A 55,641-nucleotide genomic window follows, 5' to 3' on the forward strand; every position below is an offset into this window, starting at 1 on the left:
TGATGCGCGAGGTGTTCCAGCGCCGCTTCGCCCGCGCGCAGGCGGAGGACCCGGATCGCGATTCGGGCGAGTGGCCCGACCTGGTGCTGATCGACGGCGGACGCGGGCAGCTCAACGCGGCGCGCGAAGTGCTAGAGGACCTGGGGATAGAGGACGTGTGCCTGGTGGGCGTCGCCAAGGGGCCGAACCACGGCCGCGAAGGGCGCGAAGTATTTCACCTGATGGACGGGCGGGAGTTCACCTTGCCGGTCAATGCGCCGGTGCTGTTCTACCTCCAGCGGCTCCGCGATGAGGTCCACCGCTTCGCGATCGGGGCGCATCGGCAGAAGCGGTCCAAGGCGATGGTGGTCAGCCCGCTCGACGAAGTCCCCGGCATCGGGCCGGCCCGCAAGAAGGCGCTGCTGATGCACTTCGGCACCGCCAAGGCCGTTCGCGGCGCGAGCCTGGAAGACCTGCGAAAGGCGCCCGGCGTTTCAGCGGCAGTGGCGCAGCAGGTTCACGACTTCTTCCACGCGCGCTGAGGCGCGGGCCGCAGGAAGACCGCGCGGGATTGGGCAGGCCGATCAGAAATGGGCGGTGTAGCCGCCGTCCACCGCGAGCACCTGTCCGGTGATGTAGGAAGCATCGGGCGAGGTAAGGAAGAGCACCGCGCCTACGATCTCCTCGGGCCGGCCCCATCGCCCGAGCGAGGTGCGGGTGGCGAGGTGCGCGGCGATTTCCGGATCGGCGACCATCGCGGCATTGGCTTCGGTCGCGAAGAAGCCGGGGGCCACGGCATTGGCGGTGATGCCCAGCGGTCCGAGTTCGGCTGCAAGCGCGCGCGTGAGTGCCTCAAGTCCGCCCTTGGACGCCGTATAGGCAGCGTCGCCGCTGCGCGCGATCGGGCCGGCGATCGAGGTTATGTTGAGGATTCGGCCTCCCGTCGGCATCCGTGGCGCGAGGCGGCGGGCCAAGTCGAACGGCGCAATCAGGTTGATTTCCAGCATGCGGCGGACGGCAGCACGATCCAGCTGGCCCAAGGGGCGGCGATCGCGGTGGCCGGCATTGTTGATGAGGATGTCGATCGTCGGCAACGCCGCGAGGCGCTCCTCCAGGCCCGCTTCGTCTTCCAGGTCCAGGATCAGGGGTTCGGCGGAGCCACCTTCGGCCGCGATCGTGGCGGCAAGTTCTTCGAGCGCGCGGATACGGCGCCCCTGGAGGATGACGTGCACGCCGGCGCCGGCAAGCCCGCGTGCGATCGGCTGCCCCAGCCCGCCGGCTGCACCCGTTACCAACGCCGTTCGGCGTGCGCTCCTGTCACCCTGGTCCATGAGGGGTGCCATAGCGCGGCCGGAGCGATTGCCGAAGCCGGCGCGCATCCGAAGATACGCGCCGGCTAAAGGATCAGACCAGCTCGCCGAGCGCGGAGGCTTCGAAGCCCTTCACCTTGGCGGACTCGCCGTCGCGGATGCGGGCGACCCAGTCGGGGTTGCTGATCAGCGCCCGACCCACCGCGATCAGGTCGAACTCGTCGCGCTCCATGCGCTCGATCAGGTGATCGATGCCAACCGTGGTCGAGCTTTCGCCGCCGAACGCCGCCAGGAACTCGCCGGAGAGACCGACCGAGCCCACGCTGATGGTCGCGGCGCCGGTCAGCTTCTTGGCCCAGCCCGCGAAGTTCAGGCCCTTCTCGCCATCCAGTTCGGGGAACTCCGGCTCCCAGAAGCGGCGCTGCGAGCAGTGGAGCACATCAACGCCGGCGTCGACGAGCGGCTGCAGCCAGTCGGCCATCAACTCGGGCGTTTCGGCCAGGCGCGCGGCATAGTCCTGCTGCTTCCACTGGCTGAGGCGCAGGATGACCGGGAAGTCGGGACCGACGGCCTCGCGGACCGCCTTCACGACTTCACCGGCAAAGCGCGAACGTTCACGGATGGTGGCGCCGTTCCACAGGTCCGTGCGCTCGTTGGTGCCGCTCCAGAAGAACTGGTCGATCAGATAGCCGTGCGCGCCGTGGAGCTCGACCGTGTCGAAGCCGAGCCGCTTTGCGTCCGCGGCCGCGCGCGCGAACGCGGCGATGGTGTCGGCGATCGCTTCCTCGCTCATCGCTTCGCCGCGCGGCTTGCCGGGGGCGAGCAGCCCCGAGGGACTCTCGACCGGGGCGTCGGGCTCCCAGCCGTCCGAACCCATGGTGGAGCCGGTGTGCCAGATCTGCGGGCCCATCTTGCCGCCCGCGGCGCGGACGCTGTCGATCACCTGCTGCCAGCCGGCGAGTGCCTGCTCGCCGTGGAACAGCGGAATGCCCGCCATGTTGCGAGAGGCGGGGCGGTCGATCACGGTGCCTTCCGACAGGATCAGCCCCACGCCCCCTTCCGCACGGCGCCGGTAATAGGCGGCCTGCGGTTCGCCCGGGATGCCGCCCGGTGCAAAGCCGCGCGTCATCGGCGCCATCACGATACGGTTCGGGAGCTCCAGCGACTTAATGCGGAACGGGCGGAAAAGGACATCGGCGGACGAGGACATTCGGGGGTGCTCCGTTGGCGAACTGGAGCTATTCAGGTATACACGGTAAACCTGAGGTCAATAAGGTACCTGAAGGTATTCAGGTATAGCCGAGGAAACTCACCGATGCCCGAGTGCGACCATTTCGACGCAAATTGTCCAAGCCGGCTGCTGTTCGATCAGATCGCCGACAAATGGTCGATGATGGTGCTGACAGTGCTCGATGCCGGGCCGCTGCGCTTCAACGCGATCAAGCGCCAGCTACAAGGGGTGACGCAGAAGGCGCTTACCCAGTGCCTGCGGCGGCTGGAGCGCAATGGCCTCCTGTTCCGCCGGGTGATCCCGGTTTCGCCCGTTGCCGTGGAGTATGAGATCACGCCCCTGGGCCGCACGCTGCTCCCGCCCTTCCGGGCGCTCTATGCCTGGACGCTGGCCAGCCTGCCGGAGGTCGAGCAGGCACGCGCCGCATTCGATGCGCAGCGGAGCGCCTGATCCCCGCGCAACCCACTGGACGCGCTGCACCAATCCTGCACGAAATGGAGATTTGCGCTTCCCGGAAACCCGCCTAGGCTGGGTCCGGGGAAGAGGGGGAATTCATGCAGTATCGTTGTGCGCCGATCATGGCGTTGCTGTTGGCATCGACGTCGGCCTGGGCGGGGGACAAGCCGTTGTACCAGCCGGATCCGGACTGGGTGAAGCCCGCGCCCCCGGTCGATACCAGCAAGCTGGACGGCGAATCGCCGTTGTTCCTGGTGTTGGACCAGCAGCAGCGCCTGAACGATGGGCAGGTGTGGGCCTATACCGACAGCGCCACGCGCATCGCCTCTGCACAGATGCTCAACCAGGCGGGGACGTTGCAGCTGCCATGGCAGCCGGACGATGGGGACCTGATCATCCACCGCGTCGAGATCCTGCGCGCGGGTGAGCGGATCGACGCGCTTGCGAAGGGCGAGCGGTTCTCGATCCTGAGGCGCGAGGAGCAGCTGGAGCAACTGCAGCTGACCGGAATCCTGACGGCGACCATGACGGTCGAGGGGCTGAGAGTGGGGGACGTGCTGCGCGTCGCCTTCTCCACGACCAACAAGGACGCTGCGCTGGCCGGCAACGTCCAGACGGTCGTGCCGCTGGTCAGCGAACCGCTGCGCGTGGGCTTCGCGCGTACCCGCCTGCTGTGGGACGACAAGATGCAGGTGCACTGGAACACCTATGGCAACGGATCAAAGCCGAAGCCGGTGCGGGGGGGCGCGTTCCAGGAGCTGGAAGTCGCGGTGCCGCTGCCCAAGGCTCCCGAACTGCCGGGCGATGCGCCGATGCGGTTCTATCGCCCGGAGATCCTGGAGGCGACCAGCTTCGGCGACTGGCAGGCGGTTTCGCGCACGATGGCGCCGCTTTATCGCACGGAGGGGCTGATCCCGGCGGGCAGCCCGCTTGCGGCCGAGGTCGCCAAGATCAAGGCGGCGAACGCATCGCCCCTCGATCGGACGGCGGCGGCCCTGCGCTTGGTGCAGGACGAGGTGCGCTACCTGTTCAACGGCATGGCGGGGGGCAACTACCACCCGCAATCGCCTGCCGACACGTGGCAGCGGCGCTATGGCGACTGCAAGGCGAAGACCTTGCTCCTGCTAGCGCTGCTCGATGCGCTTGGCGTCGAGGCGGAAGCGGTGCTCGCGAGTATCGGGACCGGAGACATGGTCGCCTCTCGCCTGCCCAGCGCAGCGGCGTTCGACCATGTCATTGTGCGGGCGACCGTCGACGGGCGCACCCTGTGGCTGGACGGGACCGATTCCGGCACGCGACGCGAGGATTTGGGCGACGCGCCCCCGTTCCGCAATGTCCTTCCCGTGCGCACCGCCGGCGCGGAGCTGATGCCGGTACCGCTGGCAGCGGCCGCGCGGCCGCAGGTGGCAGCAACGATCGAGATCGACCAGAGTGCGGGCTACACGCTGCCGATCGCCTTCAAGGCGTCGATCGTCGTCCGCGGTGCCGCCGGGCAGCAGATGAGCCTGGGGGCGTCGCAAGCCGATCGCCAGCAGAAGGACGAGGCAGTCGGTTCGATCCTCAACGGCTATCTGGACGGCGCCTTGATCGTCGACCGGGACGTCCGCTGGGATGCGGCAAGCGGGGCTGCCACGGTCACCGCCAGCGGGATCGCCAACAATCCGTGGAGCCGCGAAGATCAGCAGTTGCGCCTGTGGCTCGACCGTTCGATCTCGCGACTGAGTTTTGAGCCGGATCGCTCGCGTGCGGCATGGCAGTCGCTGCCGGTCGCGACGAATGGTCCATCCCACGTCCTCGTGACCACGCGCATTCGGCTGCCGGATGGCGGGAAAGGCGTGACGCTGGAGGGGGATCGCACCTTGCCCGGCCGCTATGCCGGGCTCGAGGTCGACCGTAAGGTGACGTTGGAGGGCGACCTGCTGGTCGCGCAGGACGATATGCGGGCGGATGGTGCCGAGGTCCCCGTTGGCCTGATTGCCGAGCATCGCGCCCGCGTCAGCCAGGCCAAGAGCCGGCTGCTTGCGGCGGTGGCGCCCGAGAACCGCCCTGCGCGGTGGCAGGAGATCACGGCGGCGCGCCGTGACAAGCGCCTGGCGGCGCTGGAGACGGCCTACGCGCGCGACGTGGCGGCCAACCCGGATTCGGCAGAGGCTTTCGAACGTCGCGCGCGCTTCCGCGAAGGCGTGCTCGACTGGCGCGGGGCGCTTGCCGACTTAGACCGCGCGATCGCACTGGGCGCTACGGCGAACCGCCACATGTGGCGGGCGGGGTTGTACCAACAGGTGAACGACGACGGGAAAGCGCTGATCGAGCTGAAGGTGGCCGAGGCGCTTGAGCCCGATAGCCTCTCCGTCCAGACCGCGATTGCGCAGTTCGAGGCGGAGCACGGCGACATCGCTTCGGCCCTGGCCAGGGTCGACCGGCAGAAGTCGGCGGGTGGCGCCCAGCGCAACCAGCTTCAACTGGTTCGCAGCAACGTCCTGGCCGAAGGCGGGCGCGTCGATGATGCGCTGGCCACTCTAGAGGCGGTGGTTAAGACGAGTCCGGGGCAGGCCGGGCTGCTGAATGGGCTTTGCTGGCTGAAGGGCACGCGGAACGTCGCGCTCGAAAGTGGGCTGCGTGATTGCACCAAGGCGATCGAACTGGCGGAGAGCCCGGCTGCCATCCTCGACAGTCGCGGCATGGTCTATTTCCGCATGAACCGCCTGGACGAGGCGCTCGCCGATTTCGATGCCGCGCTGGCGCTGTCGCCGGGAATGCCCGCAGCGCTGTTCATGCGGGGCGTGGTGCGCAAGGCGAAGGGCGACGCCGCGGGAAGTGCTGCCGACCTGGCGGCAGCGACGTTGCAGTCGCCCCGGATCGCCGAAGAATATGGACGATACGGCATCCGGCCCTGATCGTCCGGCCGGCGCGTGGCTGACATAAAGAAACGGGCGGCCCGGGGATCCCGGACCGCCCGTCGCGGCATCGAACGATGCGATTACTTGTTGTTATCGGCAGCGCCCGCGACTGCGTCGCCGGCCGACGAAACGTCGCGGCCTGCGCCCTCGATCGTGTTGCACGCGCTGACCATCAGTGCGCCGGTAACAACCATCAGACTCAGAACCTTGCGCATGGAAACCCTCCACAACCCGTTGAACGTGTAGCGGGGAAATGTCCGAGCGGGATTTTCGTTCCGCTATCGGATCAATCTCGCGCAGACGCTCAACGAACGTGGCAAGAACGTTGCGGATGAATATTGATGATGGGGAGAATGTGGACCCGGAAGCGTCACCGGGGGGGGGAGGGTAGACGCTTCCGGGCCCGTGTTCTGGATAGCGAGAGCGGGGGGGCATAAGGTCGCTATCCGAAGATGAGAACGACGCTTTGGATGAGAGGTTCCGGGGAAAACGGCACTTCGCAGATTCTTTTTTGCGTCGGCGAGCCCTGTAGTCCGCCGACGCCTGATCAACGTGCGGAGCGTGCGTTGATCCCGATTTCATACGCCCCGACCAGAGGGTCGTGGTGGAGCGGCGCCCGCAGCTGGCGCGACAGGCCGAGCATCACCCGGCCATAGCGCGACGCCACAAGCTCGCTCAGTTCCGGGCTTTCGACGAGTGCGGGCGAACTTACCCGCAGGACAGCCTGGTCGTTCTCACCGGTGCGTTTTGCGGAAATGCGCACCTGCGTCCCCGGGTTCACCATCATCGCCAGCTCGACCAGTTCGGTCAGCAGGAACGAGACTGCGACCGCGACGTCCTGCGATACCAGCAGCGGTTCGACGTCGATGGTGATGCCCAGTCGCGCGGCATGTTCGGGCGCGGTGGCGCGGATGTTGGACGCGAGTTCGCCGATGACGGCGCGCAGTTCGAGGCCGCGATTCTCCTCCAGCTCCGCGAAATGGTGGCGGTGCACCACCGCGAGCGCATCCACGCGGCGCTGGATCGAGGCATAGGCCTCGCTCGCTTCGTCGCTTGCCGCACTGCGAGCGTGGAAGTTGATGAGGCTCGCGATCACCTGGAGGTTGTTCTTGACCCGGTGATGGACCTCACGCGTCAGCTTGGTCTGCCGCACGAGCCCCTCGGCTAGGTTCGCCTCATGCTCCTGGACCGTGCGGGTAATCGCTTCGAAGGTTTCTCCGAGCTCGGCGATCTCCTGCGCTCTCGCTGCGCCGAAATTGACGTGGTCGATCACTTCGCCCGGTTGATAGGCGGCGACGCTCGTGCGCAGGCGGCGCAGCGGTCGAATCAGCAACCGGTCGACCACGAACCAGCCGATGCCGGCGGCGGCGGCCCACATCAGCAGCGGCAGCAGCATCGCGACCAGCACGGGCGAGGTGATGGGTGCACTGCGCACCGACATGGAGAAGGAGAGATCGTCGAGGCCTAGCGGCACGACCAGCGTCTCGCGGCGGTCGAGCGGGCCGTAGCGGGGCAGCGACTGGAGCTCGAGCGGGGTTTCATCCGGGCGCGTCAGTTCTGCGGCATAGGGCGGCACAAAGCCGCTGGGGCGCGCAACGTCGGCGAGCACTTCAGTCGGAAAGAAGGCGTCCGCACGGGTGCCGTTCGGCGCATCCGGCAGATGTACCAAAAGGCCCTCGCCGGGCAGAAGCGTAATCGTTACCTTGTCAGGGTCGTCCAGCGCGGGCAGCGGCACCGGCAGTTCGGCGCCACACAGGACGTGGCCGGCGGCGTCTGCGACCTGGAAGCGAATGCCAGCGGCAGATTGCTGGGCGAAGATCCCCTGGACGCGCGCGCAACTTGGCGCATCGTGCTGATCCTCGGCAATGGCGCGGTGCGCGACCCGTAATGCCGTCATGTCACCGACGAGTTCGTTCGCTAGGGCGCGAGACGCCTCGACGCCCGCCACGCGCAGGCGCGCCCGGGTCTCGACATCCACCGTCCGCGTCGTCTGCAGCGTGGCAAACAGCGCGATCAGCGCCAGCGGCAGCAGCGCGATGCTGAGAATCAGGAAAACACGGGCGCCGGTCGGCAGGTGCTGGAACGGCGCCACAGGCACCGTCGGCCTGCGGCGTTCGGGATCATCCTCAGCCACGTAGTGGCGCTATTGCAGCTTGCTAAGAAGGTCGAGCATCTCGTCCGGGATCGCTTCCCCGGCCGCGTCCTGATAGACCGCACGCAGCGCGTCACCGACGTTCTTCTGCTTGCCTTCCTCAGGCTTCTGCTTGCCGTCTGTGGTCGCGGCGCGCTCTTGCCGCTCCGCTTCGTTCGAACCCGTCACCAACTGCACACCTTAAAGCCCCCTAAGCGCGGCACCTGACCGAGCACTACATGAACAAGCCCGGCCGCGCCAACCCGGCGAATGCGCGCCGAAACTGCCCGCATCGGGACGCGGACATGGCGCTGGCGCATTGCGTGAAACCAAATTCGTCCTCGTTGGTTCCACCCCCGACGCGAAATCGGGGGAGAGCGTCTCTTCCGCCGACGTGATACTGAATTGCAATCATCGGGGCGGCTCCGCACTATGGCCGCCTCACTCTGGAGGAGACCTACCCGATCATGTCGCTTGGACAGCAACTGGCGCCGCATCTTCCTTTCCTGCGGCGCTACGGTCGTGCGCTCACGGGCAGCCAGTCGGAGGGCGATCGGTACGTCCGTGCCGCACTGGAGGCGATCGTCGCCGCACCCGAGGAATTTCCGCGGGATGTCGATCCCCGCCTCGGCCTTTACCGCACCTTTCAGGCGATCTGGTCGTCGACCCACCCCGAACAGGATATCGCGCGCGAACAGGCAGGCGATGATCAGGAGGCGATCGCGCGTGCCCGGCTCGCCCGTATCGCACCGCTTTCGCGTCAGGCGCTCCTGCTGACCGCGATGGAAGGCTTCACCAACGAGGATACCGCCTATCTGATCGACAGCTCCGAAGAGGAGGTCGAGGCGCTGGTGGCCGAGGCGCTGCGCGAGATCGAGGCGCAGACCCGTTCGCGCGTCATGATCATCGAGGACGAGCCGCTGATCGCGATGGATCTGGAAACCATCGTGCGCGACCTGGGCCATGACGTCACCGGCGTCGCCGTCACGCGTGACGAAGCGGTGGCGCTGGCGATGGAAGATCGTCCGGGCCTGGTGCTCGCCGATATCCAGCTGGCCGATGACAGCTCGGGCATTGATGCGGTCAAGGACATCCTGGCCGAGTTCAACGTGCCGGTGATTTTCATCACCGCGTTCCCCGAGCGTCTGCTGACGGGCGAGCGGCCGGAGCCGACGTTCCTCATCACCAAGCCGTTCCAGCGGTCCACCGTGAAGGCGGCGATCAGCCAGGCGCTGTTCTTCGACCAGTCCACGGTACCGGCCGCCTGATTACCGGCCGTCTGATACGGAGCCAAAACGATCCTGGGGGGTTTAGCGACCATGGTTGATGATCATCAGACACATCTGAATACCGATCGTGCCCGCGCGGGCACGACCCCCGGGATGACCCGCTACATCCTCGGGGTGTCGCTGGCGCTGGTCATCATAATCTTCGCAATCATCCTCTGGTCCTGACCTGAAAGTCAGGTTTTCCTGGTAGTGCGCCCGCTGGCAATCAGTGGGCGCACCCCTTATGTTGGCAATATGGCGCTGCCGTGGATGTGCGGCCGCAGACCGATCGGATTTTCATGACTGAACCGGAAGTTACGGGCGAACAGACTGACGCGATCGAGCACGTCGCCCTGTCCGACCCTGAGTTCAAGAAGCAGCTGGCGCAGGTCATCCCGCACTTGCGCGCCTTCGGTCGGTCGCTTTCCGGCAGTCGCGATCTGGCAGACGATCTGGTGCAGGAAACCCTGCTGAAGGCATGGGCTGCGCGTCAGCGGTTCCAGGCCGGCACGAATATGCGCGCATGGACCTTCATCATCCTGCGCAATCTCTATCTGTCGCAGATGCGCCGCGCCCGCTTCAAGGGCGAGTGGGACGATCTGGTGGCGGACCGCATCCTCGCCGCACCGGCGAGCCAGGACCGGCATGTCGAGCTTTCGGACATGCAGCGCGCACTGCTCCACCTGCCGCAGCCCCAGCGCGAGGCGCTGATCCTCGTCGGCGCAGGCGGCTTCGCCTATGAAGAAGCGGCCGAGATCTGCAACGTCGCCGTCGGCACGATCAAGAGCCGCGTCGCCCGCGGCCGCGTTGCGCTCGAAGCGCTGCTGACCGAAGGCCAGCTGCCGACCCGCGCGTCGCACCCCGGCAACGGTGACCAGACCGCGCTCGAGGCGATCATGGGCGAGGTTCAGGAACTCAGCCGAGACCGCTGATCGGAGGCTGAGCGGCAACAATCGAGACACACCCCGAAGGCGAGGACCTGAAAGTCCAAGCCAGCGCGGTGCTGATCCTACCTATTTCGCGGGAGGTTCGCCGACCCGATGCGTTGGTACTGAGACCCGCTCGGGTCAGTGCCTGCTGGTCATCCGGTCGAGCAGGTGGATGTATCCGTCGAACTCGTCCGGCAATGCGGGTGCGCCATCAAAGCTGTCGCGCAGTGCGTTTCCGATCGCATCCTGGGGCCGAGGGGGACGCACCACGACCCCCCGCGACTTGCTCGCGTCGGTTCCGCTTTCTGCGGCTTGCCGGGGTGACGAAGTAATCATCGCGCTAACAACTCGACATATTGATTTTTGTTGCTTTCTTCGCGCGCTTTTGTCGTTGCGGGGGTGTCACCAACCGAAGCAGGAGTGCTTGCATGGACCTGAATTCGGCGATCCGACGTGCCGGTGCGCACTCTCCGTTTCTCGCGCGGTTGCTTGAGCAAGAGGCGGCGCTGCTCGACGGAGCGTGGCTCGACGATCCCATCGCGCATGCCCGTGTCGACGATGTCGAGATGCCCGTCGCGCGACGGCTCCGGATCGAGCGCCGACGGGTGGCACTGCTGGTGGCGCTGGGCGACTTGTCCGGTGCCTTTGACCTCAGGCGCGTTACCGGGCTGCTCTCCGCATTTGCCGACCAGGCACTCGATACCGCGATCCGCACGGCGATCGAGGAGCGTACGCCGGGTGCGCCCGTCCTGGGTTTCACGGCGATCGCATTGGGAAAGCAGGGCAGCCGGGAGCTGAATTATTCCTCGGATATCGATCCGATCCTCCTGTTCGATCGCGCGACCCTGCCGCACCGTGCCGGGGAAACGCCGGACGAGGCGGCGATCAAGATCGCGCGGCGTGCCACCGAACTGCTCCAGGCGCGCGACGGCGACGGCTATGTCCTTCGCGTCGATCTTCGGCTGCGACCCGCCCCGGAAGCCTCGCCGATCGCGCTGCCGGTCGGCGCCGCCATCAGCTATTATGAATCGCAGGCACTGCCGTGGGAGCGCGCCGCCTTCATCCGCGCTCGTGCAGCGGCCGGCGATGTGTCGCTGGGGCGGCGTTTCCTGGTCGCCCTCCGCCCGTTCGTATGGCGCCGCGCGCTTGATTACGGCGCGGTTGCCGAGATCCGCCAGATCACAGGCCGTATCCGGGATCATTACGCACAGGGACAGGCGTTCGGCCCGGGCTTCGACCTCAAGCGCGGGCGGGGCGGGATTCGGGAGGTGGAGTTCTTCGCCCAGGTTCACCAGTTGATCCACGGCGGCCGCGACCGCAGCTTGCGGGCACCCGCAACGCTGGATGCCCTCGCCGCGCTGGCCGATGCCGGCTGGATCACGCCCGAGCAGGCATCCACGCTCGCGCAGGGCTACACGCTTTTCCGCACCATCGAGCACCGGCTGCAGATGGTCGACGATCGCCAGACGCACAGCCTGCCGGAAGGACGGGAGGCGCTCGACAATGTCGCCCGGCTGCACGGGCTCGATGACGGCGCCGCGCTCCTCGACCTCCTGCGGCCGCACGTGGATGCGGTTGCCGCAGTCTATGACACGCTGGGTGCCACCGACCGGCCGGCCGTGCCCGCGGACGCGCAGCTGCTGGAAGAGCGTTTGCGCGAACTTGGCTTCGACCCTGCCGACCAGGCCACGCGACGGATCGCCGACTGGCGCAGCGGTCGCTATCCCGCGCTGCGCAGCCCCGCCGCCCGGACCGCGCTGGAGGCGGCCCTGCCCGGCATGCTCGCCAGCCTGGCCACGGCCAGCGATCCCTATCAGGCCTTGATCCGGCTGGACGGGATGCTGGGGCGGCTGCCCAGCGCCATCAACCTGTTCCGGCTGCTCGAGGCGCAGCCGGCGCTGGCCCGGCTGCTCAGTGCCATCCTGTGTCACGCCCCCACGCTCGCGGAAGCGCTCTCCCGGCGGGCCACGCTGCTGGACGGACTGATGGACGCAAGCGCGCTGGAGCCGGTGGGGGAGGTGGCCGAACTCGCGGCCGAGATGGCACCGCGGGAGAAGGGCGCGTCCTATGAGGCTGTCCTCGACCATGTTCGCGCGGTCGTCGGCGAAAAGCGCTTTGCTCTGGGCGCGCAGATCATCGCGGCAACCAGCGATCCGCTGACGGTCGCGGCAGGCTATGCCCGTGTGGCGGAGGCTGCCATCGACACGCTGGTCACGGCTACCGTCGCGGAATTTGCTGCGCAGCATGGCCACGTGCCGGACAGCGAGCTCGTGATCGTCGCGCTTGGGCGGCTCGGCGGAGGGCTGCTCACCCATGCGTCCGATCTCGACCTCGTCTATCTCTTCACCGGCGACTACCGCGCGGAATCCGATGGCCCGAAGCCTCTCGGGGCGGTGCTCTATTATAATCGGCTCGCGCAGCGGGTGAGCGCGGCGCTCTCCGTCCCGACCGCGTCCGGGCCGCTGTACGAGATCGACACCCGCCTGCGGCCCTCGGGCGCGCAGGGGCCGCTGGTCGTGTCGCTGGAAGGGTTCGCCCGCTACCAGCGAGAGAGTGCCTGGACCTGGGAGCATATGGCGCTGACGCGGGCGCGGCCGGTGTTCGGATCGGAGGCGGCGCGTGCACAGGTCGCCGGGATTATCCGCGGCGTCCTGGAAGGCGACCGGCCCGAGCGCGACATCGTGACCGAGGCACGGGAAATGCGGGCGGAGATTGCGCTGCACAAGCCGGGTGGCGGGCCGCTGGATGTCAAGCTCGCGCCGGGGGGGCTCGTCGACCTGGAGTTTGCGGTGCATGCCCAGCAACTCGTTCACCGCACTGGCTTTTCCCCCAATTTGCCCACCGCGACGGCTGCGCTCGAAGCAGAGGGGCTGCTTCCCCAGGGCATGGTAGAGGCGCACGCCCTGCTTACCCGGGCGCTGGTGACGATGCGGTTGGTCGCCCCCGATGCGCAGCTGCCGCCGCCGGCGTCCCGGGCCCTGGTTGCCCAGGCGCTGGGGCAGGCGGATTGGGACAGCGCGGTTGCCTCGCTCGATGCGGCGCGGCAACGGGTGGCCGCCGCATGGGCAAAGGTAAGCGGAGCAGAGGACAGGGCATGAACCAGGGTGATGCGATTCCGGCGGTGACGCTGACGGGGAGCGACGGTACCCGCTTTGACCTGTCCACGGTGCGGCCGGCGGTGGTCTATTTCTATCCCAAGGCGGACACGACCGGCTGCACGCGGGAGGCGATCGACTTTGGCGACCTCGCGCCGCAGTTCCGGGAACTGGGCGTCGAGGTGATCGGCGTGTCGAAGGACCCGCCCGCCAAGCTCGAGCGCTTCATCGCCAAGCACGATCTTGCCGTCCGGCTCGCCAGCGACGACGGCACGGCGTGCGAGGCGTTCGGCGTCTGGGGCGAAAAGAAGCTCTACGGGCGCGTCTACATGGGGATTGAGCGAGCGACCTTCCTGTTCGACGCCGACGGGCGGCTGGTGCAGGCGTGGCGCAATGTGAAGGTACCGGGCCATGCGGAGGCGGTGCTGACGGCGGCTCGGGCACTGAAGACCGCCGGGTGACGAGCATCGCGCAGGCCTGCCGGGCAGTCCTGGAACTCGCAGACCCGCGTGCCAAGGTGAAAGCGGCCCGCGCGACGGCACGCGCGTGGAAGCGCGGAGCGCTGGCGTTTGAATTCGACGTGGTGATGCCGGACCGGCCCGGGCGGCCGGAGCGTCCCGAACTGCTGCCGCCCAACCGCATGCCCAAGCGCGGGCGGGGTTCGGAGCATGGCCGGATCGCCCTTCTCCACGCGCTGGCGCACATCGAGTTCGTCGCGATCGACCTTGCGTTTGACGCAGCGGGTCGTTTTGGTGGCGAGTTCCCGCGCGGCTTCATCGACGACTGGATCGGCGTCGGGGCGGATGAAGCGATGCATTTCGCGCTGCTCGAACGCCGGCTGCGCCAGCTTGGCAGCCACTATGGCGCGCTGCCCGCGCACGACGGTTTGTGGGACTCTGCGACCGATACCGCGCACGATGCGCTGGCCCGGCTCGCGGTCGTGCCGATGGTGCTCGAAGCGCGCGGGCTAGACGTTACGCCGGCAACAGTCGAGCGCGCACGGATCGCCGGCGATGAGCCCACCGCCCGCATCCTGCACCGCATCTACACCGATGAAATCCGGCATGTTTTTGCTGGCACGAAATGGTTCCAAGCGCGTTGTAAAACCGACCGAATCATCCCTGCGCCGCATTGGCAGGCGCTGGTCCGGCTTCATTTTCGCGGGTCCATTAAGCCGCCGTTCAACGATTCAGCGCGCGCCCATGCCGGTCTAACGCGGGATTATTACCTACCGCTTGCAGAAAGCTGATCCGTCGGGTCAACCAACGGACGTCAAGGCGCGGAGGGGCTGCAGCTGCGACATCGATGGATCGCGAACGGGTAGCGCCGTTCGCGAAAGCATGGATCGCCGAACTCACTATGAATATCAGCAACGTCGTCTCAGCTAACGCTACACTTTCGAAGCGGTTCCGCCGTTTCTTTACGTTTCGCGATTTCATCCTGCACGATGGCCGTACGCAGCGCCGCGTGCGGATTGCAGCGCGAACTCAAGCGGTTGCTGCGGCCTTTGCTGCCCTCACTCTCGGCTTTTCCGGCTATGGCGTTGCGAACGCGGCGGTCGACACCGCCGTCGCCGCCGGCCTGACCAAGCCTTCCAGCGATGCGGCCACCGTCGCGGAGATGCAGCACCAGATCCGGGTCATGCAGGCGAACGTCGCCGAGATCCGCGAAGTCGCTGCCGCGCACGCCGCACGCATCGATCATCGCCAGGCCATGATCGCGGCCGTGCTGACGGGCGAGGGGGATCCCGAAGCTCTCGCCGACGCCGCACTCGCGCCGCTGCCGCAGGGCAGCAAGGCCGTCGCCAGCGTCACCGCACCGCTTCATCGCGTCGAGCAGCGCCAGGTAATGCTGGCAGCGCAGGCGCAGAAGGTTGCTGCCGAGCGCTATGCCGAAGCCAGCAAACAGCTCCGCAAGCTGGGTCTTCGCCCGGAAAAGCTGGCAGTCGGCGGCCCGTATGAGCCGGTGAGCGCGGCCGAGGCGGCTGCGATCACCACCGCGTCGAACGAGGCGGACTCCCAGTTCCGCAACCTGTTCATGACCTGGAAGAAGCTCGACACGCTCGAGCAGGCGGCGATCGCGATCCCGTCGCTCCAGCCGGTCGACAACATCAAGCTTTCCAGCAACTTCGGTGTTCGCTCCGACCCGTTCCGCGGCACCGCCGCGATGCACGCCGGTATCGATCTTCCCGGACCCGTGGGAACGCCGGTCTACGCGACCGCCGACGGTATCGTCGGCCGCGCGCAGCGCGCCGGCGGCTACGGCAACCTGGTCGAACTGAACCATGGCAAGGGCATCCAGACCCGTTACGGCCATCTTTCCAAGATCCTGGTGAGCCCGAACAGCCGCGTGCGTCGCGGTCAGCTGATCGGCCTGATGGGCTCCACCGGTCGTTCGACCGGCAGCCACCTCCATTACGAGGTTCGCGTCGACGGCGCCGCAGTGAACCCGATCCCCTATCTTCAGGCGGGTGACCAGCTGCTCGCGGCCCAGGATCGCGCAGCGCGCAACCGCCAGCTGGGCGTCGGCGGCCCGGCGAACTGATACCCTGATTTCAGAGACGGAGAGGAGAGGGGCCACGGCGACCGCATGGTTGCCGATGGCCCCCGTACCTCTTATCTCGACACAATGGCCACCAACCCTGTTTCCGACGTCGTCCCCGCCCCCGCGGTCGGACTGACCCCCTCCGCCGCAGCGCGCGTCGCCGCCATTGCGGAGCGGCAGGGCAAGCCCGCCGTCCTGCGTCTCTCCGTCGAGGGCGGCGGCTGTTCCGGCTTTCAATATCGGTTCGGCCTGGCCGATGGCCCGGAAGGCGACGACAGCGTGACCGAGACGGACGGCGTCCGGCTGGTCGTCGATTCGATGAGCCTGGATCTCGTCCGCGGAGCGCAGGTCGACTTCGTGGAATCGCTGGGCGGCGCAGCGTTCAAGGTCGAAAATCCCAATGCCGCGTCCGGATGCGGCTGCGGCACCAGCTTCTCGATCTGACGCCCAAGCGTGCGCATCGTCACCTACAACGTCAACGGCATCAAGGCGCGCCTGCCGCGCCTGCTGGAGTATCTTGCCGAGCAGTCGCCCGACGTCGTGTGCCTGCAGGAGCTCAAGTCGAGCGACGAGACCTTCCCGGAGGCTGAGATCCGCGCTGCCGGCTATGGCGCGGTCTGGCACGGACAGAAAGGCTTCAACGGCGTGGCCGTGCTCGCCAAGGGCGTCGATCCGATCGAGCGGCACCGCGGGCTCGCGGGGGAACCTGAGGACGAGCATAGCCGCTATCTGGAGGCGGAGGTCGACGGGGTGGTGATCGCCTCGATCTACCTGCCCAACGGCAACCCCGTGCCTGGCCCGAAGTTCGACTACAAGCTGCGCTGGATCGAGCGCCTGTCCAGGCACGCGCGTGCGCTGCTCGGGGAGGAGCGGCCGGTGGTGCTGGCAGGCGATTATAATGTCATCCCGAACGACGACGATGTATATTCCGTGCGCGCTATGGCAAGTGACGCGCTGATGCAGCCGGAATCGCGGCAGGGCTATCGTGCGCTGCTGGCGCAGGGTTGGACCGACGCGCTTCGGACCCGTTTTCCCAAGGGTGGAGTGTGGACCTTCTGGGACTATCAGGCCGGCGCATGGCAGCGCGACGCGGGGTTCCGCATCGACCACCTGCTGCTGAGCCCGGTTGCCGCCGACCGGTTGCAGGACGCGGGCGTCGACAAGGACTATCGGGGTCGTGAGAAGGCCAGCGATCACGCACCCACCTGGGTCCGATTGCGGTGAGGCATCTCGGCTGCGCCGTAGCTGCGGCAGCCTTGTTGAGCCCGTTTGCGGCACAAGCACGCGAGTATTGCCCCACCCGGCCCAGCCTGGGCGAGAACCCTTGCGTGATGGAAAAGGGCAAGCTGTCCGTCGAGACTGCCTTCGCGGACTGGGAGCATGACCGCAGCGCCGAGGAGCGTAGCGATACCCTCCTGATCGCGGACACGCTGTTGCGCTTCGGCGTCAGTGACCGGGCGGAATTGCAGCTGGAGTGGCAGCCCTATGGTCGTGCGGTGACGCGTGACCGGCTGCTGGGCCAAACGGAGCGCAAGGACCGCGTCGGTGACGTGACGCTTGGCGCTCGGGTCAACCTCGCCAATCCCGATGGCTCCGGTTTCTCCTGGGCAGTGCAGCCGTCGCTGACCCTCCCTGTCGGGCGCCAGCCGATCGGCGGCGGCGACTGGGCCGCGAGCCTGATCGTGCCGCTATCCCACGAGCTTAGCGACACCGTGACGCTGGAGCTCACGTCGGAGGTCGCCGGCGAGGTCGACGAGGACGGGCATGGCCGGCATCTGGCCTATGGCAACATCATCGGCCTGGAAGTGGCGCTCACGGATGCGCTCACAACGTCGCTTGAAGGCGAAGTGCGGCGAGACGACGACCCCTTGGAGCCGGCGACCTATGTTCGCGGCGGGCTTTCGCTTGCGTGGATGACGAACGACGACACGCAGCTGGACGTCGGCACGGCAGTGGGGCTGAACCACGATACGCCCGACCTGCGCCTCTACGCCGGGATCGCCCGGCGCTTCTAGCGAGCCTTCGCCGCTAATCGAGCATTGCGGCGATGCTCCGGACGCTGCGCAGATTGCGGGTCGTCCAGATCCCCTTGCCGGGGCCAGTCCCCATCCTGGAACGGCCGGCGCCGTCCCCGAAATAGAGCCACAGGGCGTCTCCTCGCAGCTCGACGCGCTCCCGGCCGTTGGCGCGAGCCCGTAGCGCCGCCGCATCGTCCGGGCTGGCGGGCTGTTTGCCGATGCAGAGCATGACCAGGTTCGGCTCGCGTTCCTCCTCTTCGGCAAAAGGGTGGGCGTCCAGATAGGCCGACCACTGCGAGGCGCTCCGGACGACCACATCCACGGCAAAGCCGAAGCGCCGCTCGATTGCTTCTTCAAGGACGGTCTCCACGGTCGACCCGGGGGCGTCGCTGGCCAGGACCAGGTTCCCGCTAGCCACATAGGTTCGGACATTTGCGAACCCGGCTTCTTCCGCCAGCGTCCTCAAATCGGCCATCGGCACCCGTCGGTGACCACCGACATTGATCCCACGTAAAAGGGCGATGTAGCTCGGCATTACGACCTGCTGCTGTTGCCCCGTCAGGATAGCAAATCGCCCGCGCACGGCCAGTGTCCGGGGCCGGGCATTGCGAACGGCCGACCGGGCGTGTTTCGCCATCAGTCAGTAAAAACCGCCACCGTTCGGCGGCAAGCCGTGCCATCATAGAAATCGGCATCAGCTAAGCTATTGAAAATACAGTAATCGAGTGTTTGGCACGCATGATGCACTGCCTTGTTCGTTAGCCGATTGGCTGCTGGTTCAAGGAGAAACGATCATGACCATTCGTGTTGTTGCCGCTGCTGCTGCCCTGGTCTTCGGCGTCGCAACTGTCGCGGCGCCTGCCTTCGCCGAGCCGCGCACGGTCCCGGCGCCGACCCTCGTCGCACCCGCCGGGAGCGTGGACACGTCGGCTTCGACGCAGGTCGCCAAGAAGAAGAAGGAGACGCGCTATTGCACCGAAACGAGGATTACCGGCTCGCTGCTGCCCCACAAATATTGCGCAACCCGTGAACAGTGGCTGCGCGACGGCTACGATCCGCTCGACTATCTGAAGCACTAAGTCCCGGTGATCGCCGGGGGCAGGGCCCGCCCCCGGCACCGCCGTCACAGGTCTCGCTGATAGACCTGGTAGATGCGATTGACCTTGCTGTTGATGGCATCGGCGATCGCGATCATTCCCTGGTTGTCGTCCAGGACCCAGCCGATTTCGCCCCGGCTTGCGCCATAATGGGCGATCGCGTCCCGCCGGATATATTCGATCATCATGAAGGCGAGCTGGCTCGCCATCCGCGACGACTGCAGTCGCTTGAGCACGCCCATCAGCGGCACGCGCATCGTCCGGACCTTCGGCTTGCGGAGCCACAGCAGCAGCTTGGCCCAGCCGAACGGCAGCAGCGAACCGTTCAGCGGCTTGATCGCTTCGTTCATGTCCGGGAGCGTGATCATGAACGCGACCGGTTCCCCATCCAGTTCCGCGATCCGGATCAGGTCTTCGAATACGATCGGCTTGAGCTTCTTGCCGACGTCATCGATTTCGGGCTGCGTCAGCGGCACAAAGCCCCAATTGTCTGACCATGCATCGTTGAGAATAGCCAGGATCACGGCCGCTTCCTCGGCAAAGCGGCTCTTGTCGACCTTGCGGATACGGATGCGCGCGTTCTTTTCGCCCGACTGGATCACGCGGTTGATGATCGGCGGAAACGTCTGCGTGATGTCGAGTTCATAGGTGATGAGCTGCTTGGCGGGCTGATAGCCGGCAGCTTCGATCCAGCCCTGATATTGCGGGAGGTGGTGGCCCATCAGCACCGTCGGGCTGTGATCATGCCCCTTCACCAACAGGCCCGGTTCTTCCCAGATGGAAAGGCTCACGGGGCCGATCGCCCGGGTCATCCCCTTGGCGCGCAGCCACGCCTCCGCGGCTGCGATCAGCGCCTGCGCAGTGGCTTCATCCTCTGCCTCGAACATGCCCCAGAAGCCGACGCCCGGACCAAAGCCCTGCTCCGGGGGCATGGTCAGGGCGAGCGTGTCGAGATGTGCAGAGATGCGCCCGACGATCTTGCCGTCGCGCTCGGCCAGCATCAACTGCACCTCCGCATGGCTGAACCAGCCGTTTTTCTTGGGATCGATCATGCCCGCCACTTCGCTCTTGAGCGGCGGTACCCAGTTCGGATCCTTGGCATAGAGGCGGAACGGCAAGTCGATGAATGCTTTGCGGTCCGCCCGGGACTGGACAGGACGGATCGTTGGTTGGGTGGCCACACATGCCTCCGGAAGAAGATGAATGGCTCGCATGTAGCTTCGGCAGTGGTCGAAGGCGAGGGGACGGATCGCCTACGGTCGTAACTGTGATTGATTCAAGTCATCACCGGCAGTGGGCAGGTGCCTGTAAATGCCACGCTGTCGCCACTATCTCTGGGCAATGGAACAGGCCATGGAACCCACGCTCACCTTTTCGCGTGATGCGGCGGACGCCCGCGCATCCGAGCCCAAGCTGCGCATCGTCGACGACAAGACGATGCTGCGCGCCGCGGCCGATCTGACGCGCGACCTCAGCGCACCGCGACCGGCGCTCTACTGGGGCGACCTCATCGCTTCCGCAGTGGTGGGCTATGGCGCGCTCGTCGCAGCGGTGCTCGCGCCCTCGACAGCGCTCATGGTGGTGGCAGCGGCGGTGTCGGTGCTGGCGCTCTATCGCGCACTGCTGTTCATCCACGAAGTCAGCCACATGAAGCATGCAGCCCTGCCGGGCTTCCGGCTCGGCTGGAACCTGATCGCCGGCATCCCGATGATGGTGCCGTCCTTCATGTATGAGGGCGTGCACAACCTGCACCATGCCAAGACGCGCTATGGCACGGCGGACGATCCCGAATATCTGCCGCTCGCGCTGATGAAGCCGTGGACGCTGCCGGTGTTCATCCTCGTCTCGCTGCTGGCGCCGATCGGGCTGCTGATCCGCTTCGCGATCCTGTCGCCGCTGTCGTGGCTTTCGCCCAAGCTACGCGACCTGGTGATTGCACGCTATTCGTCGCTGTCGATCAACCCGTCCTTCCGTCGCCGCATTCCGGCCGGCGAGCAGCGGGTGCTGTTCGACCGCCTCGATGCCGCTGCCAGCGTCTGGGCGATCGGCCTTCTGGCGATGGTCGCGACCGGCGTGATCCCGATGCGCGGCTTCCTCATCGGCCTGGGCATCGGTTCGGCCGTGGCGCTCCTCAACCAGGTTCGCACGCTGGTGGCGCACCTGTGGGAGAATGAGGGCGAGCAGATGACCGTCACCGCCCAGTATCTGGACTCGGTCAACGTACCGCCGCCGGGGCTCCTGCCGGCGCTGTGGGCCCCGGTGGGGCTGCGCTACCACGCACTCCACCACCTGCTGCCGAGCCTGCCGTACCACGCGCTGGGTGAGGCGCACCGCCGGTTGAGCGAAGTGCTGGAGCAGGAGTCGCCCTATCACAAGGCGAGCTACCGAAGCGCCCTGGGCCTCATGCATCGGATCGGGCGGAGCACGATGGTTCGCCGCTGAGGCAGTCGATCGCAGAACAGGAAAAAGGGCGGTCCCACCGGGGCCGCCCTTTTTCGTTGTCGCTGCTCGGGCTGCTGTCGCGGCCCGGGAGGCGGCGAACTCGCTACTCCTCGGTTCGGATGAGGACCAGTTCGCCGATGAGCAGGAACAGGAGGAACGGCGCCCATGCCGCGAGGAAGGGCGGGTAGGCGCCCAGATTGCCCATCGCGAGGGCGAAGTTGTCGGCTACGAAATAGGCGAAGCCCAGGCCCATGCCGATCACGGCGCGGACGAACAGCCGACCGGAGCGGGCGACACCGAAACCGGCGACCGCGCCCAGCAGCGGCATCAGCACCGACGACAAGGGGCTCGACAGCTTGTGCCACAGCGCGCCCTCCAGCGCCTTGGTCGGACGGCCGGCGGCGTTGAGGTCGGCGATCGCCTCCCGCAGCGCGTCGAACGACAGGCTGTCGGGATCCACGGTGGCGAGGGTGAACTGGTCGGGCCGGACGCCAGAGGCGGCGTGCAGCGTGCCGAGCGACTTCACCTCGCCGGTCGCGACGTTGAAGCGCACGGCGCCGTCCACGCGCCACTCGCGGCCGTTGAAGCGGCCCTGCTTGGCAGTCAGGATCGACAGCAGCCGGCCGCCCCGACGCTCGTAGACGGTGATGTCGTTGAGCACGGCGGCATTGCCACGGCCGTCGATGCGCTCGACCCGGATCAGGTTGGCGCCGTCGCGTACCCAGACGTTGCTGCGGGTGCCGCTGTCGACCGGCACGGCACCATAGTCGACCCGTTCCCACTGGGTGAGGGTCGCGGTCGCGCGCGAGACGATGCGGTCGTTGAACAGGAAGGAGATCGCCGCGACGCCGAGGCTTGCCACCAGCAGGGGTGCCAGCACCTGGTGCGCCGACAATCCCGACGCCTTCATCGAGATGATCTCGCTGTTCTGGTTGAGCTGCATCAGCGTCAGGATCGTGCCCAGCAGCACCGAGAAGGGCAGGAAGCGCGCGATGATCTGCGGCATGCGCAGCGACACATACTGCCAGACCTGCGCGTCGGTGTTGCCGGGGTAGGCGAGGATCTTGGCGCTCTCGCTCAGCAAGTCGAGCGCCTGGAGCACCAGAACGAGCGCGGCGAGGATGCCGAAGGTGCGGACCAGGAACAGCCGCACCATGTAGAGCGCGATCGTCTTGGACGGGAAAGGCGAGTTCAGCTTCATGCGGCCGCCCCACGCTTGCGGCGGCGCCCTGGCAGGCGGCTCATCAGCGCCTTCAGCCCCTTATCGAACGCCTTTTCAAGCGCACCGATCGGCTGCCCGCCCGGCACATAGGCGATCGTATAGTACATCCAGAAAACGAGCCCCGCGAAGATCAGGAACGGCCCCCACAGCGCGATCAGCGGATCGATCCGGCCGAGCGATCCGAACGCCTCCGCATATTCGTTCACCTTGTGATAGGTGACGATCATCACGATCGACAGGAACACCCCCAGCGCCGAGTTCGATCGCTTTGGCGGGACGCCCAGCGCCAGCGCCAGCATCGGCAGCAGGAACATCGTCGCGACCTCTACCAGGCGGAAGTGGAAGTTCGCACGCGCACTGGCTCGGGTCTCTGCAGGTTGCCCCTTATCGCGACCGATGATCGCCAGTTCCGGCAGCGTCCGTTCAAGGTCGCGACCCCCGCGCGCGCGGAAGTTGCCGAACTTGGGCAGGTCGATCGGCAGGTCGTGCGAGGTGAAGCTCAGCACACGCGGCGCGCGAAAGCCCGGCTGGTCGTGCAGCAGGGTGCCGTTGGTCAGGCGGAAGATGATCGTGTTGGGGTCGTCGGTGGCGAGGAACTGGCCGCGCTCTGCGGTCGCGGCGACCCAGCCACCCTTGGGCGGCGCCACGCGCACGAAGATGCCGGACAGCTCGGCGCCGCCCTTGTGGCTCTCCTCGATCCGCAGCGTCATGCGGTTGCCGAGGTTGGTGAACTCGCCGATCTTGATCGAGGCGCCGAGCGCACCGGAGCGCAGCTCGAACCGCAGGCCCTCGTAATTATAGCGTGCCCAGGGCTGGACGAAGCCGACGATGGTGAGGTTCAGCAGCGCGAGTGCGATCGCGTAGAGATAGGGGGTGCGCAGCAACCGCCCATAGCTCATGCCCACGCCGCGCAGCACGTCGAGCTCCGAGGTGGTGGCAAGCTTGCGGAAGGCGAGCAGCACGCCCAGCATCAGGCCGATCGGAATGCCGAGGCCAAGATATTCCGGCAGCAGGTTGGCGAGCATCCGCCACACGACGCTGACCGGTCCGCCTTCCGACGCAACGAAGTCGAACAGCCGCAGCATGCGGTCGAGCACCAGCAGCATCGCCGCGATGACGAGTGTCGAGAACAGCGGCACCGCGATGAGACGCGCCATGTAGCGATCGATCGACTTCATGCGGGGCGCGGCATACCTTTGAGGGGCTGGAAGCGGAAGTCCCGAGCTATAACGAAGGGGCCGGCTCGCGCCAGCCCCTCCCGGTCCATCAGCCGAGAACGCCTACCGCCTTGCCGGCGGCCTGGAACATGCCCAGGATCGTCTGGATCTGCTCCGACGTGTGCTCCGCGCAGAGCGAGCAGCGCAGCAGATAGGTGCCGGCCGGGGTCGCGGGCGGGCGTGCCATGTTGACGTAGAGACCGCCTTCCAACAGCGCCTGCCACATCGCGACCGCCTGGGTCTGGTCGTCCAGGATCACCGCGATGATCGCCGAATCCGCATTCTCGGTGCCGAGGCGGAAGCCCATCTCCTTCAGGCCGGCGTGCAGCGTTCGTGCGCTTTCCCACAGGCGTGCACGCTTCTCGTGCGCCTGGCTGAGCTTGCGGATCGAGACGGCCGCGGTCGCGACGACCGAAGGCGGCAGCGAGGCGGTAAAGATATAGGGGCGGCAGGCGAGACGGATCGCTTCGAACTTCGGGTGGTTCGAAACGCAAAAGCCGCCGACGGTGCCGACCGACTTGGAGAAGGTGCCGACGACGAAATCGACATCACCCTCGCAGCCCTGCGCCTCGTACACGCCGCGGCCGTTCGGCCCGTAGAAGCCCATCGAATGCGCTTCGTCGGACAGCACCATCGCGCCATGCTTCTTGGCGACGGCGACCATCTCCTTGAGCGGGGCGACGTCGCCGAGCATCGAATAGACGCCCTCGAGCACCACGAGCTTGCCGGCCTCCTTGGGCAGGCGACCGAGGCGCTTGTCGAGGTCGGTAATGTCGTTGTGGCGGAAGCGGACGATCTCCGCATTGCCCTGCTTGCAGCCGTCGTAGATCGAGGCGTGGCTGTCGGCATCTAGGATCACATACTCGCCCTTGCCGGCGAGCGTGGAGATCATGCCCAAATTGGCCATGTAGCCCGTCGAGAACACGATCGCCCCCGACACCCCGTAGAAATCGCGCAGTGCCTGCTCAACTTCCATATGGTCGCGGAAGGTGCCGTTGAGCATGCGGCTGCCGTTGGTCCCGGAGCCGAACTGGTCGAGCGCGTCCTTGCCGGCCTGGATGACGTCCGGGTCGAACGTCATGCCCATATAGTTGTAGGTGCCGAGCAGGATCGTGTCGCGACCGGCGATGACTGCCTCGGTCGGCGACTTAACCTGGTCCATGACGATGGCGAACGGGTCCGTCACCCCACTGTCGAGCAGCGCCTGGCGTTCGGCGATCAACCCGTCGAACTTGCTCATCAGGTCACGCTCCGCCTCGACCTCGGGCGGGTCGACGGGGAGCTGGTGCTGGGTGGCGGCGGCTTCGGTCATCTGTACTTTCCTGGCACCGTTCGTGCAGGTCGGGTGCAGGCGCATGCACGGCGCCCGACCCGTCCTTTCGAACTTAGTCCTGCTTGAGCTTGGCGACGGCGTCGGTGAGCTGCCCGACGGTCTCGATCTCAGCCTGCATGTTCATCGTGATGAGGATGTCGAACTCGTCCTCGACGGCGGCGACGAAGTCCATCACGGTCAGGCTGTCCCATTCGAGATCCCCCGCAAAGGTCGTGGTTTCGCTCAGCGCCACGCCCTTCTTGTTGAACGGCTCGATCAGGCGGGAGACGGTTTCGAAGATGGCGGCGCGATCGCTCACAGGGCGTCCTTTGCAGATGGATCGGATCCTGCACGGCGTGGCGCAGAAATCCGGCACGATTTTGGCGCTCTATAGCAGCCGGTGCTCGCGATACCATGCCGCGGTGGCGGCGAGACCGTCGGCGGTCGCGATCCGGGGGCGCCATAACGCTTCCGGGGGACGTGCGTCGAGCGAAGATGTCCAGTCGGGATGCGCCATATAGGCGGCCCGGTCCGGCGTCAGCTTTGCCTTGGGCCCGCGTGCCATGCGGTCGATCCGCGCGCCCAGTCGCAGCAATCCGGCCGGGAGCGATATCGGCAGCACACGCCGGCCGACGGCGGTGCCGATCGCGCGCGCAAAGCCCGCGTGGGTCCAGGCGCCGGGCGTGCCGTCGTCGGGTTCGTAGACGACGCGGCCGGTATCGCGGTCGGCCAAGGCGAGGAGCAGGCCCGCGAGGTCGTCGACGTGGATCAGCGAGAGGCGGCCCGCCGGCGGCATCGCCACCACGCCGAACCGCGCCATCCGGAACAGGTCCAGCATCTCCAGGTCGCCGGGACCATAGACGGCCGGCGGCCGCACCATCGTCCAGGCCAGGGAGGAGGCGCGGACTGCGTCCTCCGCGCCGGCCTTGGAGCGGCCATAGTCGGAAAGCCCGGGCTCCCGTGCAGCGAGCGAGGAGACGTGGACGAAACGCTCGACGCCAGCTGCTTCGGCCGCCGCGAGTACCGCGCGGGTGCCCTCGACGTTGCCCTGCGTAAAACCCTCCGGCGTGGGTGCGTTCACTACGCCGGCGATGTGGATCACGGCGTCGGCCCCGGCGACCAGCTCGCCAAGGGCAGCAGGGGTGTCGAGCGCGCCCGCAACCCAGGTGACGCCGGCCTGGGGCGGCTGCGGCCGGCGGGTGAGGGCGCGGACGCTATGTCCCGCCTCCAGCGCCAGTGCGAGCGTGCGGCGGCCGACGAAGCCGGTGGCGCCGGTAATCGCGAGCGTGGTCACGCCACGACCATATGGTTGCGATGCACGAGCGCCGCGCGCGGGGCATGGCCCAGGATCGCTTCCAGCTCCTCGCTGCGACGGCCGACGATGCGGACCGCTTCGTCCGCGTCATATTCGCTCAAGCCGCGAGCGATGGGCTGGCCGCTCTCGTCCAGGATCATCACCAGGTCGCCGCGGGCGAAGCTGCCCTCGATCCGGGTGGCGCCGGCCGGAAGCAGGCTGCGGCCGTCCTGAAGTGCGCGGGCGGCGCCCGAATCGATGTGAATGGTGCCGCAGGCGATCAGCCGACCCTGAAGCCACGCCTTGCGCGCAGGCTGGGCGGGGCGGGCGACGAAGACGGTTCCGCGGCCGGTTTCGGCAAAGCGCGACAGCGGCCGCTCGACCCGGCCAGAGGCGATGGCGAGGTGCGCGCCGGCGGCGGTCGCGATCCTGGCAGCCTGGACCTTGGACACCATGCCGCCCGATCCCATGCCGGAGGCGGAGCGCGTGTCGGCCATCGCCTCGATCGCGGCGTCGATCCGCTCGACCCGCTCGATGAAGCGTGCATCCGGGTCATGGGTGGGGTTGCGGTCGTAGAGCCCGTCGATGTCGGACAGCAGCACCACGCCATCGGCTCCTGCCGCCTGGCCGACGCGCGCCGCCAGGCGATCGTTGTCGCCGAAGCGGATTTCCTCGGTCGCAACGCTGTCATTTTCGTTGACGACCGGCACTACGCCCAGCGTCAGCAGCCGGCTGAGCGTCGCCGAGACGTTCAGATACCGCCGCCGCTGCTCGAGATCGTCGAGCGTCACCAGCAGCTGCGCCGCCGAAAGCCCCTGTGCGCCGAGCAGCTCGGCCCAGGCGCCCGACAGCGCGATCTGTCCGGTCGCGGCGGCGGCCTGGGCGTCCTCCAGGCTGGCGCGGCCGCCCTTCGGGAGACCCAGCCGCCGGGCCCCGAGCGCGATCGCGCCAGAGGAAACGACGACCACCTGCTGGCCGGCGGCGTGGCGTTCGGCGATGTCCGCGACCAGCCCCGCCAGCCAGTCGCGCCGGATCGCGCCGGCCGCGTCGACCAGCAACGCGGACCCGACCTTGACTACCAGGCGCGGGCAGGTGGCGGGGGAGAAGAGCGACATGGGGCTAGCCCGTGCGCGTCAGATCGGAGACCATTCGATCGGCTCCTCGCCCTCGTCGGTTTCCTCGACCTTCGGGCTGTCCGGATCCAGCATCTCGATCAACTGGTCGAGCACCCAGTCGACGCCAACGCCACTGGCGCCCGACATCGGGATGACCTGTGCGCCGCTTGCTTCTTCCAGCTCGGCCGAAAGGGCGGCGATCAGCTCGTCGTCCAGCGTGTCGATCTTGTTGAGGACGACGATCACGCGCTTGTCGACCAGGCCGGCGCCATATGCTTCCAGCTCGTCGCGTACGATCCGGTAGCTTTCCGCCACATCGGCATCGTTGGCGTCGACCAGATGCAGCAGCACGCGGCAGCGTTCGATATGGCCGAGGAATCGGTCGCCGACCCCTGCGCCTTCCGCGGCGCCCTCGATCAGGCCGGGAATGTCGGCGATCACGAACTCGCGGTTCTTGTGGCTGACGACGCCCAGCTGCGGCCGCAACGTGGTGAAGGCATAGGCGCCGACCTTCGCCTTAGCATTGGTGACGCCGTTGATGAAGGTCGACTTGCCGGCATTGGGCAGGCCGACCAGGCCCACATCGGCGAGAAGCTTCAGGCGCAGCCAGACCCAGGCCTCGTCGCCCGGCCAGCCGGTTCCGTGCTGGCGCGGTGCGCGATTGGTCGAGGTCTTGTAGCTGGCATTGCCGCGGCCACCGTCGCCGCCGCGCAGGAACACCTCACGCTGCCCGGCGCGGGTGAAGTCCATCAGGACCGTTTCCTTGTCCTCCGCGATCACCTGAGTGCCGACCGGCACCTTGATGACCAGGTCGTCCCCGCCGGCGCCCGTACGGTTCTGGCCCGAGCCGCCCTTGCCGCGCGGCGCGCGGAAATGCTGGGTGTAGCGGAAGTCGATCAGCGTGTTCAGGCCGGCGACGGCTTCGAAGATGATATCGCCGCCCTTGCCACCGTCACCGCCGTCGGGGCCGCCATATTCGATGTATTTTTCGCGCCGGAAGCCGACGGCGCCGGGGCCGCCCGTTCCAGAGCGAACAAAAATCTTGGCTTGGTCGAGAAAATGCATGGGGCCGCCTTTACGTCGACGCGGCCATTTTATCCACCGTCGCGTGCATGCTCCAGGTACGCCGACAGCAACTGCTTTCGGGCCAGCGCGCGGGCGCGGTCCGGGGGGAGCCCCAGCGCCTGTGCCATTGCCCCGCCGAGCAGCGCATCGCCGAGCGCGATCAGGACCAGGTGCAGCGTCTCGTCGGCGAGCGGCACGTCGGCAAGGCCGGAGTCGGAAGCGAGTTCGTCCACCAGCCGGTGGATGGCGTCGAGCACAGGATCGAGCAGATGGTGGTTGCCCGACAGGATCATCCAGCTCGCCAGCGCGCCGCCGCCCTGACGACCGAAAGCGTCAAAGGTGAGGTCGACCACCTCGCTCGGATCGCCCTGGCTGCGCGCGCGCAGTGCCGCGGCCCCGATCTGCGCGGTGATGGTTGCAGTCATGCGCTGGGCCAGCGCCTCCTGCAGTCCGGCGGCCGACCCGAAATGGTGGAGCAGATTGGCGTGGGTGCGGCCGATCCGCGCCGACACCGCCTTCAGCGTCACGCTCTGCGGCCCGTTTTCGATCAACAGATCGCGCGCGGCGTCGAGTGCAGCCTCGCGCGATTCGGCCGAAGACAGGCGTCGGCGTGTTATTGACATCGTTGTAAGTAGTACATAGCTCCATGGTAACTGGAGGAAATCCATGGCTAACGCAAAGACTCCCGCCGACCTGACGATCACGCCGCGCGACCTGCGCTTCGGGCGCGGCGAGCGGCGCCGCCGCTGGTGGCTGAACAACGATCCGGTGGCGACCGCGGTCTACAACGCGCTGTCGGTTACCTTTCCCAAGGGCGAGGCATTCTTCATCGAGAGCGTGCGCCGGTTCCGCGAGGGCGTGTCGCCGCGTCTTGCTGAGGAGATCGCGGCCTTTACCCGGCAGGAGGCGATCCACACGCGCGAGCATGTCGCGTTCAACCGCCACGTCGAGGAACAGGGCTATGACGTCTCCCGGCTGGAGGCGCGGGTGGACGAGGAGCTGGCAGTCGCGCGTGGTCGCCCCGCGATCGTGTCGCTGGCCGCGACGATGTGCCTGGAGCATTTTACCGCAATCCTCGCCCACGCGATCGTCGCCGACCCGAAGCATCTGGCGGGCGGCGACGCCAGTGCCGCCGACCTCTGGCGCTGGCACGCGATCGAGGAGATCGAGCACAAGGGTGTCGCCTATGACGTGTGGCTGCACGCGACCCGCGACTGGAACCCGCTGCGGCGCTGGTGGGTAAAGTCGCATGCCATGATGATCGTCACGCTGCATTTCGTGACCGGCCGTACCCGCGGGATGCTCGACCTGCTCGCGCAGGACGGGCTTACCGGCGCGGGGGTGAAATGGCGGCTGTTCCGCTATGCCTTTGGCCGGCCGGGGCTGGCGCGCGCGCTGGTGTGGCCGTGGATCGCGTTTTTCCTCCCGGGCTTCCACCCCTGGAACCACGACGATCGAGCGCTGATCGGCAAGGTCGACAGCGAGTTCGCGGCGGCACGGCTGGAGACTGCCTGAGGCGACTGGCACGGCGCGCGCGGATGCGGCATGGGGCGGGCATGCGCACCATCTCGAACGATGTCGCCGTCCGGCTCTACCACCTCGATGACGAGGGCGGGGTCGCCAGCACGATCCTCTACGGCACGCTGGCGGAGGCATTGGCCCGCGCCGCGCAGGAGCCGGAGGAGATTCAGGCGGGACTGTACCTCCAGACCAGCAACGACGTGATTTCGTACCTCGATTATCTGGAGGGGTGAGGGGCGCCATCCGGCGGTCAAACGCTGGCGTTTCGGGCTCCGACGCCCCACCATCTGCCCATGCACCTGATCGCCGACGCCATCCTGCTATCCGTCCGCTCGCACGGCGAGCATGGCGCGGTGGTGCGGGCGCTGACGGAGCAGGCGGGGGTGCAACCCGGCTATGTCCGCGGCGGCCGTTCCCGGGCGCTGCGGCCGGTGCTCCAGCCGGCGAACCTGGTACGGGGCGCCTGGCGCGCGCGGACGGACGAGCAACTGGCGGGGCTGACCGTCGAACTGGTGCACAGCCGCGCCCCGCTGTTCGCCGAGCCGCTGGCGTCCGCCGCGATCGAATGGGCGTGTGCGCTGACCGCCACCGCGCTGCCGGACGCCTTGCCATATCCGCGGCTGCACGCAGCACTCGGCGCGGTGCTGGAGGCGATTGAATCGGCGCCGGCGGCGCGCGGCTGGACCGCGGCGCTCGCACGCTATGAATTGCTGCTGCTCGCGGAACTTGGCTTCGGCCTGGACCTGGAGCGTTGTGTCGTGACGGGCGACACCGCGACGCTGGATTTCGTCAGCCCGCGGAGCGGCGGCGCCGTCAGCCGTGCAGCCGCCACCGGCTATGAGGCGCGCCTGTTGCCGCTGTCCGCCTTCCTGCGCGAAGGCGGCGAGGCGGATTGGCCCGCACTCTTCGACGCCCTGCGGCTGACCGGGCATTTTCTGGAGCGGGATGTTCTGGTCGGGCGGGGCGCGGAGGCGCTGGCGGCGCGGCAGCGACTGGTCGAGCGGCTCAAAAGGGCGGTTGCGTGAGCGCAGCGGCTGGGCCAATCCGCAGGTCCCAAGCCGAAGGGAATGGAATGTCGCTGATCGCCTTGTTGCCCGGAGACGGGATCGGACCGGAAGTTGTGGCGCAGGCGCGCCGCGTGCTCGAAGCACTCTCGCTTGATCTGGTGTTTGAGGAAGCGCCCGTAGGCGGCGCCGCCTATCTGCAGGAAGGGCACCCGCTGCCGCCCGCGACGCTCGCACTCGCCCGGCGAGCCGACGCCGTGCTGTTCGGTGCGGTAGGAGATCCCCGTTTTGACGCCGTCGAGCGTGCGTTCCGGCCGGAACAGGCGATCCTGGGCCTGCGTCGCGAACTCGGCCTGTTCGCGAACCTGCGTCCGGCCAAATTGTTTCCCGGCCTTGAGGACGCCTCAGCGCTGAAGCCCGAAGTGGCCGGCGCGATCGACATGGTGATCGTGCGCGAATTGAACGGCGACGTCTATTTCGGTGAGAAGGGCCGTCGCACGACGGTGGACGGCCTGCGTCAGGGTTTCGACCTGATGAGCTACAACGAGCGCGAGGTGGAGCGGATCGCCCGCGTCGGGTTCGAAACCGCGCGGGTCCGCAAGAAGCGGCTGTGCTCGGTCGACAAGGCGAACGTGCTGGAGACCAGCCAGCTGTGGCGCGATGTCGTCACCAGCATCGCGGTCGAATATCCGGACGTGAAGCTCACCCATATGTATGTCGACAACGCTGCCATGCAGCTGGTGCGCAATCCCGGCCAGTTCGACGTGATCGTTACCGGCAATCTGTTCGGGGATATCCTGTCCGATCAGGCGAGCATGTGCGCAGGGTCTATCGGCATGCTGCCGTCGGCTTCGCTCGATACCGGGACCAAGGGCCTGTACGAGCCGATCCACGGCTCCGCTCCGGACATCGCCGGGCAAGGCAAGGCCAACCCGTGCGCGACGATCCTGTCGGCGGCGATGATGCTGCGCTACTCGCTCGACAACGAGGCTGCGGCACGGCGGATCGAACGCGCGGTCGAAGCTGCGCTGAGCGACGGCGTGCGCACCGCCGACCTGGGGGGTGCTGCCACCACTGCCGAAATGGCCGACGCGGTTCTGGCCCGCCTGGCGTGACCGCGCCGCTCGCGCTCGCGGTCGTCGTCCCGGTCTTCAACGAGCGCGCCAATGTGGCGCTGCTCGTCGACAGGCTCGCGGCGGCGCTCGCAGGCGGGGCGTGGGAAGTGATCTTCGTCGACGATGACAGCCCGGACGGGACCGCCGAGGCCGCGCGTGCGCTGGCGATCACCGACCCGCGGGTGCGGGTGATCCAGCGGATCGGCCGGCGCGGCCTGTCGACGGCGTGCATCGAGGGGATGTGCGCCACCGCTGCTCCGATCGTGGCAGTGATCGACGGCGACCTGCAGCATGACGAGACGCTGCTGCCGCGAATGCTCGACGCGCTGGAGGCGGATCTCGATCTGGACCTGGTGATCGGCTCACGCTTCATGGAGGGGGGCGGCACCGGCGAATGGGATGCCGACCGGGTCGCAAAGTCGGCGCTCGCCACCCGGCTTTCCCGGCGGCTGCTCAAGGCCGAGTTGTCCGACCCGATGAGCGGCTTTTTTGCGATCCGGACGCAGTTGGTGCGCGAACTGGTGCCGTCGCTGTCGGGTATCGGCTTCAAGATCCTGCTCGACATCGTGACGGCAAGCCCGCGCCCGCTGCGCTTTCAGGAACTCCCCTATGTGTTCCGCACGCGCGCGGCGGGGGAGAGCAAGCTCGACCATGTCGTCGCGCTCGAATATCTGATCGCGCTCTACGACCGGATGTTCGGACGAGTGGTTCCGGTGCGCTTCGTGCTCTTTTCGGCGATCGGCGCGGCGGGCGCGGCGGTGCATTTGGGCGTGCTGGCGCTGCTGCTGGAGGTAGCGCCGATCGGCTTCATCGCCGCCACCATCCTCGCCACCGTCGCTGCGATGACGTTCAACTTCTTCCTCAATAACGCGCTGACCTATCGCGATCGCCGGCTGAAAGGCGCGCGTGCGTTGCTCGACGGCTGGGTCTCGTTCTGCCTGGTGTGTTCGGTGGGCGCGGTCGCCAACGTCGGCGTCGCCGCCTTTCTCTACGGCGTGCGCGGCGGGGCCTGGGCGGTGCCGGCGCTGGCCGGGGTGTTGGTGGGCGCGGTGTGGAACTTCGCCTTGTCGGGCCGCTTTACTTGGGGACGCTACGGCCGCAGGCTGGTGGCGTAAGGCCGGCCGCTAGCGCCAGCTGTTGAGCCACATCCAGCGGTTGAAGGCCCCGGGTCCGCTCAGCGGTGCTGCGCTCAGGATGGGCCAGAAGTGGAGGAAGGCGAACAACGCCGCAAAGAGAAACAGCTCGTCCAGATAGCGGCGCCGCGCCTGCGGATAAGCGTAGAAGGCCGCCGGGATCGCCACGCACAGGAAGATCCCCGACAGGTGGTAGTAATAGAAGAAGCCGAGCGACTTGGGGATCGCAGCCCAGATCGCGAGCGAGGCGACCCACAGCAGGCCGGCGCCAAAGATCGCGGCAGATCGCCGGCGGAAACCCGCCCACAGGCAAGCGGCGACCGCGACCAGTCCACCCCACCAGATCACCGGATTGCCGAGCAGGAGCACGCCGCGCTGCACGCCCTGGTCGGGCTCGTAGAAGTACCAGATCGGACGGATCAGCAGCGGCCAGCTCCACCAGTCCGACTGATAGGGGTGCGGCGGCAGGATCTGTGTCTGCCGTTCGTACATGAAGCGCTGGAAGGGGAGGAGGCCCTCCAGCGTCATCGGATCCAGGCGATAGAAGAACGCCGGCAGGAACGTCAGGAAGTAGGTCGCGATGCTGGCCAGGCCGAGCAGTAGCACCGCCGGAACTGCGCCGACGCCTGCGAAATAGCGCGCGGGATCACGCCACTTCGCCCACAGGATCAGCAGGCACGCAAAGGCCACATAGGGCGCGGCCACCCATTTCGTGCCGACCGCCAGCCCGAACAGCACCGCCGACAGCAGCAGCCGCGGCCAGACCCGGCCGGGCGGCGCCCGCATCGCCCAGAGGAGCGCGGCGATCGCGCAAGTCACGAAGGCGCCGAGAAACCCCTCCAGCATCGCGATCCGCGCCTGGATGTAGACGGTCTGGTTGAGCACCACGAGCAATGCGCCGAACACCGCCACGCGGGCGCGGCCGAACAGCTGCCACAGGATCGCGAACACGCCGAGCACGGTCGCGGTGCCCGCCAGGGTCGACACTGCACGCCATCCGATCGCGTTGTCGCCGAACAGCCGGATGCCGAGGCCGATCAGCTCCTTTGCCACCAGCGGGTGTTCGGTGTTGGCGGGCTCCGCCAGCGCCCAGAGCGTTCGCGCGGCCGGCACATAATGGATTTCGTCGAAGGTCAGGATCGACGGGGAGCCCAGTCGGTAGCAGAACAACAGCTGCGCGGCCGTGCCGATCAGCAGGGCCAGGGTCCAGGGTCGGTCGCGCAGGCGAGAGAACATGCCCTGCTACTATGTCGGAACCGGCCCCGACGATAGCCTGTCCCGGGGACGCGCGGGGAGGGCAGGTGCTTGCGCGGCTGGCCTCAAGAGAGCAAAGCGAGCGGCATGAAGCGTACCACCGGACAAGACCGCTCGATCACCCACAACTGGCGCCCGGCGACCCAGGCCGTCCGTGGCGGCACCGCCCGCAGTGAATATGGCGAGACCTCCGAGGCGTTGTTCCTGACGTCGGGCTATTGCTACGACAAGGCCGGCGACGCCGCGGCGCGGTTCGCGGGCGAGCAGCAGGGGATGACCTATTCCCGGTTGCAGAACCCGACGGTCGAGATGCTCGAGGAGCGGATCGCGCTGCTGGAAGGTGCCGAGGCATGCCGGACGATGGCGTCGGGCATGGCGGCGATGACCGCGGCCCTTCTGTGCCAGCTGGAGCAGGGCGACCATGTCGTTGCCGGCCGGGCGCTGTTCGGATCGTGCCGCTGGCTGACCGACACGCTGCTGCCCAAGTTCGGGATTGAGACGACGCTGGTCGATGCGCGCGACGCGCAGCAGTTTGCCGATGCCGTGCGCCCGAATACCAAGGTCTTCTTCTTCGAAACCCCGTCGAACCCGACGATGGACGTGGTCGACCTGAAGGCGGTGTGCGGCATCGCGCGGGAGCGCGGCATCGTTTCGGTGGTCGACAATGCGTTCGCGACCCCGGCGCTCCAGCGGCCGATGGAGTTCGGCGCCGATGTCGTCGCCTATTCCGCGACCAAGATGATGGACGGCCAGGGCCGCGTCCTCGCGGGCGCCGTGACCGGCACCAGCGCCTTTATCAACGACGTGCTGCTCCCCTTCACCCGCAACACCGGCCCGACGCTGTCTGCGTTCAATGCCTGGGTGGTGTTGAAGGGGCTGGAGACGCTGGACCTGCGCATCCGCCGGCAGAGCGAGAATGCGATGACGGTCGGCCGCTTCCTGGAAAAGCGGGTGCCGCGCATCAACCATCCCGGCCTGGAGAGCCACCCGCAGCACGCCCTGGCAATGGCGCAGATGGATGCGTCCGGACCGATCTTTTCGTTCGAGGTGGATGGTGGCCGTACCCAGGCACATGCACTTCTCGACGCGCTCCAGCTCATCGACATCAGCAACAACATCGGCGATTCGCGTTCGCTGATGACGCATCCCGCCTCCACCACCCACGCCGGCGTTGCCGAGGAAAAGCGCGTGGAAATGGGCATCGGCGAAGGTCTGCTGCGCCTCAACGTCGGCCTCGAAGACCCGCAGGACCTGATCGAGGACCTCGATCAGGCGCTGACCGCGGCCGGGCTGTGAAGGCGCTCTTCCCCTATGTCGCCGAAACGCGCGGGGTCACCGTGCGGGTGTCGGTCACCTATCTGGCCGAGCAGTCGGAGCCGGCGCAGGCGCGCTGGTTCTGGGCCTATCACATCCGGATCGAGAACGGCGGCGACCGCGCCGTTCAGTTGCTGACGCGCCACTGGGTCATCACCGACGGCCGCGGTGCGCGCCATTCGGTCGAGGGTGAGGGCGTCGTCGGCGAACAGCCGCTGATTTTGCCGGGGGCCAGCTATGACTATGTGTCGGGGTGCCCCCTTTCTACTCCCACTGGCTCGATGCAGGGCAGCTATCATATGCTCGACACCGACGGCACCGCGTTCGACGTGGCCATCCCCAAATTCGCGCTGACGGCACCGGCGGTCGGCGCGTGAAGCGGACACACCTGCCGTTGAACGGCCTGCGCGTGCTCGATGCCGCCGCGCGCCACCTGTCGTTCACCCGCGCAGCCGACGAGTTGGCGGTGACCCCCGCCGCCGTGGGCCAGCAAGTCCGCGCATTGGAAGACACGCTGGGCGTCGTCCTGTTCCGCCGCACCACCAAGGGGCTGGAGCTGACGCCCGAGGGCGAGGCCGGTCTCGGGGCCCTTCGCGCCGGCTTCCTCCAGTTCGAGGAAGCCGTGCGGGCGATGCAGGCGGGTCAGTCGTCCAAGTCGCTGACCATCGCGGCCCCGCGCGACCTCACACAGAAATGGCTGCTCCCCAAGCTGGCCGAGATCGCTCGCACCGATCGTGAGCTACGCTTCGTGCTGGTTGCGGCCGACGATGCGGTCGAATTCACCGAGGCCAATCTGGACCTCGCCGTGCGCTGGGGTGAGGGCCCGGGCGAGCATGAGGGCGAGGCGCTCGAGTCCGAGGGGCTGGTCACCGTGGCGGCGCCGGGCGGAAGCGCGGATACCGCAATCGGCTGGCCCGGCTGCTCTGCCGATGACGCGCAGGCGCTGGTGCAGGTGGCGGACGCCGGCGTCGCGATCGACGCCGCTGCAGCCGGCCTAGGGCGTGCGACCGTGCCTGAGTTGCTCGCACGCGCCGATCTGGCCGCGGGCCGGGTGGTGGCGCTGGGAGAGGCGCAGTCGGCACGCCACGGCTATTGGCTCGTCGCGCCGTTGCCGCAGTGGCGGCAAAAGAAGGTCAAGGCGCTGGTCGAGGCGCTGGGCGCGTGAACGGGGCACCGGTGATCCTGCCGGTGCTGGAGACCCAACGGCTGCGGTTGCGGGCGCTGGAACCGGGCGACGCCGAGGCGCTGCACCCGACCCTCGCGGACCCGGAAAGCATGACCTGGTGGTCGCACCCGCCGATGCAAAGCCTGGAGGCGACGCGCGAGCATCTGGAGCGCAATGCCGCGACGCCGGGCTGGCGGAACTGGTATTTCGCCCCGCGCGAAGGAGGCGCGGCACTCGGCTTCGTCGCGGTGGGCGAGAAGCGCAACGGTCCGCTGGAACTCGGCTACCTCATCGCCCGTGAGCGACGCGGCGAGGGGCTGATGCGGGAGGCGGTGTCATGCGTCCTCGACCAGCTGTTCGGCACCGAAGCCAGGCGGCGGGTGTTCGCCGACACCGATCCCAACAACCGGAATTCCCGCGCCTTGCTGGAGCGGCTGGGCTTCACGCTGGAGGGACGGCTGCGCGGCGAGTGGGAGACGCACATCGGCGTGCGCGACAGCCTGATCTACGGCCTGCTGCGCGAAGAATGGCTGGGCGGGCGCCGGACGGACTAGCGGGGCGCGCCGGGCAGACGAGGGGGACAAGGCATGACCGCGACGGTTGCACTGCTGCTGTTGCTTGGCGTGTCTCCGCCTGTGAGGCCTTTACCGGTTCTCGGGACCTGGGAGACGCCCTGTCTGCCGATCGGCGAGCGCGGCCGGCACGGCGTCATTACGCGCGTCACCCTGAACAACCGGCGATTGCAGGCCGTGTCCCAGGTTTATGAGACCCGCGCGTGCGACGTTCCGACGTTCAAACTCCACTTCCGCGGCACGCTCCTGTCTCTACAGGCTCCCAGCGGACGATGGCTCCTGCGCCACCGGGTCCGCGCTATTACCCTGACGCCGCAGGCCCAGGCAGTCGTCGCGCAGTATAATCGCACCGACGGCCCCACCTCCGGCTGCGGGATGCAGGGCTGGAAGCTTGGCGTCGCGCGCTCGGTGGCGGGACGCCGCTGCGCGCCGATCGACTTCGCGCCAGTAGGTGCGTTGCTCTATGATGGGGCGTGGATCGACGGGGAAGGACTCCGCTTCGGCGCCTTCCCGCAGATCTGGAGCAACCGCTCCGCCGCCCTGAGACCTGACCGGCCGCTGCCGCAAAGCTTCAGACGGGTGCGTTGAAGTCTAGAGTCTTGCCAGATCGATTTCGCCGTTCCGATCGAGCCAGTTGTCGGCTGGCGGCATCGGGTATTTGAGGCCGGTTGCGCAGTTGAACAGGACCGTGCGCTCCTCGGGATCCACCAGACCGTCGGCGATCGCCTGGCGATAGGCGGCGAGGGTCGCGCCGCCTTCCGGACAGAGCAGCAGGCCGTCCTTGCGCGCGGCCGCGTCGACCGCGGCCAGGATCGCCGGGTCGCCCACCGCGAGCGCCCGCCCGCCGGATTCACGCACTGCGCGCAGGATCAGGAAATCGCCCACGGCGCGGGGAACGCGGATGCCGGCGGCGACGGTGGCTGCGTCTTCCCAGCGTTCGGCATGTTCCTGGCCCGCCTCGAACGCCCGTACGATTGGCGCGCAGCCGGAAGCCTGGACTGCGTACATGCGCGGCCGCTTCGATCCGATCCAGCCGAGACGCTCCATCTCGTCGAACGCCTTCCACATGCCGATCAGGCCGGTGCCGCCCCCGGTGGGATACAAGATCGCGTCGGGGAGCTCCCAGCCGAACTGCGCGGCGAGTTCCAGCCCCATCGTCTTCTTGCCCTCGATTCGATAGGGCTCCTTCAACGTCGAGAAGTCGAACCAGCGGCCTTCCGCAGCGCCGCGTGCGACGATGGCGCCGCAATCGTCGATCTGGCCGTTCACACGCCAGACGCGCGCGCCCTGGGCCGCGATCTCGCGCACGTTCACTTCCGGGGTCTCTTCGGGGCAGAGCACCACGGTCTCGATACCGCAGCGCGCGGCATAGGCGGCCAGCGCCGCGCCGGCATTGCCGTTGGTCGGCATGGCGATGCGGGTGACGCCGAGCTCGCGGGCCATCGCCACCGCCATGACCAGGCCGCGCGCCTTGAAGGAGCCGGTGGGAAGCCGCCCCTCGTCCTTGACGATCGCGCCGGGGCCGCCGGAATGGGGGATCGGCACCAACGGCGTTTCGATCTCACCCAGGGAGACGATGCTGGCGGTGTGGCGCACCGGAAGCAACTCGCGCCAACGCCACAGGTCTGTGGGGCGCTGGCTGATCGTCTCCCGCGAGATGGCGCTCCCGAGCGCATCCAGATCGTAGCGGACCAGCAGCGGCCGGCCCACGCGGGAGAGGCCGTGCAGCTGGTCCGCTTCGTAGCGCTCGCCCGTCATCGAGCATTCGAGGTGGCTGACGAAGGTCGGCCGTTCAGCGTGGAGATTCTCGTTCACACGCCTGCTTAGCGCGGGCCAGGCCGCGCTGTCACCCGGCCGAAGGGGAGTCGTCGCACACGACTCGCCCCTCATCGATCAGGCTGCCAGCGGAGGCGCGTCGCGAATGTCGGGAAGATCGGGACGGGCCGCCCGCCGGCGGGTGTAATGAACCGCCGGAACTTCGCCCCCGCGCCCCCGGGAGTAGGACAGCGCCTGCTCGCCGCTCTCGCGGAAGCCGAGCTTGCGCAACACGCGGCCCGAAGCTGGATTGTCCACGAAGTGGCGCGCCGTCAACTCCGGGATCCGGAGCATGTCGGCCATCGCGAGCACTGCCCTGGCAGCCTCGGTCGCATAGCCGCGACCCCATGCGTCGGGCGTGATCCAGTAGCCGAGTTCCGCCGGACCGCCATCGCCGGGGCGGATGCCGACGCTGCCGACCAGGCGGATATCCGGACCCTCATGCGCGAACACCAACAGCGCGGGCGCGCGCACGTCCTGCGGCGCGCGCAGGAATGCCTCGGCATCGCCAAGCGCATAGGGCCAGGGCATGTGGCAGGTGTTGCACGCAATCGCTTCGTGGCCCGCCGCGCGGGCGAGCTGAGGGGCGTCTTCGGCCCAGCCGGGCCGCAGCGTCAGGCGTTCGGTACGGGCGAACATGCGCGCTCTCCTCTTGCGCGGGCGCCTACGCCGTCTTGATGACAGCGCTGCGACCATTCCGGGCAGAGGGAGCAATAAAAAAGGGAGCCAGGGCGGACCCGTCTCCCTTGTTGGTTGGTCCCGCCTGATGCGGGACCCGGGTCACCCTGGTGGGCAACCCGGTTGGTCGCCCTATTTATTCAGCCGCAATCGCCGGCATGTCTACCGAACAGAATTTACGGCCGAGCTTGCCTTCGCGGAACGACACGCGGCCGTCGACGAGCGCGAACAGGGTGTGATCCTTGCCCATGCCGACGTTGACGCCCGGGTAGAACTTGGTCCCGCGCTGGCGCACGATAATGTTGCCGGCGACCACTTCCTGGCCACCGAACTTCTTCACGCCAAGACGACGGCCTGCCGAATCGCGACCGTTGCGCGAAGAGCCGCCTGCTTTTTTATGTGCCATGGTTCAAACTCCTCGTGCTGGCGCTCAGGCGGCGGCGCTGTCGTCAGCGCGGCTGTCGCCGATCGCGGTGATCTTCAGAATGGTGTGCTGCTGGCGATGGCCATTCTTGCGGCGATAGTTGTGACGGCGACGCTTCTTGAAAACGATCACCTTCTCACCCTTCGCCTGAGCGACGATCTCGGCAGAGACCGTAAGGCCCTCAACCGACTTCAACTCGCTGCCCTCACCGGCGAGCAGAACGTCGCCCAGGGTCACGTTGCTGCCGGCGTCGCCGTCCAGCTTTTCAACGACGATCTTGTCTCCGGCGGCGACGCGATACTGCTTGCCGCCTGTGCGCACGACTGCGAACATGGCCCTCATCACTTCCCAAAAAGCATGTGCCCGCGCAGGGAAGCCCGGCGCAGGAGAGAGGGCGAGCTAGGCGAGGAAGGTCGCTGTGTCAACCATGGATCGGCCGAAACGCGCCCTTGCAAGGGCGCAGATCGGGCGGGAAGGGGCCGTTACCCCCACGTGTTTGCGGCGACAAGCCCCCGCGCGACTCGACGGCGCGAATCACTCTGGAATGGAGGTGCTTGGCGTGGCCGGACGCCGGGATGCGCCCTAGCCTGAGATGGGCAAGCGTTGCTTTTGGGGGCGGGAATGGGTGCAGGCGATCTGGTGGCGGCGGTGTTGGCACGATGGCGGCTGGTCGTGCTCGTGACGGCCGGGGTCCTGTTGGGGGTCGCTGGATGGACGCTGGCGCAACCCCGAATCTACCGCGCCTCCGCTTCGGTGTTGTTCAATGTGGCGCAGGCCGACCCGCAGAGCATCGCGGGCGACGCGCCGCAGAACAGCAGTGCGCTTCTCGCGACTCAGGGGGATGTGCTGCGCAGCGCCCTGGTCGCACGTAAGGTCGTGAAGACGCTGGCCTTGGCCGAGCAGGAGAAGGGGGCGAACCCCGGGTCCGTCGACCGTGCCGCCGCCGCGCTGCGGGCCAAGGTCAGCGTCAGCAATGCCAAGGCCAGCAACGTCATGATCGTGAACGCCGAGGATCGCGATCCGAAGCGGGCTGCCCGGATCGCGAACGCCTTTGCCGAAGCCTATCTCGCGCAGGTGCCGCAGCTACGCGCCAGCGCGGCGCGCGGCTATTCCGCCTGGCTGGAGCGGCGGACGCGGGACGTGCGGCAGCGGCTCGTCGCCGCGCAAGAGGCGCTGGCGCGCTATCAGCAGCAGCATGGGCTGGTGGGAGCAAACCGCTTCGATCTGGACGCAGAAGCACTGCGCACCCTGAACGCCGAGCTCGCCGCGGCGGAAGGAGATGCGACGGAGGCCCAGTCCCGCGCCGGATCGCGCAACGTGCCCGAGGTGACTTCCAGCCTCGTCGTGCAGCAGCTGCGCACCAGTGTCGCCACGCAGGCCGGGCGGGTCGCCGAGCTGTCGCGCACGCTGGGCCCCAGCCATCCCGACATGCAGGCTGCGACTGCGCAGCTCGCCGCCCTTCAGGGGCAGTTGTCGGCGGCGATCGGTAGCGCCGCCGAATCGATGCATGCAGCCAGCGCGGCGTCTCAGCGACGGGAGGCGGGTATCCGCGCCCGGCTTGCGGCCCGTGAACGGGCGCTGCTCGCGGGCTCGGATGACCAGAACCGGCTCACGGTGCTCCAGCGGGACGTCGACGCCGCGCAGCAGACCTACGACCAGATGCGCCGCGAGATTGGCCAGCAATTCGTTCGCAGCCGGGCGAGCCAGGCCAACGCCAGCCTGCTCGACCGCGCCGATCCGCCAAGCCTGCCGTACAAGCCCGATCTGTCGTTGATGCTGGTGCTGGGGTCGGTGCTCGGGATCGCGCTCGGTCTTGCGACCGTGATGGGGCTCGAGTTCCTCGATCCGCGCGTGCGCACCGACCATGGGGTGGAGTTGGCAACCGGGGCCCCCGTGATTGCGCTCGCATAGAGGGGCGTGCGCTTTCTCCGGCGATGGGGACCCTTCAGTTCCGCCTCCCGAACCGGCTGCGCTAATTGAGGCGGGGGCCCGGTCGTCCCAGGCCCATGCGGGCGAGCTCGCGCTGACGATCGAAGAACTGGTGCTTCAAGGCACCGCTGATGTGCAGCAGCAACAACGCGAGCAGGATCCAGCCGCCGGTTGCGTGGAAGCTTTCCAGGCGCTCATGCACTTCGCGCTGTTCGGGCACGCCCGCCGGAGTGCGGCCGAGTTCCTGGACGGCGGCGATCATCGGCAATGGGAAGAGGCCCCAAATCTGAGTCGGACCCCGCTTGCGGGGCGGCAGCCCGCCGCCCTTGCCCTCGCCGGCGGGACCCCCGTGCGACGTGGTGTCAGGCTTCAACGTGGGCGCCGGCGGGGATCCCGGCGGGTTCTCCGCTGCCCAGGCGGCGCCGGGCGAGCCTGCCGGTGGGTTCGCCGAGATCATCGCCCAGCCGGACAGGGGCATGAACAGCATCGCGGCATAGAGGAGGAAGTGCACGCTATGGGCGAGACCCTTGTCCCAGCGCGCCATCGGCAAATAGGGCGGGGCGCGGTGCGTCAGTCGCCAGCCGATCCGCACCACCGTCAGCACCAGGATGGTGATGCCTGAAGACACGTGAAAGACGAAGAAGCCCCGCGGCAGTACCGGCCGCAATAATCCCGAGGTAAGGTTGTACAGGATCAGGGCGGCAATGGCCCAGTGCAGGGCGATGGCGACGTTGGAATAGCGCAATCGCCGACCCGCGATACTGTCGTAGCCTTCGACGCGCATCCCGGCGACCTCCCCTAAACCTGCGTCAACCTGTCCTGCTGCGATGCTGCGGTCAAGCGGAGGGGGGGAGGCTAGGCGAGCAGGCGAGTTCCCGTGAGGACAAGCACCGCGGCGAGTGTCGGGCGCAGAACCTGGTCGGACACGCGAGAGGCAAACAGCGACCCTGCAATGATGCCGGGAATCGAGCCCGCGAGGAGCCCGCCGAGCAGCGGACCGTCGAAATTGCCAAGCGAGAGGTGGCCCAGACCCGCCACCAGGGTCAGCGGCACCGCATGGACGATATCGGTCGCGACCAGCTTCCGCGTGTTCAGCCGCAGCGGATAGAGCGCGAAGAGAATCACGGCCCCGAGCGCGCCCGCACCCACGGAGGTGAGCGTCACCATCACACCGAGAACTGCGCCCGCCAGCACCGTCAGCGGCGGCTGGAGACGGTGGAAGCGGGTGCCGGATCGTTCGCGGAACCGCAACGCGGCGCGCTGCAGCCGGGGGCGCAGGAGCGTCGCGATTGCGGTGAGCAGCAGCACCACGCCCAGGGTGTGCAGGATCAGCCCGCTTTTGACCGCGTGCGTGTCGGTGCGCGCCAGCAGCCAGAGCGTGAACGCGGCGGCCGGGAGGCTCCCGATGCACAGCCTGCCGACGATCTGGAAATCAGGGCCGCCGTCGCTGCCGCGGTGGCGGTGATGGATGAAGCCGCCCACCGACTTCGTGATGGCGGCGAACCACAGGTCGGTGCCGACAGCCGTGATCGGTGCCACGCCGAGAAGCAGGATCAGGATGGGCGCCATCAGCGATCCGCCGCCGACACCCGTCATGCCGACGAGCAGGCCGACACCGAATCCGGCGATCATATTGTACGGGTCCATCGCCGCGCCTCCCCGCTTGGTCCCAGCCTAGGTCCGGCGTTCAGCGACCAGCGCAAGCACGCGTTCGGCGTGTTCCGGCCGGCAGATCAGCAGGTCGGGCAGATACGGGTCGGCGCAGTTATAGACGAGCGGCTGCCCGTCGATGCGGCTGGCGTGCAGCCCGGCCGCGATCGCCACGGCCGCAGGCGCGCAATTGTCCCATTCATACTGGCCGCCGGTGTGGAGGTAGATGTCCGCCTCTCCGCGGATGACCGCCATCGCCTTTGCGCCGGCCGAACCCATCGCGACCAGCTCCGCGCCGATCGCCTGCGCGACCACGACGGCCTGTTCTGCCGGCCGGCTGCGGCTGATGACCATGCGTGGGGCGCCGGTATGCGCAGGGGGGAGAAGCGGCGGCGTGTTCGACGCCAGTGTCACGCCCAGCGCCGGCAGCGCGACCGCGCCTGCCGCAGCCCGGCCGCCAACCGAGAGTGCCACGTGCACGGCCCAGTCGCTGCGGCCCTCGCTATATTCGCGGGTGCCGTCGAGCGGGTCGACGATCCACACACGTTCCGCGGAAAGCCGTGCGGCATTGTCCTGTTCCTCTTCGGACAGGACGGCATCCTCGGACCGCGCCTGGGCCAGGGCTTCCAGGATGAACCGGTTCGCGACCTGGTCCCCGGCCTGGCCGAGTCCCTTGCCCGCGAACAGCCCCGAACCGCGGATCTCCATCAACAGCCGGCCGGCACCCTCGGCAATGCGGCCGGCGAGGGCCGCGTCCTCGGCCAGCGTCGTCACGCTGCCGTGCCGAGCAACTGGGCGACGATCCGTTCGGCGGCGGCCTCCGGCGTTTCCCGCGTGGTGTCGACATGGATGTCGGGCGCTTCGGGCGCCTCATAGGGACTGTCGATGCCGGTGAAGTTCTTGAGCTCGCCGGCGCGCGCCTTGCGGTACAGGCCCTTCACATCGCGTGCCTCGGCGACCTCCAGCGGGGTGTCGACGAACACCTCTACGAACTCGCCTTGCGGCAACATGCTGCGCACCAGTTCGCGTTCAGCGCGGAAGGGCGAAATGAAGGCAGTGAGGACGATGAGGCCGGCGTCGGCCATCAGCTTGGCGACCTCACCCACCCGGCGGACGTTCTCGACCCGGTCGGCATCGGTGAAGCCGAGATCCTTGTTGAGGCCGTGGCGGATATTGTCCCCGTCGAGCAGGAAGCTGTGCTTGCCGAGTGCGTGCAGTCGCTTTTCGACCAAATTGGCGATCGTCGACTTGCCCGAGCCGGAAAGGCCGGTGAACCAGAGCACCTTTGGCGCCTGATGCTTCTGCGCAGCATGCGCCTCACGCGTGATCTCGACCGCCTGCCAATGGACATTCTGGCTGCGGCGTAGCGCGAACTGCAGCATGCCGGCGGCAACCGTGGCGTTGGTGAGCTTGTCGATCAGGATGAAGCCGCCCAGATCGCGGCTGTCGGCATAGCCCTCGAACGCGATACCGCGGTCGGTATAGACCTCCGCCACCCCGATGTCGTTCAGGCCCAGCGTCTTGACCGAAAGCTCGGCCAGCGTGTTCACGTCGACGGCATGCTTGGGCGGCTGCACCGTTGCGCTGACGGTGCGCGTGCCGATCTTCATCCAATAGCCGCGGCCCGGAAGCAGATCCTCGGCATCCATCCACACGATCGTCGCCTGGAACTGGTCGGCGACCTGCGGCGGCGCATCGGCTGCGACCAGCACGTCGCCGCGCGAGCAGTCGATCTCGTCCGCAAGCGTCAGGGTAACGGACTGGCCCGCGCCCGCCTCTTCCAGGTCGCCGTCCATGGTGACGATGCGCGCAATCGTGGAGGTTCGGCCGGAAGGAAGCACGCGCACCGCATCGCCCGGCTTCACGGTGCCGCTGGCGATCAGGCCGGCGAAGCCGCGGAAGTCGAGGTTGGGCCGGTTGACCCACTGCACCGGCATCCGGAACGGACGACGACGGTCGCTGGCAAGGTCGACTTCCACCGTCTCCAGATGCTCGATCAGCGTCGGCCCCTGATACCAGGGCGTCCGCTCCGAACGGCTGGCGATATTGTCGCCGCCGAGGCCGGAGATGGGGATGGCGGTGAAGTCCTGGATGCCGATCGAGCTCGCGAACGCGCGATAATCGGCGACGATCTCCGCAAAACGATCCGCATCATAGCCGACGAGATCCATCTTGTTCACAGCCAGCACGATGTGGCGAATGCCGATCAGGTGCGCGAGATAGCTGTGCCGGCGGGTCTGCGTCAGCACGCCCTTGCGCCCGTCAATCAGGATCACGGCCAGGTCGGCGGTCGAGGCGCCGGTGACCATGTTGCGCGTGTATTGTTCGTGGCCGGGCGTGTCGGCGACGATGAACTTGCGCTTCTCCGTCGCGAAGAAGCGATAGGCGACGTCGATGGTGATGCCCTGCTCCCGCTCGGCAGCCAGGCCGTCGACCAGCAGTGCGAAGTCGATGTTCTGGCCCTGCGTACCGATCCGACGGCTGTCGCTCTCCAAGGCTGCGAGCTGGTCCTCGAAGATCATCTTGGAATCGTAGAGCAGCCGGCCGATCAGCGTCGACTTGCCGTCGTCCACCGACCCGCAGGTGATGAAGCGCAGCAGCGACTTGTTCTGGTGCGCTTCCAGATAGGCGTCGATATCCTCGGCAATGAGGGCATCGGTCTTGTAGACGGGATCGGGCAGCACGGACATCAACGAGCCTCGACAGGCTGAACTTGCTTCAGCATCCACCGTATCGCGGGTGACGACGGTGCAAATGGAACGATCGACCCGAAATCCGATTCCGGGCGCCGGGGGAGGGGGGCAGCCACAGGCATCAGAAATAGCCCTCCTGCTTCTTCTTCTCCATGCCCGCGCCGCCTTCGTCCTTGTCGATTGCGCGGCCCTGTCGTTCGGATGTGGTGGTGAGCAGCATTTCCTGGATCACCTCCGGCAGCGTCGCTGCCTCGCTCTCGACGGCGCCGGTCAGCGGGTAGCAGCCCAGGGTGCGGAAGCGGATCGAGCGTTCGACCGGGACCTCGCCGGCGCGCAGGGGGAACCGGTCGTCGTCGACCATCAGCAGCATCCCGTCGCGCTCCACGGTCGGGCGCGGCGCCGCGAAATAGAGCGGCACGATCTCGATCCCCTCGGCCAGGATATACTGCCAGATGTCGAGTTCGGTCCAATTGGAGAGCGGGAAGACGCGGATCGACTCCCCCTTGGCCTTGCGCGCATTGTAGAGCCGCCAGAGCTCAGGCCGCTGCGCCTTGGGATCCCAGCGGTGGCTGGCAGAGCGGAAGCTGAACACGCGCTCCTTGGCCCGGCTCTTTTCCTCGTCCCGGCGCGCCCCGCCGAACGCCGCGTCGAAGCCGTGCTTGTCGAGCGCCTGCTTCAAACCCTCGGTCTTCCACAGATCGGTATGAAGGCTGCCGTGGTCGAACGGATTGATGCCGCGCGCGACTGCGTCGGGATTGTGGTGGACCAGCAATTGCATGCCCGCATCGGCGGCGGCCTTTTCGCGCAGCTCGTACATCGCCCGGAATTTCCAGGTCGTGTCGACATGGAGCAGCGGGAAGGGCGGCGGCGCGGGATAAAAGGCCTTTTTGGCGAGATGCAGCATCACCGCCGAATCCTTGCCCACGGAGTAGAGCATCACCGGCCGCTCGGCCTCCGCCACCACTTCGCGCAGGATGTGGATGCTCTCCGCCTCGAGTCGCTCGAGATGGGTAAGGCTGGAGCCAGGAAGCCGGGGGGTGGGCGAGAACGCGTTCATGGCCTTGGAGGTGGCGGAACGCCCCCCGCGACACAAGCAGGAATGGACCCATTTAGGCCGTCCGTCCCGGAGAGATCTTGGGTGCCGCAAAGCTGAACTTTAGGACGCGGGCAAAAAGGGCCCGGAGCGGAAACAACGTCTTTCCGCCGCGATAGTGCTGCTTTCCCAGGCTCCAAAGAACCGGCTGCGGATCACTGCGGTGAACCGACGAGTCTCGGCGCGGCGGATCGCCTTCCGGGCACTGCGGAGGGGTTACGGAGCAGTCGCGAGCGAAGCCCACCCGAAATCCACGGCGCGGGCATCTCTTCCCGCCCTTTGCCGGGCATCCGCTACCGCGCCAAATGGTCGCGCAGCACCTTCATTTGCGGCCGATCTGCCCCGGCGCGGCCCGGTTGCACGCTGAACGCGTAGCGTTCCGGCCACCACGGTCCCGCTGCCCAATAACTCCACCCCATCCAGGCGTCGCCGTTGCGGTCGATATAGCTCAGCATGCGGTCGAGCGTTTGCAGGCAGGCTTTGTCGCCGCCAGCGCCGAACTCGGCCAGAAACGCACGCGCCCCTACCGATCGCAGCCAGGCGGTGGCGGCACGCAGCCGGTCCGCTCCGGTGTCGGGGCTTCCACAGTCCGGGCCGGTGCCGGAGGAGTCGCTGTCCAGATACTGGTGCATCTCGAACGCGAAGTTGCCCCCGGGATCGCGGAAGCCTGCAAAGGCGGCAGCATTGGAGCCTCCGCCGCCCGCGCGCGTCCAGCTGTGCGCCCCGGTCCATTTGACCCCGGGGACAAGGATCAGGTTGCGAGCCCCGGTCGCGCGGATCGCAGGCACGACGCGGTCCATGATCGCTCGCCAGTCGGCTGCGGCGATGCCGTTCGGTTCGTTCATCAGCCCGAACACCACCGGTCGGCCCTTGTAGCGTCGGGCCAGCCGCGCCCACAGGTCCACCAGTCCCGCCGCCACCGCCGGCTCTGTCACCCTGCGTCCTGCGTATTTCGCATAATTATGGACGTCGAGGATCAACGTCAGCCGATACGCGGCCGCGCCGCTTACAACCGTATCGAGCCGGTGCATTTCGTCCGGCGACAGTGCGCCCGAAAGCCTGGGCTGCAACCGCTCCCACCGGACCGGCACACGCACGACATTCATGCCGGCCTGGGCGAAATAGGCGAGATCGGCGTCCCGGGGGTAGAGATAGTCCTTGCCATAGATACCCGGGCGCCGGCCCGGCTTGAACTCCCCGCCGGCAAGATTGACCCCGGTGAGTTGCACCCTTCGGCGCGCTGCTTCGGCAGGTGCGCTTTCTCCGGTCGAGGCGACCGGCGCCACTGTGGCGAGCAACGCCACGAGGACCGACGCCACCCGGATTAATGCTTGGCGGGCAATCACGGCACGATCACGGTGCCGAGCACGGGAACGCCGCTTTCCGCCATCATTGCCGTCAGTCGCTGAAGCGGGCGGAGGCCGCTGGTGTGGCGGCGTGCGAGCACCAGCGCGCCGTCGAACCCGCTCAGGATCGTGGCGAGGGAATCGAAACGGGCCGATTGCGCGCGTGCGGGAAGGCTAAGCAGCACCAGGCGGTGGCGCCCGATGTGGCCATCGATCGCGTCGAGCAACGGTTGCCGGTCCAGCAGTTCCGCGGGGTTGGGGGGGCTCGGCCCCGCGGTCAGTACGGCAAGCCCTTCGATCGCCGTCGGCTGGATCCCTGCGGGCGCCTGACCCGCGTCGCGCAGCAGCGTCGACAGTCCCGCTTCATTTGGCAGGCGGAACAGTTCGTCCTGCGCCGGCGCCTCAAGATCGCCGTCGATTAGCAAGGTTCGCCATCCGAACTGCGCGGACACGACTGCGAGGTTCGCGGCGACCACGGCCACTTCCACGGACGGGTCGAGGCCGACCAAGGCGACCATCCGCCGGTCGCCCGGCGCATCGGCGTGCCAGCGGCTGGAAAGCGCGCTCCGCAGGTCCCGCACACGCGCCACCGCGTCATTGCGGGCGTCGAACGCGGCGACGACGCGGGGGTCGATCCGTGGATCGTCTGCGGTGAGCAGCGGGAACGCGGTCCGGCTCGTGGCCTTCTGCCTGGCCGGTATCACCCCCGATTCCGCGTCGGCAGGCCTCCCGTCGGCCACCAGCATTGCGGGAACCGCAGTATCGTCGGCCAAGCCGATGGGCGGATGCTCGGGGTCGGCGTCATGGCTGCGGGGCGAGAGGGCGGTGGAGCGCAGTCTCATCGTCGATATCTCCCGAGATCGGTCAGACTGCCGTCGCCACGCGCAACGCGGGCTCATCGGCAGCGATTTGGATGCGTGCGAGCAGGAATTGCGGCGCCAGCGAGTCCACGAACACCGCGCTGCCAGTCGGCGTGAAACTGAAGGCGGGGGCGAGGGCCTGTGGTACACGGTCGGCGGCCACCCGTTGGTGCGCGGCGGCGTCACGGGCGAGCGCATGCAGCCGCTCGCGCAGTTCCGGTCGCGCGGCCAGCTGGTCGAACAGCGCCGCAGCCGAGGCGTTGACACTCGCCCAGTCCTGCAAGCTCGCGCGCAGGCCTGCACGTACCGCCGCCGCGTCCACGGACATGCGGCCCGCCTCCACGGCCGCCAGTGCCGCGGCCTGGCAGAATAGCCGCACATGATAGGGAGAACCCGCAGCCGCAGCAGCGATCGCTGCCCGCGCCTCCGTCGGGAAGACGATGCCGCTACGCCGCGCGCCTTCCTCGATCACGGCATGCGCCGCGGCGCCGTCAAAGGGGCGGATCGGCACCGCCACTAGGTGCCGGCGCAGCGATGGATGCGCCTCGAGCAACTCGTCCACGTCCGCAGCGATGCCCACCAGCAGGAACTGGAGCGAGGCGCGGGTATCGGACAGAAGCTTGAGGAGGCTCGCCATCTGCGCCTTGGTGTCTGCCGAACCTATCCGATCGAACTCGTCGACGATCAGGAACACACGGCGTGTCAGCGCCGGGGCTGCCGCGCTCACGAACTCGCGCGCCGTGAAGTCGCGGTCGGCGAGCGCGGCCAGCGCTGCCCGGCCCGCCGGCCGGGCCTCGGTGATCAGGAAGGGAAGGTACGGCCGCAGAAGATCGGCAAAGCCCGTGTCGCCGGTCGCGGCATGATAGATGGCGACGCATTCCGCCTCGTCGGCAAGGTCGCCGAAGATCCGGGCCAGCGACGTCTTGCCCGACCCGCGGGCGCCGAAGATCATGGCGTGCTGGCGCCGCTCGACCACCCCGTCCACCAGCCGGTTGAGCTCGGCCATGCGCCCGAGCAGTTCGTAGCGGTCGTCTACCGGCTGGGATGCGTTGAACGCGGCGACCACCCGCGCCCGCTGCGATCGCGCGCCCACCGCCTGGCCGAAGCGATCTGCTGGCGTCTGTGCGCCCGATGCTGCGATGACGGGCGCCGTGGTCTCCTTCAGATCGGATCGATCTGAACCGGCTATAGGATGCCGCGCGTCGGCAAGTGGTGCCGATGCTCCCCGGTTCATGGGCGCTGCTGAACGCGCGGGGCGCTCGTTCAATGCCCAGCGCAGGAGGCGGTTCGCCGCCGCCACCCACTGCTGCCACCATCCACGCGTCGCGTCATATTCTGCCATGACGAAGTTGTATGGGAGCGGCCAGTAATAATGAAGCCGCCGTCTTAAGAGATGCGGCAGTATTGAACCTTTCCCGACTTGCCGGGGTCACAGTTGTGATGCCCCTTGCCCGGGCGGCCGGATAGAGGTCCGTGGATTGCCGGGGCGGAGCATTGTGGACGAATTGCCGGTACATGTGGAGCGGGACCCCGCGGAGCCGGGGATTGCGTTCCTGTTCACACAGCAGACGGTGGGGCTGGGCGGGCGCAAGACCAGCATGGTCTTCCTGGCAGAGGCGCTCGCGCGGCGCGGGTACCAGGTACATGTCGTTACGACCCAGCTGAGTTGGCTCACGAAACTGCGTGGCGCGGGCAAGCTCGCCGAAGCTGCGGCCGCGGGTGCGCCGCGCAACCGCTGGTACCCCGCGGACGGGATGCGTGGGTTCCTCTGGGTGCCGCCGGTGCATCCCGTGAGTGTGCGCGGCTGGCTGGCGGAGCGGCTGACGGCGCCGCTGATTTCCTTCTACGGTGCCTTGCTGCCCCGCGCGGTCGTACGGCCGCTCCGTCAGGCGCGGCTGGTGGTGATCGAAAGCTGCGCTGCGGTCGCGCTGTTCCGTCGCATCCGTGGGATCGCGCCGGATGCACGCATTCTCTACAGCATGAGCGACCGGTTGACGGTGGTCGGGATGCATCCGGGGCTGGATCGGCGATTGCGTGCCGATGCGCCGCGCTATGACCTGGTGCGGGTGCCGGCGGCGGCACTGCTGGATGATCTAACCGGCGCGCGGGCGGCGCTGGTCCGTCACGGGATCGACCGTCGCGCATTCGATCGGGCATCCGTCTCCCCCTATCTCGCCGGTCCGAACGCGGTGCTGATCGGTGACATGATGCTGGACCAGCCCTTGCTTGAGCGGCTGGCTCGCGCGTTTCCGAGCGTGCAATTCCACTATTTCGGCCGCACGGCCCTGGATTTCGTGGCTCCCGCCAATCTCACTGCCTGGGGAGAGCAGCCGTTCGAGCGGCTCGTGCCGTTTGTGCAGCATGCCGACGTCGGCCTGGCGCTGTATCGTGGCGCGTCCGGCCTCGCCTATCTCGCCGAATCCAGCCTGAAGAACCTGCAATATCGCTATTGCGGTCTGCCGGTGGTCGGGCCCGGTTTCGCCGTTGGAATGATCCCCGGGGCATTCCCCTATGATCTCCAGCGGCCGGAAAGCGCCGTGGAGGCACTGCGTGCCGCTTTGTCCCAGGGACGCGGTTCGCCAGGGGACATTGCGGACTGGGACGAGGTCGCGAGTGAGTTGCTGCGGCTCACGGGCGTTGAAAACCCTCCAGAATGGAGCGAGACAAGCGAACGATCCCTTTCGGACTATTCTCGTCTCCAGATGACTTCCAAGTAATTGTCACGAACAGGACGTTCGCACTAGTAAGATTACTGCGCAGCATCAGAACGGCACGACTCAACTTCAGGGCATCTTGCCCAGGAACGGGTGAAAACGCGCATGTTGGGAGGAAGACATGGCATATTATAATGGGACGTCCGGGAACAGCGTCATCGTCGCCAGCGGAAGCGGCGCGGATGTCATGAAGGGCGATGCAGGCAATGATCGCCTGAATGGCACCTATGGCAATGACAAGATCAAGGGTGGATCGGGTGACGACAACCTCGCGGGTCAGCAGGGGAACGACTATCTCGAGGGCAACTCGGGCGACGATATCCTGTTTGGTGGCGCCGGAAGCGACTTTATGTTCGGCGGCTATGGCGCCGACAAGTTCGTATTCGACGACTTCAACTACACCAATGGCACGGTCGATATCATCAAGGACTTCAAGCTGACGCAAGGCGATAGCTTGTTGCTCAAGAACGGCGTGATGATCACGGCCGCTGAACTGGCCGAGCTTCCGGACAGCCTCTACGCCGATGGTGCTCGCCTCGACGTCCGGCTGACGCTGACCTCGGATAACGGTTCTACGCAGGACCTTTGGCTCGCGGATGTGATCACCAACATCCAGAACAAGGCACAGGGTCGCGAGATCACGGCGCTCGAGGACTATCTCGCGAGCCTGGGCTACACCGGCGGCCTTTCGCAAGCCGCGTGAGCGAGGCTCCAGCACTCCGGCTGGTCCCCCAGGGGCCCGGTCCCGCGACACGCGGGGCCGGGGCCTTGGCGGGCGAGGAGCCGATGACAACGAGCGCCGCGTCGGTGGCGGTAGCCTGTCCGCTTTGCGATCAGCGGGAGGCATCGCCCTGGGGGCGCGAGAACGGCTATTCCGCCGTCAAATGCATCGGCTGCGGGCTGGTCTATGTTTCCCCGCGGCCTGCCGACGACAGCATCAGCGAGGCAACACGCACGGGGCAGCACCGGCATGAAGCCGGAGCGCTGTCGGTCGTCTACGCGCCCAGTCGTCGCAAATTGGCGCGATATCGGGCGCGGATGCGCCGGGTTCTGGCACAGGAGCTGGGACAGGATCCGGTCTCTTGGCTCGACATCGGCGCGGGCTTTGGTGAGTTGATCGAGGCGTTGCGGGATGTGGTGCCTGCCGGCTCCCGTATCCGCGGGATCGAACCGATGGCGGCAAAAGCTGCACACGCGCGGGCACGTGGCCTGCCGGTAACCTCGGAAAGCCTGGCGCAAGTCTCCGACAGCTTCGACTTCGTGTCGCTGATCAACGTGTTTTCGCACCTGCCCGATCCCGGCGCCTTCCTGGCGGACATCCGGCGGCTGGTCCGTCCCGGCGGCACATTGGTGTTGATGACGGGGAATGGTGCCGAACTCGACCGTGCTGAAAGCTATCCCGACCGGCTGGACCTTCCCGACCATCTGGTCTTTGCGGGGCGGCCCCAACTCGACGCGTTCTTGAGGGAGGCGGGGTTCGAGCCTTACGCGCGGGACCTGGTGCGGCTCGATACGCCGGTCTGGGCGGCGAAGGCGCTGGTCAAGAAGCTGGTGGGGCAGCCGGTTCCGCTGGTGCTGCCCTACCGCTCACGCTTTCGCGACATGCTCTATCTCGCGCGGCGGGTTCGATGAGCCTCGCCCTGGATCGGCAGCCGGCTGTAGCCGCCGCAGAAGGACCGCTGCCGATCGACTTCCTGGTGGTCGGCGCGCAGAAGTGCGGGACCACCTGGATCCATCATGTGCTGAGCCAGCACCCGGACGTGTTCATTCCGCCCGCCAAGGAACTGCACTTCTTCAACAGGGCGCCCGTGCCGGGGCGGGAGCAGGGTTGGTATGCGGCGCAGTTCGCGGATGCGGCGCCCGGCCAACTGCGCGGCGAATGCACCCCGAACTATCTGTGGAATCACGTCGACCCGCGGGATGAGAAGGTCCCAGGCGAATTTCACGACTTCGCGCCCCGGCTCGCCGAGTTGCGGCCGCAGCTGCGGCTGGTGGCGACCCTGCGCAATCCGGTTGACCGCGCCGTCTCTGCCTTTCACCATCATATCAACCAGGGGCGGATCCCTCCCGACGCATCCATTCTCGACCATCTATGGGTGCTCGGCATCGCCTCCATGGGCATGTACGCCCGGCACCTGCGCCACTGGTTCGCCGCCTTCGGGCGCGAACCGCTGCTGGTCCTGGTGTATGAGGAGGACATTGCGCCCGATGAGGCCAAGGCCAATACCGCGCGCCGATTATTTGCGCATCTCGGCGCAGCGCCGTTCGAAGTCCCTTCGCTCTACGAGCAGCTCAATGCCCGCCGCAGCTTTCTGGCGATGCGGCTTGCGCGGCGGCTGCCACCGTCGAGCCTGGCGGGGCGGGCCGTCCGCCGCGGAGTCGAGGGGGTGACGCCCCGGCAGATCGACCGGCTCTTCCGGTTCGAGGTGTCGGCGGGCGAGCGAGCCGAGCTTGCCAAGCTCTTCGCGCCCTACCGGTGTGAGCTTGAAGAGCTGCTGGGGCGGCGTGTCCCCTGGCAATGAGACTGTAACTCCCGCCGGGGGCATCGCGGCATCTTCGGCAGTACCGCAGGCGACGGCCGGTCTTTCCCCGATCCTCCCGCCGCCCGGACATTGCCGGGCCTCGAACGCTGGAGACCTGGGCTGCTGGGGGGCGGAACCGGGCGCTTCCGGCCCCCGGGGTCCGGTGCTAGCTCACGCGGCGGCACCAATCCCGTCGAGAGCAGCAATCGCTTCC

The 55,641-nt window shown here is 67.5% G+C and carries 60 protein-coding genes (2 of these 60 running past the window's edge); 30 read left to right on the top strand and 30 right to left on the bottom strand.

Annotation, left to right across the window (positions count from 1 at the left end):
- Positions 1–521, top strand: partial view of an excinuclease ABC subunit UvrC gene (uvrC, locus tag QP045_RS12195; RefSeq protein WP_422515259.1) — the end only. It extends 1,405 nt beyond the left edge of the window; only the last 521 of its 1,926 coding nucleotides appear in the window; the start codon falls outside the window, past its left edge; its stop codon occupies positions 519–521.
- A 42-nt stretch (positions 522–563) separates the two neighbouring features.
- On the opposite strand, the gene QP045_RS12200 is transcribed toward uvrC, so the two are convergent.
- Entirely contained in the window at positions 564–1,322 is a 759-nt protein-coding gene (locus tag QP045_RS12200) for an SDR family oxidoreductase (RefSeq protein WP_422515260.1), read from the bottom strand.
- Between the two features lie 61 nt (positions 1,323–1,383).
- On the bottom strand, positions 1,384–2,499 hold the full coding sequence (locus QP045_RS12205; RefSeq protein ID WP_422515261.1) for an NADH:flavin oxidoreductase: 1,116 nt from the start codon (positions 2,497–2,499) through the stop codon (positions 1,384–1,386).
- A 105-nt stretch (positions 2,500–2,604) separates the two neighbouring features.
- Here QP045_RS12205 and QP045_RS12210 point away from each other — a divergent pair, with 105 nt between their 5' ends.
- Together QP045_RS12210 and QP045_RS12215 are read left to right on the top strand one after the other, a co-directional pair.
- Entirely contained in the window at positions 2,605–2,970 is a 366-nt protein-coding gene (locus tag QP045_RS12210; protein ID WP_422515262.1) for a winged helix-turn-helix transcriptional regulator, read from the top strand.
- Between the two features lie 104 nt (positions 2,971–3,074).
- Positions 3,075–5,873: a DUF3857 domain-containing protein gene (locus tag QP045_RS12215; RefSeq protein ID WP_422515263.1), complete on the top strand. Its 2,799-nt coding sequence runs from the start codon at positions 3,075–3,077 to the stop codon at positions 5,871–5,873.
- 83 nt (positions 5,874–5,956) lie between these two features.
- On the opposite strand, the gene QP045_RS12220 is transcribed toward QP045_RS12215, so the two are convergent.
- The 3 genes from QP045_RS12220 to QP045_RS12230 form a co-directional block, all read right to left on the bottom strand.
- Positions 5,957–6,091 (bottom strand): entericidin A/B family lipoprotein, encoded by a 135-nt coding sequence (locus tag QP045_RS12220; RefSeq protein ID WP_422515264.1) that lies wholly within the window; start codon positions 6,089–6,091, stop codon positions 5,957–5,959.
- A 332-nt stretch (positions 6,092–6,423) separates the two neighbouring features.
- The gene (locus tag QP045_RS12225) at positions 6,424–8,010 is read right to left on the bottom strand and encodes a sensor histidine kinase (protein ID WP_422515265.1); all 1,587 of its coding nucleotides are present in this window, start codon (positions 8,008–8,010) and stop codon (positions 6,424–6,426) included.
- Positions 8,011–8,019: 9 nt separating this feature from the next.
- The gene (locus QP045_RS12230) at positions 8,020–8,196 is read right to left on the bottom strand and encodes a NepR family anti-sigma factor (protein WP_422515266.1); all 177 of its coding nucleotides are present in this window, start codon (positions 8,194–8,196) and stop codon (positions 8,020–8,022) included.
- A 278-nt stretch (positions 8,197–8,474) separates the two neighbouring features.
- Here QP045_RS12230 and QP045_RS12235 point away from each other — a divergent pair, with 278 nt between their 5' ends.
- The 3 genes from QP045_RS12235 (at position 8,475) to QP045_RS12245 (ending at position 10,207) form a co-directional block, all read left to right on the top strand.
- Entirely contained in the window at positions 8,475–9,275 is an 801-nt protein-coding gene (locus QP045_RS12235) for a response regulator (RefSeq protein ID WP_422515267.1), read from the top strand.
- Between the two features lie 51 nt (positions 9,276–9,326).
- Positions 9,327–9,461: a hypothetical protein gene (locus QP045_RS12240; protein ID WP_422515268.1), complete on the top strand. Its 135-nt coding sequence runs from the start codon at positions 9,327–9,329 to the stop codon at positions 9,459–9,461.
- A 113-nt stretch (positions 9,462–9,574) separates the two neighbouring features.
- A complete protein-coding gene (locus QP045_RS12245; RefSeq protein WP_422515269.1) occupies positions 9,575–10,207 on the top strand; it encodes a sigma-70 family RNA polymerase sigma factor in 633 nt (210 codons plus the stop codon).
- 135 nt (positions 10,208–10,342) lie between these two features.
- Here the strand turns inward: QP045_RS12245 and QP045_RS12250 are convergent, their stop codons facing one another.
- On the bottom strand, positions 10,343–10,471 hold the full coding sequence (locus QP045_RS12250) for a hypothetical protein (protein ID WP_422515270.1): 129 nt from the start codon (positions 10,469–10,471) through the stop codon (positions 10,343–10,345).
- Between the two features lie 161 nt (positions 10,472–10,632).
- Here QP045_RS12250 and QP045_RS12255 point away from each other — a divergent pair, with 161 nt between their 5' ends.
- From QP045_RS12255 to QP045_RS12285, 7 genes are all read left to right on the top strand, one after another.
- A complete protein-coding gene (locus QP045_RS12255) occupies positions 10,633–13,302 on the top strand; it encodes a bifunctional [glutamine synthetase] adenylyltransferase/[glutamine synthetase]-adenylyl-L-tyrosine phosphorylase (protein WP_422515271.1) in 2,670 nt (889 codons plus the stop codon).
- The gene (locus tag QP045_RS12260) at positions 13,299–13,760 is read left to right on the top strand and encodes a peroxiredoxin (RefSeq protein WP_422515272.1); all 462 of its coding nucleotides are present in this window, start codon (positions 13,299–13,301) and stop codon (positions 13,758–13,760) included. The genes QP045_RS12255 and QP045_RS12260 overlap by 4 nt, the downstream gene beginning before the upstream one ends.
- The gene (locus QP045_RS12265; RefSeq protein ID WP_422515273.1) at positions 13,757–14,548 is read left to right on the top strand and encodes a ferritin-like domain-containing protein; all 792 of its coding nucleotides are present in this window, start codon (positions 13,757–13,759) and stop codon (positions 14,546–14,548) included. Before QP045_RS12260 ends, QP045_RS12265 begins: the two co-directional genes overlap by 4 nt.
- A 110-nt stretch (positions 14,549–14,658) precedes the next feature.
- Positions 14,659–15,843, top strand: coding sequence for a M23 family metallopeptidase (locus QP045_RS12270; protein ID WP_422515274.1), 1,185 nt, complete (start codon positions 14,659–14,661; stop codon positions 15,841–15,843).
- 84 nt (positions 15,844–15,927) lie between these two features.
- Positions 15,928–16,287 carry an iron-sulfur cluster insertion protein ErpA gene (gene erpA / locus QP045_RS12275; protein WP_422515275.1) on the top strand — a complete coding sequence of 120 codons (360 nt, stop codon included), beginning with the start codon at positions 15,928–15,930 and terminating at the stop codon, positions 16,285–16,287.
- A gap of 9 nt (positions 16,288–16,296) precedes the next feature.
- A complete protein-coding gene (gene xth / locus QP045_RS12280) occupies positions 16,297–17,067 on the top strand; it encodes an exodeoxyribonuclease III (RefSeq protein WP_422515276.1) in 771 nt (256 codons plus the stop codon).
- A gap of 35 nt (positions 17,068–17,102) precedes the next feature.
- Positions 17,103–17,858, top strand: coding sequence for a transporter (locus tag QP045_RS12285; RefSeq protein WP_422515277.1), 756 nt, complete (start codon positions 17,103–17,105; stop codon positions 17,856–17,858).
- A gap of 13 nt (positions 17,859–17,871) precedes the next feature.
- On the opposite strand, the gene QP045_RS12290 is transcribed toward QP045_RS12285, so the two are convergent.
- Positions 17,872–18,396, bottom strand: a complete 525-nt coding sequence (locus QP045_RS12290) for a DUF1697 domain-containing protein (RefSeq protein WP_422515278.1) — start codon at positions 18,394–18,396, stop codon at positions 17,872–17,874.
- 259 nt (positions 18,397–18,655) lie between these two features.
- Here QP045_RS12290 and QP045_RS12295 point away from each other — a divergent pair, with 259 nt between their 5' ends.
- Positions 18,656–18,940: a hypothetical protein gene (locus QP045_RS12295; protein ID WP_422515279.1), complete on the top strand. Its 285-nt coding sequence runs from the start codon at positions 18,656–18,658 to the stop codon at positions 18,938–18,940.
- A 44-nt stretch (positions 18,941–18,984) separates the two neighbouring features.
- Here QP045_RS12295 and QP045_RS12300 read toward each other — a convergent pair whose 3' ends face one another.
- Positions 18,985–20,139: an N-acetyltransferase gene (locus tag QP045_RS12300; protein WP_422515280.1), complete on the bottom strand. Its 1,155-nt coding sequence runs from the start codon at positions 20,137–20,139 to the stop codon at positions 18,985–18,987.
- A gap of 172 nt (positions 20,140–20,311) precedes the next feature.
- On the opposite strand from QP045_RS12300, the gene QP045_RS12305 reads away from it, so the two are divergent.
- Positions 20,312–21,400: a fatty acid desaturase family protein gene (locus QP045_RS12305; RefSeq protein ID WP_422515281.1), complete on the top strand. Its 1,089-nt coding sequence runs from the start codon at positions 20,312–20,314 to the stop codon at positions 21,398–21,400.
- 103 nt (positions 21,401–21,503) lie between these two features.
- Here QP045_RS12305 and lptG read toward each other — a convergent pair whose 3' ends face one another.
- The 8 genes from lptG to QP045_RS12345 form a co-directional block, all read right to left on the bottom strand.
- Positions 21,504–22,601: an LPS export ABC transporter permease LptG gene (gene lptG / locus QP045_RS12310; RefSeq protein WP_422515282.1), complete on the bottom strand. Its 1,098-nt coding sequence runs from the start codon at positions 22,599–22,601 to the stop codon at positions 21,504–21,506.
- On the bottom strand, positions 22,598–23,800 hold the full coding sequence (lptF, locus tag QP045_RS12315) for an LPS export ABC transporter permease LptF (RefSeq protein ID WP_422515283.1): 1,203 nt from the start codon (positions 23,798–23,800) through the stop codon (positions 22,598–22,600). Before lptF ends, lptG begins: the two co-directional genes overlap by 4 nt.
- 88 nt (positions 23,801–23,888) lie before the next feature.
- Complete coding sequence (gene spt, locus QP045_RS12320) at positions 23,889–25,151, bottom strand: serine palmitoyltransferase (protein ID WP_422515284.1); 1,263 nt, start codon at positions 25,149–25,151, stop codon at positions 23,889–23,891.
- 73 nt (positions 25,152–25,224) lie between these two features.
- Positions 25,225–25,470, bottom strand: coding sequence for an acyl carrier protein (locus QP045_RS12325; protein ID WP_422515285.1), 246 nt, complete (start codon positions 25,468–25,470; stop codon positions 25,225–25,227).
- A gap of 69 nt (positions 25,471–25,539) precedes the next feature.
- Positions 25,540–26,445 carry an SDR family oxidoreductase gene (locus QP045_RS12330; protein WP_422515286.1) on the bottom strand — a complete coding sequence of 302 codons (906 nt, stop codon included), beginning with the start codon at positions 26,443–26,445 and terminating at the stop codon, positions 25,540–25,542.
- A complete protein-coding gene (proB, locus tag QP045_RS12335; RefSeq protein WP_422515287.1) occupies positions 26,442–27,560 on the bottom strand; it encodes a glutamate 5-kinase in 1,119 nt (372 codons plus the stop codon). Before proB ends, QP045_RS12330 begins: the two co-directional genes overlap by 4 nt.
- A gap of 18 nt (positions 27,561–27,578) precedes the next feature.
- On the bottom strand, positions 27,579–28,625 hold the full coding sequence (obgE, locus tag QP045_RS12340) for a GTPase ObgE (RefSeq protein WP_422515288.1): 1,047 nt from the start codon (positions 28,623–28,625) through the stop codon (positions 27,579–27,581).
- A gap of 29 nt (positions 28,626–28,654) precedes the next feature.
- Positions 28,655–29,248 carry a TetR/AcrR family transcriptional regulator gene (locus tag QP045_RS12345; protein ID WP_422515289.1) on the bottom strand — a complete coding sequence of 198 codons (594 nt, stop codon included), beginning with the start codon at positions 29,246–29,248 and terminating at the stop codon, positions 28,655–28,657.
- 43 nt (positions 29,249–29,291) lie between these two features.
- Between QP045_RS12345 and QP045_RS12350 the strand changes: the two genes are divergently transcribed.
- Genes QP045_RS12350 through QP045_RS12370 form a run of 5 tightly spaced genes read left to right on the top strand, consistent with a single transcriptional unit; the run spans position 29,292 to position 33,380 of the window.
- On the top strand, positions 29,292–30,140 hold the full coding sequence (locus tag QP045_RS12350) for a metal-dependent hydrolase (RefSeq protein ID WP_422515290.1): 849 nt from the start codon (positions 29,292–29,294) through the stop codon (positions 30,138–30,140).
- A gap of 41 nt (positions 30,141–30,181) precedes the next feature.
- Entirely contained in the window at positions 30,182–30,379 is a 198-nt protein-coding gene (locus tag QP045_RS12355; protein ID WP_422515291.1) for a hypothetical protein, read from the top strand.
- 60 nt (positions 30,380–30,439) lie between these two features.
- Positions 30,440–31,171: a DNA repair protein RecO gene (recO, locus tag QP045_RS12360; protein ID WP_422515292.1), complete on the top strand. Its 732-nt coding sequence runs from the start codon at positions 30,440–30,442 to the stop codon at positions 31,169–31,171.
- Positions 31,172–31,218: 47 nt separating this feature from the next.
- Positions 31,219–32,265, top strand: coding sequence for a 3-isopropylmalate dehydrogenase (gene leuB / locus QP045_RS12365; protein WP_422515293.1), 1,047 nt, complete (start codon positions 31,219–31,221; stop codon positions 32,263–32,265).
- The gene (locus tag QP045_RS12370; RefSeq protein ID WP_422515294.1) at positions 32,262–33,380 is read left to right on the top strand and encodes a glycosyltransferase; all 1,119 of its coding nucleotides are present in this window, start codon (positions 32,262–32,264) and stop codon (positions 33,378–33,380) included. Before leuB ends, QP045_RS12370 begins: the two co-directional genes overlap by 4 nt.
- A gap of 9 nt (positions 33,381–33,389) precedes the next feature.
- Here the strand turns inward: QP045_RS12370 and QP045_RS12375 are convergent, their stop codons facing one another.
- A complete protein-coding gene (locus tag QP045_RS12375; RefSeq protein WP_422515295.1) occupies positions 33,390–34,634 on the bottom strand; it encodes a phospholipid carrier-dependent glycosyltransferase in 1,245 nt (414 codons plus the stop codon).
- 105 nt (positions 34,635–34,739) lie between these two features.
- Here QP045_RS12375 and QP045_RS12380 point away from each other — a divergent pair, with 105 nt between their 5' ends.
- From QP045_RS12380 to QP045_RS12400, 5 genes are read left to right on the top strand one after another with little or no spacing between them, the layout of a single operon-like run.
- Positions 34,740–35,948, top strand: coding sequence for a trans-sulfuration enzyme family protein (locus QP045_RS12380; protein WP_422515296.1), 1,209 nt, complete (start codon positions 34,740–34,742; stop codon positions 35,946–35,948).
- Positions 35,945–36,343, top strand: coding sequence for a Co2+/Mg2+ efflux protein ApaG (gene apaG / locus QP045_RS12385; RefSeq protein ID WP_422515297.1), 399 nt, complete (start codon positions 35,945–35,947; stop codon positions 36,341–36,343). The genes QP045_RS12380 and apaG overlap by 4 nt, the downstream gene beginning before the upstream one ends.
- Positions 36,340–37,131 carry a LysR family transcriptional regulator gene (locus QP045_RS12390; RefSeq protein WP_422515298.1) on the top strand — a complete coding sequence of 264 codons (792 nt, stop codon included), beginning with the start codon at positions 36,340–36,342 and terminating at the stop codon, positions 37,129–37,131. Before apaG ends, QP045_RS12390 begins: the two co-directional genes overlap by 4 nt.
- The gene (locus QP045_RS12395) at positions 37,128–37,685 is read left to right on the top strand and encodes a GNAT family N-acetyltransferase (protein ID WP_422515299.1); all 558 of its coding nucleotides are present in this window, start codon (positions 37,128–37,130) and stop codon (positions 37,683–37,685) included. The genes QP045_RS12390 and QP045_RS12395 overlap by 4 nt, the downstream gene beginning before the upstream one ends.
- Positions 37,686–37,718: 33 nt before the next feature.
- Positions 37,719–38,291, top strand: coding sequence for a hypothetical protein (locus tag QP045_RS12400; RefSeq protein WP_422515300.1), 573 nt, complete (start codon positions 37,719–37,721; stop codon positions 38,289–38,291).
- Between the two features lie 3 nt (positions 38,292–38,294).
- On the opposite strand, the gene QP045_RS12405 is transcribed toward QP045_RS12400, so the two are convergent.
- The 4 genes from QP045_RS12405 to rplU form a co-directional block, all read right to left on the bottom strand.
- Positions 38,295–39,518, bottom strand: a complete 1,224-nt coding sequence (locus QP045_RS12405) for a threonine synthase (RefSeq protein ID WP_422515301.1) — start codon at positions 39,516–39,518, stop codon at positions 38,295–38,297.
- A 78-nt stretch (positions 39,519–39,596) separates the two neighbouring features.
- Positions 39,597–40,157 (bottom strand): GNAT family N-acetyltransferase, encoded by a 561-nt coding sequence (locus QP045_RS12410; protein ID WP_422515302.1) that lies wholly within the window; start codon positions 40,155–40,157, stop codon positions 39,597–39,599.
- A gap of 175 nt (positions 40,158–40,332) precedes the next feature.
- Positions 40,333–40,602: a 50S ribosomal protein L27 gene (gene rpmA / locus QP045_RS12415; RefSeq protein WP_129341913.1), complete on the bottom strand. Its 270-nt coding sequence runs from the start codon at positions 40,600–40,602 to the stop codon at positions 40,333–40,335.
- 24 nt (positions 40,603–40,626) lie between these two features.
- Positions 40,627–40,953, bottom strand: coding sequence for a 50S ribosomal protein L21 (gene rplU, locus QP045_RS12420; protein ID WP_125958982.1), 327 nt, complete (start codon positions 40,951–40,953; stop codon positions 40,627–40,629).
- Between the two features lie 288 nt (positions 40,954–41,241).
- Between rplU and QP045_RS12425 the strand changes: the two genes are divergently transcribed.
- A complete protein-coding gene (locus tag QP045_RS12425; protein ID WP_422515303.1) occupies positions 41,242–42,531 on the top strand; it encodes a GumC family protein in 1,290 nt (429 codons plus the stop codon).
- Positions 42,532–42,592: 61 nt separating this feature from the next.
- Here QP045_RS12425 and QP045_RS12430 read toward each other — a convergent pair whose 3' ends face one another.
- The 8 genes from QP045_RS12430 to QP045_RS12465 all read right to left on the bottom strand — a co-directional run bounded on the left by QP045_RS12430 (position 42,593) and on the right by QP045_RS12465 (position 51,533).
- Positions 42,593–43,333 (bottom strand): cytochrome b, encoded by a 741-nt coding sequence (locus QP045_RS12430; RefSeq protein ID WP_422515304.1) that lies wholly within the window; start codon positions 43,331–43,333, stop codon positions 42,593–42,595.
- 71 nt (positions 43,334–43,404) lie between these two features.
- The gene (locus QP045_RS12435) at positions 43,405–44,196 is read right to left on the bottom strand and encodes a sulfite exporter TauE/SafE family protein (protein WP_422515305.1); all 792 of its coding nucleotides are present in this window, start codon (positions 44,194–44,196) and stop codon (positions 43,405–43,407) included.
- A gap of 27 nt (positions 44,197–44,223) precedes the next feature.
- Positions 44,224–44,973, bottom strand: coding sequence for a 3'(2'),5'-bisphosphate nucleotidase CysQ (locus tag QP045_RS12440; RefSeq protein WP_422515306.1), 750 nt, complete (start codon positions 44,971–44,973; stop codon positions 44,224–44,226).
- Positions 44,970–46,889, bottom strand: coding sequence for a sulfate adenylyltransferase subunit CysN (cysN, locus tag QP045_RS12445; RefSeq protein WP_422515307.1), 1,920 nt, complete (start codon positions 46,887–46,889; stop codon positions 44,970–44,972). Before cysN ends, QP045_RS12440 begins: the two co-directional genes overlap by 4 nt.
- A gap of 124 nt (positions 46,890–47,013) precedes the next feature.
- Positions 47,014–47,949: a sulfate adenylyltransferase subunit CysD gene (gene cysD, locus QP045_RS12450; protein ID WP_422515308.1), complete on the bottom strand. Its 936-nt coding sequence runs from the start codon at positions 47,947–47,949 to the stop codon at positions 47,014–47,016.
- 329 nt (positions 47,950–48,278) lie between these two features.
- A complete protein-coding gene (locus tag QP045_RS12455) occupies positions 48,279–49,304 on the bottom strand; it encodes a glycoside hydrolase family 5 protein (RefSeq protein ID WP_422515309.1) in 1,026 nt (341 codons plus the stop codon).
- Positions 49,305–49,327: 23 nt separating this feature from the next.
- Complete coding sequence (locus tag QP045_RS12460) at positions 49,328–50,173, bottom strand: hypothetical protein (RefSeq protein WP_422515310.1); 846 nt, start codon at positions 50,171–50,173, stop codon at positions 49,328–49,330.
- Positions 50,174–50,195: 22 nt separating this feature from the next.
- A complete protein-coding gene (locus QP045_RS12465) occupies positions 50,196–51,533 on the bottom strand; it encodes an ATP-binding protein (protein ID WP_422515311.1) in 1,338 nt (445 codons plus the stop codon).
- A 175-nt stretch (positions 51,534–51,708) separates the two neighbouring features.
- On the opposite strand from QP045_RS12465, the gene QP045_RS12470 reads away from it, so the two are divergent.
- The 4 genes from QP045_RS12470 to QP045_RS12485 all read left to right on the top strand — a co-directional run bounded on the left by QP045_RS12470 (position 51,709) and on the right by QP045_RS12485 (position 55,427).
- Positions 51,709–52,908, top strand: a complete 1,200-nt coding sequence (locus QP045_RS12470) for a hypothetical protein (protein ID WP_422515312.1) — start codon at positions 51,709–51,711, stop codon at positions 52,906–52,908.
- A gap of 118 nt (positions 52,909–53,026) precedes the next feature.
- Complete coding sequence (locus QP045_RS12475; RefSeq protein WP_422515313.1) at positions 53,027–53,608, top strand: calcium-binding protein; 582 nt, start codon at positions 53,027–53,029, stop codon at positions 53,606–53,608.
- Between the two features lie 83 nt (positions 53,609–53,691).
- A complete protein-coding gene (locus tag QP045_RS12480) occupies positions 53,692–54,537 on the top strand; it encodes a class I SAM-dependent methyltransferase (RefSeq protein ID WP_422515314.1) in 846 nt (281 codons plus the stop codon).
- Positions 54,534–55,427, top strand: coding sequence for a sulfotransferase domain-containing protein (locus tag QP045_RS12485; RefSeq protein WP_422515315.1), 894 nt, complete (start codon positions 54,534–54,536; stop codon positions 55,425–55,427). The genes QP045_RS12480 and QP045_RS12485 overlap by 4 nt, the downstream gene beginning before the upstream one ends.
- A 171-nt stretch (positions 55,428–55,598) precedes the next feature.
- Here QP045_RS12485 and QP045_RS12490 read toward each other — a convergent pair whose 3' ends face one another.
- Positions 55,599–55,641 carry the final stretch of an aldo/keto reductase family oxidoreductase gene (locus QP045_RS12490; RefSeq protein ID WP_422515316.1) on the bottom strand. It continues 821 nt past the right edge of the window, so only the last 43 of its 864 coding nucleotides appear in the window; the start codon falls outside the window, past its right edge — the gene reads right to left on this strand; its stop codon occupies positions 55,599–55,601.

The organism is Sphingomonas sp. 3-13AW, assembly GCF_049311085.1.
Classification (GTDB): Bacteria; Pseudomonadota; Alphaproteobacteria; order Sphingomonadales; family Sphingomonadaceae; genus Sphingomonas.

Coding starts and splice junctions, on each gene's coding strand:
- QP045_RS12200 (WP_422515260.1), bottom strand. CDS start 1,322: ATGGCACCCCTCATGGACCAGGGTGACAGGAGCGCACGCCGAACGGCG.
- QP045_RS12205 (WP_422515261.1), bottom strand. CDS start 2,499: ATGTCCTCGTCCGCCGATGTCCTTTTCCGCCCGTTCCGCATTAAGTCG.
- QP045_RS12210 (WP_422515262.1), top strand. CDS start 2,605: ATGCCCGAGTGCGACCATTTCGACGCAAATTGTCCAAGCCGGCTGCTG.
- QP045_RS12215 (WP_422515263.1), top strand. CDS start 3,075: ATGCAGTATCGTTGTGCGCCGATCATGGCGTTGCTGTTGGCATCGACG.
- QP045_RS12220 (WP_422515264.1), bottom strand. CDS start 6,091: ATGCGCAAGGTTCTGAGTCTGATGGTTGTTACCGGCGCACTGATGGTC.
- QP045_RS12235 (WP_422515267.1), top strand. CDS start 8,475: ATGTCGCTTGGACAGCAACTGGCGCCGCATCTTCCTTTCCTGCGGCGC.
- QP045_RS12240 (WP_422515268.1), top strand. CDS start 9,327: ATGGTTGATGATCATCAGACACATCTGAATACCGATCGTGCCCGCGCG.
- QP045_RS12245 (WP_422515269.1), top strand. CDS start 9,575: ATGACTGAACCGGAAGTTACGGGCGAACAGACTGACGCGATCGAGCAC.
- QP045_RS12255 (WP_422515271.1), top strand. CDS start 10,633: ATGGACCTGAATTCGGCGATCCGACGTGCCGGTGCGCACTCTCCGTTT.
- QP045_RS12260 (WP_422515272.1), top strand. CDS start 13,299: ATGAACCAGGGTGATGCGATTCCGGCGGTGACGCTGACGGGGAGCGAC.
- QP045_RS12270 (WP_422515274.1), top strand. CDS start 14,659: ATGAATATCAGCAACGTCGTCTCAGCTAACGCTACACTTTCGAAGCGG.
- erpA (WP_422515275.1), top strand. CDS start 15,928: ATGGCCACCAACCCTGTTTCCGACGTCGTCCCCGCCCCCGCGGTCGGA.
- QP045_RS12290 (WP_422515278.1), bottom strand. CDS start 18,396: ATGCCGAGCTACATCGCCCTTTTACGTGGGATCAATGTCGGTGGTCAC.
- QP045_RS12295 (WP_422515279.1), top strand. CDS start 18,656: ATGACCATTCGTGTTGTTGCCGCTGCTGCTGCCCTGGTCTTCGGCGTC.
- QP045_RS12305 (WP_422515281.1), top strand. CDS start 20,312: ATGGAACCCACGCTCACCTTTTCGCGTGATGCGGCGGACGCCCGCGCA.
- lptG (WP_422515282.1), bottom strand. CDS start 22,601: ATGAAGCTGAACTCGCCTTTCCCGTCCAAGACGATCGCGCTCTACATG.
- lptF (WP_422515283.1), bottom strand. CDS start 23,800: ATGAAGTCGATCGATCGCTACATGGCGCGTCTCATCGCGGTGCCGCTG.
- spt (WP_422515284.1), bottom strand. CDS start 25,151: ATGACCGAAGCCGCCGCCACCCAGCACCAGCTCCCCGTCGACCCGCCC.
- proB (WP_422515287.1), bottom strand. CDS start 27,560: ATGTCGCTCTTCTCCCCCGCCACCTGCCCGCGCCTGGTAGTCAAGGTC.
- obgE (WP_422515288.1), bottom strand. CDS start 28,625: ATGCATTTTCTCGACCAAGCCAAGATTTTTGTTCGCTCTGGAACGGGC.
- QP045_RS12345 (WP_422515289.1), bottom strand. CDS start 29,248: ATGTCAATAACACGCCGACGCCTGTCTTCGGCCGAATCGCGCGAGGCT.
- QP045_RS12350 (WP_422515290.1), top strand. CDS start 29,292: ATGGCTAACGCAAAGACTCCCGCCGACCTGACGATCACGCCGCGCGAC.
- QP045_RS12355 (WP_422515291.1), top strand. CDS start 30,182: ATGCGCACCATCTCGAACGATGTCGCCGTCCGGCTCTACCACCTCGAT.
- recO (WP_422515292.1), top strand. CDS start 30,440: ATGCACCTGATCGCCGACGCCATCCTGCTATCCGTCCGCTCGCACGGC.
- leuB (WP_422515293.1), top strand. CDS start 31,219: ATGTCGCTGATCGCCTTGTTGCCCGGAGACGGGATCGGACCGGAAGTT.
- QP045_RS12375 (WP_422515295.1), bottom strand. CDS start 34,634: ATGTTCTCTCGCCTGCGCGACCGACCCTGGACCCTGGCCCTGCTGATC.
- QP045_RS12380 (WP_422515296.1), top strand. CDS start 34,740: ATGAAGCGTACCACCGGACAAGACCGCTCGATCACCCACAACTGGCGC.
- QP045_RS12400 (WP_422515300.1), top strand. CDS start 37,719: ATGACCGCGACGGTTGCACTGCTGCTGTTGCTTGGCGTGTCTCCGCCT.
- QP045_RS12410 (WP_422515302.1), bottom strand. CDS start 40,157: ATGTTCGCCCGTACCGAACGCCTGACGCTGCGGCCCGGCTGGGCCGAA.
- rpmA (WP_129341913.1), bottom strand. CDS start 40,602: ATGGCACATAAAAAAGCAGGCGGCTCTTCGCGCAACGGTCGCGATTCG.
- rplU (WP_125958982.1), bottom strand. CDS start 40,953: ATGTTCGCAGTCGTGCGCACAGGCGGCAAGCAGTATCGCGTCGCCGCC.
- QP045_RS12425 (WP_422515303.1), top strand. CDS start 41,242: ATGGGTGCAGGCGATCTGGTGGCGGCGGTGTTGGCACGATGGCGGCTG.
- QP045_RS12430 (WP_422515304.1), bottom strand. CDS start 43,333: ATGCGCGTCGAAGGCTACGACAGTATCGCGGGTCGGCGATTGCGCTAT.
- QP045_RS12435 (WP_422515305.1), bottom strand. CDS start 44,196: ATGGACCCGTACAATATGATCGCCGGATTCGGTGTCGGCCTGCTCGTC.
- cysN (WP_422515307.1), bottom strand. CDS start 46,889: ATGTCCGTGCTGCCCGATCCCGTCTACAAGACCGATGCCCTCATTGCC.
- cysD (WP_422515308.1), bottom strand. CDS start 47,949: ATGAACGCGTTCTCGCCCACCCCCCGGCTTCCTGGCTCCAGCCTTACC.
- QP045_RS12460 (WP_422515310.1), bottom strand. CDS start 50,173: ATGAGACTGCGCTCCACCGCCCTCTCGCCCCGCAGCCATGACGCCGAC.
- QP045_RS12465 (WP_422515311.1), bottom strand. CDS start 51,533: ATGGCAGAATATGACGCGACGCGTGGATGGTGGCAGCAGTGGGTGGCG.
- QP045_RS12475 (WP_422515313.1), top strand. CDS start 53,027: ATGGCATATTATAATGGGACGTCCGGGAACAGCGTCATCGTCGCCAGC.
- QP045_RS12480 (WP_422515314.1), top strand. CDS start 53,692: ATGACAACGAGCGCCGCGTCGGTGGCGGTAGCCTGTCCGCTTTGCGAT.
- QP045_RS12485 (WP_422515315.1), top strand. CDS start 54,534: ATGAGCCTCGCCCTGGATCGGCAGCCGGCTGTAGCCGCCGCAGAAGGA.